Source organism: Pseudomonas sp. HMSC066A08, from assembly GCF_001813025.1.
Taxonomy (GTDB): domain Bacteria; phylum Pseudomonadota; class Gammaproteobacteria; order Pseudomonadales; family Pseudomonadaceae; genus Pseudomonas; species Pseudomonas aeruginosa.
Map to the genome: position 1 here is coordinate 461,803 of NZ_KV811348.1, position 56,106 is coordinate 517,908.

General features: G+C 65.5%; 53 protein-coding genes (1 of these 53 only partly in view). 16 read left to right on the forward strand and 37 right to left on the reverse strand.

Annotated elements, in window-relative coordinates:
* Nucleotides 1-94: 94 nt before the first annotated feature.
* Nucleotides 95-601, reverse strand: coding sequence for a CinA family protein (locus tag HMPREF2886_RS25925; protein WP_070748655.1), 507 nt, complete (start codon nt 599-601; stop codon nt 95-97).
* Between the two features lie 146 nt (nt 602-747).
* On the opposite strand from HMPREF2886_RS25925, the gene HMPREF2886_RS25930 reads away from it, so the two are divergent.
* The 3 genes from HMPREF2886_RS25930 to fdxA all read left to right on the forward strand — a co-directional run bounded on the left by HMPREF2886_RS25930 (nt 748) and on the right by fdxA (nt 4,847).
* Complete coding sequence (locus HMPREF2886_RS25930) at nt 748-1,755, forward strand: TolB family protein (protein ID WP_070748658.1); 1,008 nt, start codon at nt 748-750, stop codon at nt 1,753-1,755.
* 134 nt (nt 1,756-1,889) lie between these two features.
* Complete coding sequence (gene mutS / locus HMPREF2886_RS25935; RefSeq protein WP_071546755.1) at nt 1,890-4,457, forward strand: DNA mismatch repair protein MutS; 2,568 nt, start codon at nt 1,890-1,892, stop codon at nt 4,455-4,457.
* Nucleotides 4,458-4,523: 66 nt separating this feature from the next.
* On the forward strand, nt 4,524-4,847 hold the full coding sequence (fdxA, locus tag HMPREF2886_RS25940; protein WP_003092272.1) for a ferredoxin FdxA: 324 nt from the start codon (nt 4,524-4,526) through the stop codon (nt 4,845-4,847).
* Nucleotides 4,848-5,272: 425 nt separating this feature from the next.
* Here the strand turns inward: fdxA and rpoS are convergent, their stop codons facing one another.
* The 8 genes from rpoS to HMPREF2886_RS25980 all read right to left on the reverse strand — a co-directional run bounded on the left by rpoS (nt 5,273) and on the right by HMPREF2886_RS25980 (nt 12,351).
* A complete protein-coding gene (gene rpoS / locus HMPREF2886_RS25945) occupies nt 5,273-6,277 on the reverse strand; it encodes an RNA polymerase sigma factor RpoS (RefSeq protein ID WP_003113871.1) in 1,005 nt (334 codons plus the stop codon).
* A gap of 104 nt (nt 6,278-6,381) precedes the next feature.
* Complete coding sequence (locus tag HMPREF2886_RS25950; protein ID WP_033974347.1) at nt 6,382-7,275, reverse strand: peptidoglycan DD-metalloendopeptidase family protein; 894 nt, start codon at nt 7,273-7,275, stop codon at nt 6,382-6,384.
* A gap of 45 nt (nt 7,276-7,320) precedes the next feature.
* Nucleotides 7,321-7,956, reverse strand: a complete 636-nt coding sequence (locus tag HMPREF2886_RS25955; RefSeq protein ID WP_003098558.1) for a protein-L-isoaspartate(D-aspartate) O-methyltransferase — start codon at nt 7,954-7,956, stop codon at nt 7,321-7,323.
* 32 nt (nt 7,957-7,988) lie between these two features.
* The gene (gene surE, locus HMPREF2886_RS25960) at nt 7,989-8,738 is read right to left on the reverse strand and encodes a 5'/3'-nucleotidase SurE (protein WP_033975657.1); all 750 of its coding nucleotides are present in this window, start codon (nt 8,736-8,738) and stop codon (nt 7,989-7,991) included.
* Nucleotides 8,726-9,793 carry a tRNA pseudouridine(13) synthase TruD gene (gene truD, locus HMPREF2886_RS25965; protein ID WP_033974209.1) on the reverse strand — a complete coding sequence of 356 codons (1,068 nt, stop codon included), beginning with the start codon at nt 9,791-9,793 and terminating at the stop codon, nt 8,726-8,728. Before truD ends, surE begins: the two co-directional genes overlap by 13 nt.
* Complete coding sequence (gene ispF / locus HMPREF2886_RS25970; RefSeq protein ID WP_003098560.1) at nt 9,790-10,263, reverse strand: 2-C-methyl-D-erythritol 2,4-cyclodiphosphate synthase; 474 nt, start codon at nt 10,261-10,263, stop codon at nt 9,790-9,792. Before ispF ends, truD begins: the two co-directional genes overlap by 4 nt.
* A gap of 70 nt (nt 10,264-10,333) precedes the next feature.
* Nucleotides 10,334-11,185 carry an S-formylglutathione hydrolase gene (gene fghA, locus HMPREF2886_RS25975; RefSeq protein WP_070748660.1) on the reverse strand — a complete coding sequence of 284 codons (852 nt, stop codon included), beginning with the start codon at nt 11,183-11,185 and terminating at the stop codon, nt 10,334-10,336.
* Between the two features lie 53 nt (nt 11,186-11,238).
* Nucleotides 11,239-12,351: an S-(hydroxymethyl)glutathione dehydrogenase/class III alcohol dehydrogenase gene (locus tag HMPREF2886_RS25980; protein ID WP_033975663.1), complete on the reverse strand. Its 1,113-nt coding sequence runs from the start codon at nt 12,349-12,351 to the stop codon at nt 11,239-11,241.
* Between the two features lie 131 nt (nt 12,352-12,482).
* Between HMPREF2886_RS25980 and gfnR the strand changes: the two genes are divergently transcribed.
* The 3 genes from gfnR to yedF all read left to right on the forward strand — a co-directional run bounded on the left by gfnR (nt 12,483) and on the right by yedF (nt 14,907).
* Complete coding sequence (gene gfnR, locus HMPREF2886_RS25985; protein ID WP_003098564.1) at nt 12,483-13,391, forward strand: glutathione-dependent formaldehyde neutralization regulator; 909 nt, start codon at nt 12,483-12,485, stop codon at nt 13,389-13,391.
* Between the two features lie 75 nt (nt 13,392-13,466).
* Nucleotides 13,467-14,693, forward strand: a complete 1,227-nt coding sequence (yedE, locus tag HMPREF2886_RS25990) for a selenium metabolism membrane protein YedE/FdhT (RefSeq protein WP_042167077.1) — start codon at nt 13,467-13,469, stop codon at nt 14,691-14,693.
* Nucleotides 14,659-14,907, forward strand: coding sequence for a sulfurtransferase-like selenium metabolism protein YedF (yedF, locus tag HMPREF2886_RS25995; RefSeq protein WP_003092358.1), 249 nt, complete (start codon nt 14,659-14,661; stop codon nt 14,905-14,907). The genes yedE and yedF overlap by 35 nt, the downstream gene beginning before the upstream one ends.
* Before the next feature lie 60 nt (nt 14,908-14,967).
* On the opposite strand, the gene ispD is transcribed toward yedF, so the two are convergent.
* The 24 genes from ispD to rpsB all read right to left on the reverse strand — a co-directional run bounded on the left by ispD (nt 14,968) and on the right by rpsB (nt 42,265).
* Nucleotides 14,968-15,672 (reverse strand): 2-C-methyl-D-erythritol 4-phosphate cytidylyltransferase, encoded by a 705-nt coding sequence (ispD, locus tag HMPREF2886_RS26000; RefSeq protein ID WP_031638792.1) that lies wholly within the window; start codon nt 15,670-15,672, stop codon nt 14,968-14,970.
* A gap of 19 nt (nt 15,673-15,691) precedes the next feature.
* Nucleotides 15,692-15,976 carry a cell division protein FtsB gene (gene ftsB, locus HMPREF2886_RS26005; protein ID WP_033974053.1) on the reverse strand — a complete coding sequence of 95 codons (285 nt, stop codon included), beginning with the start codon at nt 15,974-15,976 and terminating at the stop codon, nt 15,692-15,694.
* 64 nt (nt 15,977-16,040) lie between these two features.
* Entirely contained in the window at nt 16,041-17,330 is a 1,290-nt protein-coding gene (eno, locus tag HMPREF2886_RS26010; protein WP_033975667.1) for a phosphopyruvate hydratase, read from the reverse strand.
* Nucleotides 17,331-17,375: 45 nt separating this feature from the next.
* Nucleotides 17,376-18,221, reverse strand: coding sequence for a 3-deoxy-8-phosphooctulonate synthase (kdsA, locus tag HMPREF2886_RS26015; RefSeq protein WP_003092365.1), 846 nt, complete (start codon nt 18,219-18,221; stop codon nt 17,376-17,378).
* Between the two features lie 2 nt (nt 18,222-18,223).
* Entirely contained in the window at nt 18,224-19,852 is a 1,629-nt protein-coding gene (locus tag HMPREF2886_RS26020) for a CTP synthase (protein ID WP_003092366.1), read from the reverse strand.
* A 170-nt stretch (nt 19,853-20,022) separates the two neighbouring features.
* Nucleotides 20,023-21,351, reverse strand: a complete 1,329-nt coding sequence (gene tilS, locus HMPREF2886_RS26025) for a tRNA lysidine(34) synthetase TilS (RefSeq protein WP_070748662.1) — start codon at nt 21,349-21,351, stop codon at nt 20,023-20,025.
* 69 nt (nt 21,352-21,420) lie between these two features.
* Nucleotides 21,421-22,371, reverse strand: coding sequence for an acetyl-CoA carboxylase carboxyl transferase subunit alpha (gene accA / locus HMPREF2886_RS26030; protein ID WP_003109333.1), 951 nt, complete (start codon nt 22,369-22,371; stop codon nt 21,421-21,423).
* Between the two features lie 149 nt (nt 22,372-22,520).
* Nucleotides 22,521-26,042 (reverse strand): DNA polymerase III subunit alpha, encoded by a 3,522-nt coding sequence (dnaE, locus tag HMPREF2886_RS26035; protein WP_033972621.1) that lies wholly within the window; start codon nt 26,040-26,042, stop codon nt 22,521-22,523.
* Nucleotides 26,043-26,171: 129 nt separating this feature from the next.
* Nucleotides 26,172-27,587 (reverse strand): alanine/glycine:cation symporter family protein, encoded by a 1,416-nt coding sequence (locus HMPREF2886_RS26040; protein ID WP_003092370.1) that lies wholly within the window; start codon nt 27,585-27,587, stop codon nt 26,172-26,174.
* Nucleotides 27,588-27,803: 216 nt separating this feature from the next.
* Nucleotides 27,804-28,409 (reverse strand): ribonuclease HII, encoded by a 606-nt coding sequence (gene rnhB, locus HMPREF2886_RS26045; protein WP_033867875.1) that lies wholly within the window; start codon nt 28,407-28,409, stop codon nt 27,804-27,806.
* The gene (lpxB, locus tag HMPREF2886_RS26050) at nt 28,409-29,545 is read right to left on the reverse strand and encodes a lipid-A-disaccharide synthase (RefSeq protein ID WP_033972632.1); all 1,137 of its coding nucleotides are present in this window, start codon (nt 29,543-29,545) and stop codon (nt 28,409-28,411) included. Before lpxB ends, rnhB begins: the two co-directional genes overlap by 1 nt.
* Nucleotides 29,546-29,548: 3 nt before the next feature.
* Entirely contained in the window at nt 29,549-30,325 is a 777-nt protein-coding gene (lpxA, locus tag HMPREF2886_RS26055) for an acyl-ACP--UDP-N-acetylglucosamine O-acyltransferase (RefSeq protein WP_003092373.1), read from the reverse strand.
* The gene (gene fabZ / locus HMPREF2886_RS26060) at nt 30,322-30,762 is read right to left on the reverse strand and encodes a 3-hydroxyacyl-ACP dehydratase FabZ (protein WP_003092375.1); all 441 of its coding nucleotides are present in this window, start codon (nt 30,760-30,762) and stop codon (nt 30,322-30,324) included. Before fabZ ends, lpxA begins: the two co-directional genes overlap by 4 nt.
* Before the next feature lie 45 nt (nt 30,763-30,807).
* Nucleotides 30,808-31,869: a UDP-3-O-(3-hydroxymyristoyl)glucosamine N-acyltransferase gene (gene lpxD, locus HMPREF2886_RS26065; RefSeq protein ID WP_033975675.1), complete on the reverse strand. Its 1,062-nt coding sequence runs from the start codon at nt 31,867-31,869 to the stop codon at nt 30,808-30,810.
* Nucleotides 31,869-32,375 carry an OmpH/Skp family outer membrane protein gene (locus HMPREF2886_RS26070; protein WP_003098586.1) on the reverse strand — a complete coding sequence of 169 codons (507 nt, stop codon included), beginning with the start codon at nt 32,373-32,375 and terminating at the stop codon, nt 31,869-31,871. Before HMPREF2886_RS26070 ends, lpxD begins: the two co-directional genes overlap by 1 nt.
* A gap of 50 nt (nt 32,376-32,425) precedes the next feature.
* A complete protein-coding gene (gene bamA / locus HMPREF2886_RS26075) occupies nt 32,426-34,813 on the reverse strand; it encodes an outer membrane protein assembly factor BamA (RefSeq protein WP_070748664.1) in 2,388 nt (795 codons plus the stop codon).
* 70 nt (nt 34,814-34,883) lie between these two features.
* Nucleotides 34,884-36,236 carry a sigma E protease regulator RseP gene (gene rseP / locus HMPREF2886_RS26080; protein ID WP_003098594.1) on the reverse strand — a complete coding sequence of 451 codons (1,353 nt, stop codon included), beginning with the start codon at nt 36,234-36,236 and terminating at the stop codon, nt 34,884-34,886.
* A gap of 25 nt (nt 36,237-36,261) precedes the next feature.
* Nucleotides 36,262-37,452, reverse strand: a complete 1,191-nt coding sequence (gene ispC / locus HMPREF2886_RS26085; RefSeq protein WP_070748666.1) for a 1-deoxy-D-xylulose-5-phosphate reductoisomerase — start codon at nt 37,450-37,452, stop codon at nt 36,262-36,264.
* The gene (gene cdsA / locus HMPREF2886_RS26090; protein ID WP_070748668.1) at nt 37,449-38,264 is read right to left on the reverse strand and encodes a phosphatidate cytidylyltransferase; all 816 of its coding nucleotides are present in this window, start codon (nt 38,262-38,264) and stop codon (nt 37,449-37,451) included. Before cdsA ends, ispC begins: the two co-directional genes overlap by 4 nt.
* The gene (gene uppS / locus HMPREF2886_RS26095; protein ID WP_003113863.1) at nt 38,258-39,013 is read right to left on the reverse strand and encodes a polyprenyl diphosphate synthase; all 756 of its coding nucleotides are present in this window, start codon (nt 39,011-39,013) and stop codon (nt 38,258-38,260) included. The genes cdsA and uppS overlap by 7 nt, the downstream gene beginning before the upstream one ends.
* A 15-nt stretch (nt 39,014-39,028) precedes the next feature.
* Nucleotides 39,029-39,586 (reverse strand): ribosome recycling factor, encoded by a 558-nt coding sequence (gene frr / locus HMPREF2886_RS26100; RefSeq protein WP_003092390.1) that lies wholly within the window; start codon nt 39,584-39,586, stop codon nt 39,029-39,031.
* A 2-nt stretch (nt 39,587-39,588) separates the two neighbouring features.
* Nucleotides 39,589-40,326: a UMP kinase gene (gene pyrH / locus HMPREF2886_RS26105; protein ID WP_003092391.1), complete on the reverse strand. Its 738-nt coding sequence runs from the start codon at nt 40,324-40,326 to the stop codon at nt 39,589-39,591.
* A 198-nt stretch (nt 40,327-40,524) separates the two neighbouring features.
* Nucleotides 40,525-41,394, reverse strand: a complete 870-nt coding sequence (gene tsf, locus HMPREF2886_RS26110; protein ID WP_003092393.1) for a translation elongation factor Ts — start codon at nt 41,392-41,394, stop codon at nt 40,525-40,527.
* Between the two features lie 130 nt (nt 41,395-41,524).
* Nucleotides 41,525-42,265 (reverse strand): 30S ribosomal protein S2, encoded by a 741-nt coding sequence (gene rpsB / locus HMPREF2886_RS26115; protein WP_003092394.1) that lies wholly within the window; start codon nt 42,263-42,265, stop codon nt 41,525-41,527.
* Nucleotides 42,266-42,529: 264 nt separating this feature from the next.
* Here rpsB and map point away from each other — a divergent pair, with 264 nt between their 5' ends.
* The 3 genes from map to dapC all read left to right on the forward strand — a co-directional run bounded on the left by map (nt 42,530) and on the right by dapC (nt 47,410).
* Entirely contained in the window at nt 42,530-43,315 is a 786-nt protein-coding gene (gene map, locus HMPREF2886_RS26120) for a type I methionyl aminopeptidase (protein ID WP_003092395.1), read from the forward strand.
* A gap of 166 nt (nt 43,316-43,481) precedes the next feature.
* Entirely contained in the window at nt 43,482-46,184 is a 2,703-nt protein-coding gene (locus tag HMPREF2886_RS26125) for a [protein-PII] uridylyltransferase (protein ID WP_039027563.1), read from the forward strand.
* Nucleotides 46,185-46,201: 17 nt separating this feature from the next.
* Nucleotides 46,202-47,410, forward strand: coding sequence for a succinyldiaminopimelate transaminase (gene dapC, locus HMPREF2886_RS26130; RefSeq protein ID WP_058179168.1), 1,209 nt, complete (start codon nt 46,202-46,204; stop codon nt 47,408-47,410).
* A 50-nt stretch (nt 47,411-47,460) separates the two neighbouring features.
* Here the strand turns inward: dapC and HMPREF2886_RS26135 are convergent, their stop codons facing one another.
* Complete coding sequence (locus HMPREF2886_RS26135; RefSeq protein ID WP_073647758.1) at nt 47,461-49,206, reverse strand: Na+/H+ antiporter; 1,746 nt, start codon at nt 49,204-49,206, stop codon at nt 47,461-47,463.
* 237 nt (nt 49,207-49,443) lie between these two features.
* On the opposite strand from HMPREF2886_RS26135, the gene HMPREF2886_RS26140 reads away from it, so the two are divergent.
* Nucleotides 49,444-49,803, forward strand: coding sequence for a hypothetical protein (locus HMPREF2886_RS26140; RefSeq protein ID WP_003092416.1), 360 nt, complete (start codon nt 49,444-49,446; stop codon nt 49,801-49,803).
* Between the two features lie 322 nt (nt 49,804-50,125).
* Nucleotides 50,126-50,425: a hypothetical protein gene (locus tag HMPREF2886_RS26145; protein WP_033969759.1), complete on the forward strand. Its 300-nt coding sequence runs from the start codon at nt 50,126-50,128 to the stop codon at nt 50,423-50,425.
* A gap of 14 nt (nt 50,426-50,439) precedes the next feature.
* On the opposite strand, the gene HMPREF2886_RS26150 is transcribed toward HMPREF2886_RS26145, so the two are convergent.
* A complete protein-coding gene (locus tag HMPREF2886_RS26150) occupies nt 50,440-50,793 on the reverse strand; it encodes a YkgJ family cysteine cluster protein (RefSeq protein WP_003098616.1) in 354 nt (117 codons plus the stop codon).
* 302 nt (nt 50,794-51,095) lie between these two features.
* Here HMPREF2886_RS26150 and HMPREF2886_RS26155 point away from each other — a divergent pair, with 302 nt between their 5' ends.
* From HMPREF2886_RS26155 to HMPREF2886_RS26175, 5 genes are all read left to right on the forward strand, one after another.
* On the forward strand, nt 51,096-51,443 hold the full coding sequence (locus tag HMPREF2886_RS26155; RefSeq protein WP_033969763.1) for an ArsC family reductase: 348 nt from the start codon (nt 51,096-51,098) through the stop codon (nt 51,441-51,443).
* A 12-nt stretch (nt 51,444-51,455) separates the two neighbouring features.
* Nucleotides 51,456-52,079, forward strand: a complete 624-nt coding sequence (locus tag HMPREF2886_RS26160) for a LysE family translocator (protein WP_015649359.1) — start codon at nt 51,456-51,458, stop codon at nt 52,077-52,079.
* A 29-nt stretch (nt 52,080-52,108) separates the two neighbouring features.
* On the forward strand, nt 52,109-53,143 hold the full coding sequence (gene dapD, locus HMPREF2886_RS26165; RefSeq protein WP_003092431.1) for a 2,3,4,5-tetrahydropyridine-2,6-dicarboxylate N-succinyltransferase: 1,035 nt from the start codon (nt 52,109-52,111) through the stop codon (nt 53,141-53,143).
* Nucleotides 53,144-53,237: 94 nt separating this feature from the next.
* Nucleotides 53,238-54,443 (forward strand): cysteine desulfurase, encoded by a 1,206-nt coding sequence (locus HMPREF2886_RS26170; protein ID WP_057389291.1) that lies wholly within the window; start codon nt 53,238-53,240, stop codon nt 54,441-54,443.
* Nucleotides 54,440-54,862, forward strand: a complete 423-nt coding sequence (locus tag HMPREF2886_RS26175) for a SufE family protein (RefSeq protein WP_039027561.1) — start codon at nt 54,440-54,442, stop codon at nt 54,860-54,862. Before HMPREF2886_RS26170 ends, HMPREF2886_RS26175 begins: the two co-directional genes overlap by 4 nt.
* Nucleotides 54,863-54,868: 6 nt before the next feature.
* Here HMPREF2886_RS26175 and HMPREF2886_RS26180 read toward each other — a convergent pair whose 3' ends face one another.
* A complete protein-coding gene (locus HMPREF2886_RS26180; RefSeq protein ID WP_057389292.1) occupies nt 54,869-55,849 on the reverse strand; it encodes a DUF4340 domain-containing protein in 981 nt (326 codons plus the stop codon).
* Nucleotides 55,850-55,852: 3 nt separating this feature from the next.
* Nucleotides 55,853-56,106, reverse strand: the 3' end of a protein-coding gene (locus HMPREF2886_RS26185; RefSeq protein ID WP_070748670.1) for a GldG family protein. 1,594 nt of this gene lie beyond the right edge of the window; 254 of the gene's 1,848 nt are visible here — the last part of the coding sequence; the start codon falls outside the window, past its right edge; its stop codon occupies nt 55,853-55,855.

Consider the following 56,106-nt stretch of genomic DNA (forward strand, 5'->3'; position numbering starts at 1 on the left):
ACAACTGTATAAGTAGACAGTATTATTCCACAGGGCAAGTCGCTCGCCTACCCCCGACGGGAAGAATGTTCCGAACGGTTGCCCGCAGGCGCGGCTAGCCCGGGTTCTCGCCGTTGCTCATGCGCAGCAGGCCGGTCAGCGCGGTCGCCACTGTCTGCCGGCGCACGGCATCGCGGTCGCCGTTGAACTGGCAGCGCTCGCTGACCAGCCGCTCGCCGTCGGCCCAGGCCAGCCAGACCGTGCCTACCGGCTTCTCCGGCGAGCCGCCGTCGGGCCCGGCGACACCGCTCACCGCCACCGCGAAACGCGCTCCGCTGTGCCGCTGGGCGCCGCGCACCATGGCCTCGACCACTTCCCGGCTGACCGCGCCGACTGCCGGGAACAGCGACTCGGGCACCTGCAGCTGGAGGGTCTTCTGGCGGTTCGAGTAGGTCACGTAGCCAGCCTCGAACCAGCCCGAACTCCCCGGGATGCGGGTGATCGCCTCGGCGATGCCGCCACCGGTGCAGGATTCCGCCGTGCTGACCTGCTCGCCCAGGTAACGAAGGCTTTCGCCGAGGCGGGCGGCCAGTGCGGTCAGGTCGGACTCCATCAGGGTCATCACTGTTCTCCAGGGTAGAAACGGAAAGGGACTACCCTACACCATCGGCTTTTCCATTCAGAAGCAGCTTTCGGACAAGCGCAACCGCGCGAAGGCAGCGAATGCGCGAACATGCATGCTCCATCACCGTCCAAGGAAAGGCCCCCATGAACATAGCGCCGCTCAAGGCCTCGCTGCTGTCCCTCGCCCTGCTCTTCTCCCCCATTGCCAGCTTCCCCGCCCATGCGGCCTGCACCGCCAACCTGACCCTGCAACCGGCCAGCAGCCTGCCCGCGCTCGGCGGACGCCTGGTCTACCACAGCTATATGGAGTACGGGGACGGCTCCTCGAACCTCTACCTGCACGATTTCAAGAGCAAGAGCACCCGCCTGCTCAACCAGCCCGGCTGGAACATCGAGGACCCGATGAATGCGCATTTCTCCCCGGACGGCCGCTACCTGACCTTCATGGGCCGCCAGAATGGCGCCTGGCACGTATTCGCCTGGGCCATCGGCGGTACCCAGGCGCCGAGCAACCTGACCGCGGCCATCGGCGGTCGCAACGAGGACCCGAAGTTCTCCTTCGACGGCCGCCAGGTCGTGCTCAAGCACGAGGGCGACATCCGCCTCGCCACCCTGGTCTTCAATGGCGATGGCAGCGTCGGCGTGAGCGCCTGGAAAGCCGTGACCAGCGACGGCTGGAGCACCGAGGAGTCGATGCCGTTCCTCACCCCCTCAGGCAAGTACGTGGTCTACGCGACAGGAGCCGGCGACAGCCTGCGGGTGGTGCGCAGGAACCTGGAGAACGGCCAGGTCAGCCCCCTCGCCACCCCGGCCGCGGGGGGCCGCGACTATTACCCGGTGGTACGCGACTACACCGCCTACTTCCTCTCGCGCACCCAGCCGGCCGGCAACGACCAGTTGGCCATGGTCGTACCCAACAGCCCGCCCGGCACTCCGGCGACACTACCGCTCAACCACTGCCAGGGCGACAATTCCGACGCCGCACCGGTGAACGAGGACTACCTGATCTTCTCCAGCACCTCGTTCGACCCGACCTACAGCCTGCTCCTCGGCGACATCGCCGCGGCGCGGGTCTGGCGTCTCGACCCGGCGCAGATCAACCTGCCCGACGGTCGGCAGAAGCTCGGCGCCAGCTATACCGCGGCACGCTGAAGCAACCGTCGCAGGCGCGGGCCAGATGGGCCGCGCCTGTTTCCCATCGTCCCGAACGGACCCGACACAGGCCGGCGAATCGGGTTAACATTACCCTCTTTTGCACCGTCCAAAGCCCGCTTCCGAAGGCCCGTATGACCGACCTCTCCCAGCACACGCCAATGATGCAGCAGTACTTCAAACTGAAGCATCAGCACCCCGACCAATTGATGTTCTATCGCATGGGCGACTTCTACGAGCTGTTCTACGAGGACGCGAAGAAGGCCGCCAAGCTGCTCGACATCACCCTGACCGCTCGCGGCCAGTCCGGCGGCAAGGCGATCCCGATGGCAGGCATTCCCTTCCATTCCGCGGAGGGCTACCTGGCCAAACTGGTCAAGCTCGGCGAGTCGGTGGCGATCTGCGAGCAGATCGGCGATCCGGCCACCAGCAAGGGGCCGGTGGAGCGCCAGGTGGTGCGGATCATCACTCCCGGTACGGTGAGCGACGAGGCGCTGCTCGACGAACGCCGCGACAACCTGCTGGCGGCGATCCTCGGCGACGAGCGCCTGTTCGGCCTCGCCGTGCTGGACATCACCAGCGGCCGCTTCAGCGTCCAGGAGATAAAAGGCTGGGAAACCCTGCTGGCCGAACTGGAGCGCCTCAACCCGGCCGAGCTACTGATTCCCGACGACTGGCCACAGGGCCTGCCGGCGGAGAAGCGCCGCGGCGTACGTCGCCGCGCGCCATGGGACTTCGATCGCGACTCGGCGCACAAGAGCCTCTGCCAGCAATTCGGCACCCAGGACCTGAAAGGCTTCGGCTGCCAGAACCTGACCCTGGCCATCGGCGCCGCCGGCTGCCTGCTCGCCTATGCCAAGGAAACCCAGCGTACCGCCCTGCCGCACCTACGCAGCCTGCGCCACGACCGCCTCGATGACACGGTGATCCTCGACGGCGCCAGCCGCCGCAACCTGGAGCTGGATATCAATCTCGGCGGTGGCCGCGAGAACACCCTGCAATCGGTGGTCGACCGCTGCCAAACCGCCATGGCCAGCCGCCTGATGAGCCGCTGGCTGAACCGTCCGCTGCGTGACCGCGCGGTGCTGGAAGCTCGCCAGGAGTCCATTGCCTGCCTGCTGGAACGCTACCGCTTCGAGAACCTGCAACCGCAGCTCAAGGAAATCGGCGACCTCGAACGTATCCTCGCCCGCATCGGCCTGCGCAACGCCCGCCCTCGCGACCTGGCGCGCCTGCGCGACGCGCTGGCGGCGCTGCCGGACCTGCAGAACGCCATGACCGAACTGGAAGCGCCGCACCTGCAGGCGCTGGCCACCACCATCGGCACCTATCCCGAACTCGCCGAACTGCTGGCCAAGGCGATCATCGACAACCCGCCGGCGGTGATCCGCGACGGTGGCGTGATCAAGACCGGCTATGACGCCGAGCTGGACGAGCTGCAGGCGCTGAGCGAAAACGCCGGGCAATTCCTGATGGACCTGGAAGCGCGCGAGAAGGCCCGCACCGGCCTGCCCAACCTGAAGGTCGGCTACAACCGCATCCATGGCTACTTCATCGAGCTGCCACGGGTGCAGGCCGAACAGGCTCCGGCCGACTACATCCGCCGGCAGACCCTGAAAGGCGCCGAGCGCTTCATCACTCCGGAACTGAAGGCCTTCGAGGACAAGGCGCTGTCGGCCCAGAGCCGCGCCCTGGCCCGCGAGAAGGCACTCTACGAAGAGCTGCTGGAACGCCTGATCGGCCACCTCGCTCCGCTCCAGGACAGCGCCTCGGCGCTGGCGGAACTGGACGTGCTGGCGAATCTCGCCGAACGCGCGCTGAACCTCGACCTGAATCGCCCGCGGTTCGTCGAGCACACCTGCCTGCACATCGAGCAGGGCCGCCATCCGGTGGTCGAGCAGGTGCTGGAGACGCCGTTCGTGGCCAACGACCTGGCGCTGGATGCCGACACCCGGATGCTGGTGATCACCGGCCCGAACATGGGCGGTAAATCCACCTACATGCGGCAAACCGCGCTGATCGTGCTGCTTGCGCATATCGGCAGCTTCGTTCCGGCTGCACGCTGCGAGCTGTCCCTGGTGGACCGCATCTTCACCCGCATCGGCTCGTCCGACGATCTTGCCGGCGGCCGCTCGACCTTCATGGTGGAAATGAGCGAAACCGCCAACATCCTGCACAACGCCACCGACAAGAGCCTGGTGCTGATGGATGAGGTCGGCCGCGGCACCAGCACCTTCGACGGCCTGTCGCTGGCCTGGGCAGCGGCCGAGGACCTGGCCCGGACTCGCGCCTTCACCCTGTTCGCCACCCACTATTTCGAACTGACCGTACTGCCGGAAAGCCAACCAGCGGTAGCCAACGTGCACCTGAACGCGACCGAGCACAATGAACGCATCGTGTTCCTGCACCATGTACTGCCGGGACCGGCGAGCCAGAGCTACGGCCTCGCGGTGGCCCAGTTGGCCGGCGTGCCGGCCCCGGTAATCCAGCGCGCCCGCGAACACCTCAAGCGCCTGGAAACCACCAGCCTGCCGCACGAGATGCCGAGCCAGCAGAGCGGCAAGCCCGCCTCGCCGATGCAGAGCGACCTGTTCGCCAGCCTGCCGCACCCGGTGATCGATGAATTGTCGAGGATCAATCCCGACGATATCAGCCCGCGGCAAGCTCTCGATCTGTTATATGCATGGAAGATGCGGGTCTGACGGACTACCGCACAAGCTGCTAGAATCGCGCGCGCTTAGCCGCCCGCCTGAGGAGAGAACTAGAAAATGACCTTCGTCGTCACCGACAACTGCATCAAGTGCAAATACACCGACTGCGTGGAAGTCTGCCCGGTAGACTGCTTCTACGAAGGACCCAACTTCCTGGTCATCCATCCGGACGAGTGCATCGACTGCGCCCTGTGCGAGCCCGAATGTCCGGCCCAGGCGATTTTCTCCGAAGACGAAGTGCCGGAGAACATGCAGGAATTCATCGAGCTGAACAGCGAACTGGCGGAAGTCTGGCCGAACATCACCGAGAAGAAGGATGCCCTGCCCGACGCCGAGGAATGGGACGGCGTCGCCGGCAAGCTCCAGCATCTGGAGCGCTGATACGCCAAGGCCCGCAAACAGCGGGCCTTTTCTTTGGCAACGAGTAAAACGGCAGGCAAAAAAAGGGGCGGGGTATTACCCCGCCCACTCTTCAGTCCCTCGTCATCATCCTGATGAATCGCCTCCCTGGCGACGTCCCTTCCCCGATCCTTCGGGGTTGCGTGTTCCCTGTACGCAGGAGTGATATTAGCGATTCCCTGTGCTCCCGCAACCTGCCAGAAAACCCAGCGAAGCTTCTTCGGCAGCCATTTTAAAAAAATATATTCCTTTATTTTCAATAGGTTACTTAAATTCACCAAGTGTTTTTGGCAAACCTCCCGGACATTTATCTACTTAGGCTCACACGCCGTGTAAGTTAATGCTTACAAGAGCAGACACAAAAAACCCGGCGAACGCCGGGTCTTCCGTGGGTCTAAGGTTTTCCGTCACTGGAACAGCGCGTCACTCGACAGGCCGTTCTTCTCCAGGATCTCCCGCAGGCGCTTCAGCGCCTCGACCTGGATCTGACGAACCCGCTCGCGGGTCAGGCCGATTTCCTGGCCGACCTCTTCCAGCGTGCTGCTTTCGTGCCCGCGCAAGCCGAAGCGGCGAATCACCACCTCACGCTGCTTGTCGGTGAGTTCCGTCAGCCACTGGTCGATGCTTTCGCTGAGATCGTCATCCTGCAGCAGCTCGCACGGATCGGTGGGGCGATCGTCGGTGAGCGTATCCAGCAGGGTCTTGTCCGAGTCCGGACCAAGAGAGACGTCCACCGAAGTCACCCGTTCGTTCAGGCCGAGCATGCGCTTGACCTCGGCGACCGGCTTCTCCAGCAGGTTGGCGATTTCTTCGGGGGAAGGTTCGTGGTCGAGCTTGTGGGTCAGTTCCCGCGCCGCACGCAGGTATACGTTGAGCTCCTTGACCACATGGATCGGCAAACGGATGGTCCGGGTCTGGTTCATGATGGCCCGTTCGATGGTCTGGCGGATCCACCAGGTGGCGTAGGTCGAGAACCGGAATCCGCGCTCCGGATCGAACTTCTCCACGGCGCGGATCAGGCCTAGGTTGCCTTCCTCGATCAGGTCGAGCAGGGACAGTCCGCGATTGACATAGCGCCGGGCGATCTTCACCACCAACCGCAGGTTGCTCTCGATCATCCGCTTCCGACCAGCGGGATCGCCCTTCTGCGCCAGACGAGCGAAGTGGACTTCCTCTTCGGGCGTCAACAGGGGCGAGAAACCGATTTCGTTGAGATACAGCTGCGTTGCGTCCAACGCGCGCGTGTAGTCGATGTGCTTGTGTTGTTTGGAAGAGAAGGAAGTGGTGGCTTTTGGAGTTGCCCGGGGAGAAGGCTGCTCGTCGGCAGACGACTCGTCCAGCATGATGCCGGGCTCCAGGAGGAGCACTTCATCATCGTGGTCAAACTCCGGCCCTTCTTTTTTGAGTGCCATGTCGTTATCCCTTGCATGAGTTCGACTCAAGCCCGGGCGATTCCTTTCCCGCTGGACACGCCCGGACCCGCTCACCTACATGATGTGGGCGGGCGAACTCCCGGTCAGCGACGTGGCAAATATTGCAGTGGATCGACAGGCTTACCCTGGCGGCGAATCTCGAAGTGCAGCTTCACCCGATCGGTTCCTGTGGAGCCCATCTCGGCAATCGATTGCCCTACCTTGACCTGTTGCCCTTCCCGCACCAGCAGCCTGCGGTTGTGACCGTAGGCACTCACGTAGGTCTCGTTGTGTTTGATGATGACCAACTCGCCGTAGCCCCGCAAACCACTACCGGCGTATACAACGGTCCCACCAGACGCAGCCAGGACAGGCTGGCCCAATTGACCGGCTATATCAATCCCTTTATTCAAACTTCCGTTTGAGGCAAAACGGCCGATCAGCGTACCGCTCGCAGGCCATGCCCAACCGCCCACCGCAGGCCCCGCGACGACGGGAGTCGCGCCGCTGCTGGGTGGGGTCGTGGTCGAGGCCGGAGCCGGTGCGGGCTTGGCAGGTACCGACGTACTAACAGCGGGTGGAACCGGGGTAGGCTTGCTCGCCACGGGCGCAGCGACGACCGGCGTGTTTTTCGCGACGGACGGTTGCGCCGATGCCCGCCCACCAAATTGGATAGCTTGACCGACCTGGATGGTATAGGGCGGCGCGATACCATTGCGCGCGGCCAGGGCTTTCCAGTCCCAGCCGAAGCGGAAGGCAATGGAATACAGGGTGTCGCCGCGGCGCACGATGTACTGCCCGCTGGTGACCGGCGTACGCCGCGCAGCGGCAGGCGCGGAACCGTTGCGATCGACGACCTTGACCCCGCCGGGAGGCGACGACGAACAGGCGGCGAGAAGGGAACAGACGACGGCCCCGAGCAACAGGTGGCAGCCACCGTAGAGCCGAGTCCATTGCCGCAGGGTCGCTGCTAGCCTCAATCCTTCCCCCTTATCCATCTTCTTCGCTTTCGTTCAATCGGGCCGGCGACGCCGGCCGCCGGCTCAGGCGATCGGGCCGTTGAGCAACGGGACGAAACGTACCGAGTCGAGTACCTGGCGGCTGAACCCGTCCTCGGTGCGGACGATCAGCATCAGTTGCTGGACCTCGCCGCCACCGACCGGGATCACCAGGCGCCCCCCAGGCGCCAACTGGTCCAGCAACGACTGCGGGACTTCCGTGGCCGCCGCGGTGACGATGATTCCATTGTAGGGAGCCAACGCCGACCAGCCTTCCCAGCCATCGCCCCAACGAAAGACAACATTACGCAGGTTTAGCTCCGCAAGACGCTCCTTGGCCTTGTCCTGCAACGCCTGGATCCGCTCGACGGAGAAGACCCGCTCGACCAGTTGCGCCAGCACTGCGGTCTGGTAGCCGGACCCGGTACCGATCTCCATGACCTTGTCCAGCGGGCCGGCCGCCAGCAGCAACTCGGTCATCCGCGCCACCATGAACGGCTGGGAAATGGTCTGGTTGTGGCCGATCGGCAGGGCGGTGTCTTCGTAGGCGCGGTGCGAGAGCGCCTCGTCGACGAACAGATGACGCGGCGTGCGGCGGATCACCTCGAGCACATGGGCGTTGGACAGACCTTCTTCGTACAGGCGCTGGATCAGGCGCTCTCGGGTACGCTGGGAGGTCATGCCGATACCCCGGCGATGCAGGTCTTCGGACATCACGTCAGTCCTCCCAGCCATTCGTCGAGGCCGCCGAAGGCTTCGTGGAAGGTACGGTCCAGTTGCAACGGGGTGATCGACACGTAGCCTTGCATGACCGCGTGGAAATCCGTCCCGGGCCCGCCGTCCTCGGCATCGCCGGCCGCGGCGATCCAGTAGCCTTCCTTGCCGCGCGGATTGACTACCTTCACCGGCGCGGCGGCGCGGGCGCGGTGCCCGAGGCGGGTCAGTTGGATACCGCGTACGCGATCCAGCGGCAGGTTCGGGATATTGACGTTGAGCACGGTACGCGGCGGCACGGCCAGGCGCTCGTGGGCGGAGACCAGCAGGCGGGCGAAGTGCATGGCGGTGGGCAGGTTGTCCGCCAACCGCGAGACCAGCGAGAAGGCGAAGGCCGGCCCCTTCAGGAAGCGCCCTTCGATGGCCGCCGCCACGGTACCGGAATAGAGGACGTCATCGCCGAGGTTGGCGCCCAGGTTGATACCCGAGACCACCATGTCCGGCAATTCCTCCAGCAAGCCGTTCAGGCCCAGGTGCACGCAGTCGGTCGGCGTGCCGTTGAGGCTGATGAATCCGTTGTCCAGGCGCTGCGGGTGCAGCGGGCGGTCCAGCGTCAGGGAACTGCTGGCGCCGCTCTTGTCCTGGTCGGGGGCGATCACTACGCAATCGGCATGATCCGCCAGCGCGTCGTAAAGCGCGGCGATACCGGGTGCGGTCACCCCGTCGTCGTTGGCAATCAGTATGCGCATGGGTTTTCCGTCTGCCCTGTCGGTACCAGGTCGAGGATTTCACGCACCACTACGGTGGCGAAACAACCGGCCGGCAGGACGAATTCCAGTTGCAGAACATCAGGTTCGGGATAATGCCACGCCAGCCCCTGGATGGGGAGCCGCAGGATGCGCCGTTCGTGCGCCATGCCCGCCTTCGCCAGCCATCGGCAGAGCGCCGGCTCGCTCCCGGCCAGGGCCAGCTCGCGTTCGAGGACGCCGGCGCCGCTCGGCGGATCGCCCTCGCCCCAGAGCGGTCCGGTGGGGTGCAGGTCGAGGGCGGCCAGACGGGCATCGCGGCATTCTTCCTCGCCAGCGAGGAAAAAGCTGCGGCTGTCGGTGAAGGCCAGCAGGTCGCCGACCGCTGCGCGGTTCCAGCTCCCCCCCGCGACCCGCTCGGCGAGCAGGCGGTTGAACAGGTAGCTGCGTCCGGCGGAAAGGAAGCGCGAACGCAGGTTGCGGTTCGCCGGCAGCAGGCTCTGCTCCGCGCAACTGCGCGCGTCGACCAGGTTGCCGCCGCCGTGGCCGAAGCGTTGCAGGCCGAAATAATTGGGCACGCCGTCCGCGGCGATACGTTCCAAGCGCGCGTCGAGAAGGGCACGCTCCGCCCGCAGCCCGGTCAGACGCAGGGTGAAGCCGTTGGCGGCATGCGCGCCTCGCTGCAACTTGCGCGAATGACGGGTGCGGCGAAGAATCCGCAAGTCCGCGCCCTCGGCTGCACCCAGGTCGGGATCGGCCTTGCCCGGCAGATGCAGGCTGAACCATTGCCGGGTCAGGGCCTGGCGGTCCTTCAACCCGGCGTAGCTGACGTTCTTCTGCTGCACGCCGGCGGCGCGGCCGAGGCGACGGGCCGCCTCCTCGGTGTTCAATCCGCGCTTTTCCACCCACAGCCAGAGGTGCTCGCCTTCACCGCTGAGGGGAATGTCCAGCACCTCGTCGACCTGGAAGTCCTCGGCCACGGCCTTGAGCACCGCCTCGCCGCAGGCTGCCCCATGGGCGCGCGGCCCGAGCAGGTCGAGTTCGCCGAGAACGCTCATCGGGCCATCAGCAAAGCGACCGCATGTACAGCAATGCCCTCTTCGCGTCCGGTGAAACCTAGCCGCTCGGTAGTGGTGGCCTTGACGTTGACCTGGTCGACCGCGACGCCGAGGTCCTCGGCGATCAACCCGCGCATGGTCTCGATGTGCGGCGCCATCTTCGGCGCCTGGGCGACGATGGTGGCGTCGACGTTGCCGACCTTCCAGCCCTTCTCGGCGACGATGGCGACCACGTGTCGCAGCAGCGCGCGACTGTCGGCGCCCTTGAACCGCGGGTCGGTGTCCGGGAAGTGCTTGCCGATGTCGCCCAGCGCCGCCGCGCCGAGCAGCGCATCGGACAAGGCGTGCAGCAGCACGTCGCCGTCGGAGTGGGCGACCAGCCCGTGTTTGTGGGGAATGCGCACACCGCCGAGGGTGATGAAGTCGCCCTCGCCGAAGCGATGCACGTCGTAGCCATGGCCAATTCGCATGAAAAAACGCCCTGGTTGGAATCAGGGCGTGATTCTACCCCGGATCGGGACAGGCTTCAGGTATCGCGGATCAACCGTTGAGAACCCCGGCATGATGGCGCAGGTGATCCTCGATGAAGCTGGCGATGAAGTAGTAGCTGTGGTCGTAGCCTGGTTGCAGACGCAACTCCAGCGGGTGGCCGGCCTTGTCCGCCGCATTGCGCAGCGCTTCCGGCTTGAGCTGGACGGCGAGGAAGTCGTCGCGCTCGCCCTGGTCGACCAGGATCGGCAAGCGTTCGGACGCGCCCTCGAGCAACGCACAGGCATCCCATTCGCGCCAGGCCGCCGGGTCCTCGCCCAGGTAGCGGGAGAACGCCTTCTGGCCCCAGGGGCAATCGCTCGGATGGCAGATCGGCGCAAAGGCCGACAGCGACAGGTAGTGTCCCGGGTTGCGCAGCGCGCAGACCAGCGCGCCATGCCCACCCATCGAGTGCCCGCTGATGCCGCGCCGCCGGGACACCGGGAAATGCGCCTCGATCAGCGCCGGCAACTCGTGCACCACGTAGTCGTGCATGCGGTAGTGCGCGGACCAGGGCTCCTGCGTGGCGTTCAGGTAGAAGCCTGCGCCCAGGCCGAAGTCCCAGGCGCCGTCGGGATCGCCGGGGACACCGCTGCCGCGCGGACTGGTATCCGGTGCCACCAGTACCACTCCCAGCTCGGCGGCAACCCGCTGGGCGCCGGCCTTCTGCATGAAGTTCTCGTCGGTACAGGTCAGCCCGGACAGCCAGTACAGGGCCGGCAGCGCCGCCTCCGGCTCGGCCTGAGGCGGCAGGTAGATGGCGAAGACCATCTCGCAGTTCAGGGTCCGGGAAAAATGACGGTAACGCTGGTGCCAGCCGCCGAAGTTCTTCTGGCTGCCGATCAGTTCGAGGGAATCCTTCACGTGACCTCCGTGAAACGATCGTGGCGAGCCGCAGGGCTCGCCACGACGGCTTGTCAGAAATGAATGACGGTGCGGATGCTCTTGCCTTCGTGCATCAGCTCGAAGGCCTCGTTGATGTCCTCCAGCCCCATGGTGTGGGTGATGAAGGTATCCAGCGGGATCTCGCCCTTCTGCGCCTTCTCGACATAGCTCGGCAGCTCGCTGCGCCCACGCACCCCGCCGAACGCCGAACCGCGCCAGACGCGGCCGGTGACCAGTTGGAACGGCCGGGTGCTGATTTCCTGGCCGGCGCCGGCGACACCGATGATCACCGACTCGCCCCAGCCCTTGTGGCAGCATTCCAGCGCGGCGCGCATCAACTGCACGTTGCCGACGCACTCGAAGGAGTAGTCGACGCCGCCATCGGTCAGTTCGACGATGACGTCCTGGATCGGCTTGTCGTAGTCCTTCGGATTGATGAAGTCGGTGGCGCCCAGCTCCCTGGCGATATCGAACTTGCCCGGGTTGATGTCGACCGCGATGATGCGCGCGGCCTTGGCCATCTTCGCCCCGATGATCGCCGCCAAACCGATGCCGCCCAGGCCGAAGATGGCAACGGTAGCGCCCTCTTCCACCTTGGCGGTATTCAGCACGGCACCGATCCCGGTGGTGACGCCGCAGCCAAGCAGGCAGACCTTCTCCAGCGGGGCATCCTTGGGAATCTTCGCCAGGGAGATTTCCGGCAGCACGGTGTATTCGGAGAAGGTCGAGCAGCCCATGTAGTGGAAGACCGGCTCGCCCTTGTAGGAGAAACGGCTGGTGCCGTCGGGCATCAGGCCCTTGCCCTGGGTGGCGCGCACGGCCTGGCAGAGGTTGGTCTTGCCGGACAGGCAGAATTTGCACTTGCCGCACTCGGCGGTGTACAGCGGGATGACATGGTCGCCCACCTGCAGGGAGGTCACGCCCTCGCCCACCGCTTCGACGATGCCGCCACCTTCGTGGCCCAGGATGCACGGGAACACCCCCTCGGAATCCTGGCCGGACAGGGTGTACGCGTCGGTATGGCAGACGCCGGTGGCGACGATGCGCACCAGTACCTCGCCCTTCTGCGGCGGCGCCACATCCACCTCGACGATTTCCAACGGTTTGTTGGGGGCGAAGGCGACGGCGGCACGGGACTTGATCATCTGGGAACTCCTGAACGATGGAAGCCGGCGGGCCGCTAAGCGACCCACTGAAACGGAAAGTGTAGAAAACCGCGTTTCAAGGAATAATCAGGCAATAATCAAAACATTATTGCTATACAGGGACAATCCAGATGAATCGCTGGGAAGGACTCGACGAATTCGTCGCTGTCGCCGAAACCGGACAGTTCACCGCGGCAGCCGAACGCATGGGGGTTTCCTCGTCGCACATCAGCCGCCAGGTCGCCCGCCTGGAGGAGCGCCTGCAGACCCGCCTGCTCTACCGCAGCACCCGGCGAGTGTCGCTGAGCGAAGCCGGACAGACCTTCCTGCAACATTGCCAGCGCCTGCAGGACGCCCGCGACGAAGCCCTGCGCGCGGTCAGCGACCTCTCCGCGGAGCCCAAGGGCCTGCTGCGCATGACCTGCGCGGTGGCCTACGGCGAACGTTTCATCGTGCCGCTGGTGAATGCCTTCATGGCCGACTATCCGCAACTGCGGGTCGACATCGAGCTGTCCAACCGCCAGTTGGACCTGCTCCACGAGGGCTTCGACCTGGCCATCCGCCTCGGCCGCCTGAGCGATTCGCGATTGGTCGCCACACGGTTGGCGCCACGCGTCATGTACCTCTGCGCCACCCCGGAATACCTGCGCCGCCACGGCACTCCGCAGTCGCCGGCGGAACTCGGCCAGTTCAACTGCCTGATCGGCAGCAGCGACCTGTGGAGCTTCCTCGAGGACGGCCGGGAAACCCAGCACCGGGTCCAGGGCAACTGGCGCTGCAACAGCGGCCAGGCGGTGCTCGACGCCGCCCTGCGCGGCTTCGGCCTGTGCCAGCTGCCCGACTACTACGTGATCGAGCATCTGCGCAGCGGCCGCCTGGTCTCCCTGCTGGAAGGCCACCAGCCGCCGAATACCGCGGTATGGGCGCTGTACCCCCAGCAGCGTCACCTGTCGCCGAAAGTCCGGCAACTGGTGGACTATCTCAAGGAAGGACTTGCGCAATCCCATCCGGGACTCGCCGGGGAGAAAAACCTGCGCTGAAGCAGTAAGGCGATTCGCCGCTGCGATAGACTTGGCGGTTTCCCGTTCCACCCGCTATCGATTCAAGGAAGTCGCATGTCTGCCCTCAATGCGTTTCGCCAACGCTACCTGGTGAGGTTCTGGTCGCCGCTGCCGGCGCTGGTCGCCCTCGGCGTCGCCTCCGCCTACTACTTCGCGCTCACCGGTACCTTCTGGGCGGTGACCGGCGAATTCACCCGCTGGGGCGGCCACGTGCTGTCCTGGTTCGGCTACCAGCCACAGGACTGGAGCTACTTCAGGCTGATCGGCCTTCAAGGCACGCCGCTGGACCGGATCGACGGAGTGATGATCATCGGCATGTTCCTCGGCGCCCTGTGCTGCGCCCTCTGGGCCGGCAACGTCAGCCTGCGCTGGCCGACCAGCAAACGCCGCCTGCTACAAGGCCTGGTCGGCGGTATCGTCGCCGGCTTCGGTGCACGCCTGGCGATGGGCTGCAACCTGGCGGCGTTCTTCACCGGCATCCCGATGTTTTCCCTGCACGCCTGGGCCTTCATGTTCGCCACCGTCGGCGGCGCCTGGATCGGTGTGAAGATCAGCCTGCTGCCGTTCCTGCGCACGCCGCTGAAGGTCGGTGCCACGGCCAGCGCCCTGCCCGACGCCGAAAGCCTGGCCCGACGCGCACGCCTGCAAGCCCGCCTGGGCCTGGCGGTGCTGGCGCTCGCCGCGCTGTTCGCCGCCTGGCGCTTCGAGGTGTCGCTGGTGCTGGGCATGGCCTGCCTGTTCGGCCTGCTGTTCGGCGGCCTGATCGAGCGCGCGCAGATCTGCTTCACCAGCGCCGCACGGGACCTCTGGACCACCGGCCGGACCCGCGCCGCCTTCGGCATCCTGCTCGGCATGGCGGCCGCCTGCATCGGTACCTTCGCCGCGATCCGCCTGGGCGTCGCGCCGAAGATCTTCTGGATGGGCCCGAATGCGATCATCGGCGGCATTCTCTTCGGCATCGGCATCGTCCTCGCCGGCGGTTGCGAGACCGGCTGGATGTACCGCTCGATGGAGGGCCAGGTGCACTTCTGGGTGGTCGGCATCGGCAACGTCATCGGCGGAACCCTGGTGGCGGTCTTCTGGGACCAGTTGGGCACCCGCCTCGCCCTGCCCTATCCCAAGCTCAACCTGCTGGAAAGCTTCGGGCCCGGCAACGGCCTGCTATTGACCTTCGCCGGCCTGGCCCTGTGCCTGCTGCTGGTGCAACTGAACGCCTCCCGATTCACCCGACCGCGGAAACCGAACCATGAGCCAGACCGACAAACCGACCCTGTCGCTTGACCTGCGCGGCGAACATTGCCCGTACAACGCCATCGCCACCCTGGAAACCCTGGCGACCATGCAGCCGGGCGAACGCCTGGAAGTGGTCACCGACTGCTCGCAATCGGTCCACGGGATTCCCGAAGATACCCAGCGCCAGGGCTACAAATGCCTGGCGGTGGAGCAGCACGGCGCGCTGTTCCGCTTCCTCATAGAGGTGCCGCTGGAAAGCTGAACGAGCGAGTCTGCAACGACGAGAAAGCCGACCCGAGGGTCGGCTTTCTCGTGCCAGGGATCAGTGCGGAAAACTGCGCTGCAGGCGCAGCAGGTCTTCCGGGGTGGTGATCTTCAGGTTGTCGGCGCGCCCTTCCACCAGCTTCGGCGCATAGCCGGCCCACTCCATCGCCGAAGCCTCGTCGGTGATCGCCACGCCGGCCACCAACGCATCGGCCAGCGCCCGGTGCAGGGCGCCGAGGCGGAACATCTGCGGCGTATAGGCCAGCCAGACCACCGAGCGGTCGATGGTTTCACTGACCCGGCCGTCGCGGTCGGCGCGCTTGAGGGTATCCCTCGCCGGCACCGCCAGCAGCCCGCCGACCGGATCTTCGGCGAGTTCTTCGAGCAGGCGGTCGAGGTCGCCGCGGGTCAGGTTCGGCCGCGCGGCGTCATGCACCAGCACCCAGTCGTCGGCCTGTGCCCCCAACTCCAGCAGGCGCAGCAAACCGTTCAACACCGAGCCGGCGCGCTCGGCGCCCCCGGCGGCGCGCTGCACATGCCGGCTGGCGGCGCAGTCCAGCCCGGGCCAGTAGGGATCGTCCTCGGCCAGGCAGACCACCAGCCCCCTGAGCATCGGGTGTTCGAGGAAACAATCGAGGGTGCGCTCGATCACGGTGCGACCGGCAAGATCGAGATATTGCTTCGGGCGGTCGGCGCGCATGCGCGAACCCACGCCGGCGGCGGGGATCACCGTCCAGAAGGCGGGAAGGTCGGAAGTCGTCATCGGGAGAAGGGTCGTCAGCTCACTTGGCGAGCTGGTAGAGGGTTTCGCCGTCCTTGACCATGCCGAGCTCGTGCCGCGCACGCTCTTCGACGGTCTCGGTGCCTTTCTTCAGCTCGGCGACTTCGGCTTCGAGAATCCGGTTGCGCTCCAGCAGGCGCTCGTTCTCGCCATGCTGGTCGGCAATCTGCTTCTGCAGGTCGCGCACCTGCGCCAGGCTGCCATCGCCGACCCACAGGCGATATTGCAGGCCCGCCAGCGCCAGGACCAGCACCACGAACAGCCAGTAGGGGCTACGTAACCTCAAGCCTCGAACTCCTTGAGAAGAAAAGGGGTGGCTCTTGCCACCCCTTCACCGTACCAGACTAGGCTCAGCCACGGAATTCCGCGCGACCACGGTACGGCGCCTTGGCGCCCAGTTGCTCTTCGATGCGCAGCAACTGGTTGTACTTGGACACGCGGTCGGAGCGGCACAGCGAACCGGTCTTGATCTGACCGGCGGCGGTACCCACGGCCAGGTCGGCGATGGTCGAGTCCTCGGTTTCGCCGGAGCGGTGCGAGATCACCGCGGTATAACCGGCGGCCTTGGCCATCTGGATGGCTTCCAGGGTCTCGGTGAGCGAGCCGATCTGGTTGAACTTGATCAGGATCGAATTGCCGATGCCCTTCTCGATGCCTTCCTTGAGGATCTTGGTATTGGTCACGAACAGGTCGTCGCCGACCAGTTGGACCTTGGCGCCGATCTTGTCGGTCAGGCCTTTCCAGCCGGCCCAGTCGGACTCGTCCATGCCGTCCTCGATGGAGATGATCGGGTAGCGCTGGGTCAGGCCGGCCAGGTAGTCGGCGAAACCGGCGGCGTCGAATACCTTGCCTTCGCCTTCCAGGTCGTACTTGCCGTCCTTGAAGAACTCGCTGGAGGCGCAGTCCAGGGCCAGGGTCACGTCATCGCCCAGCTTGTAGCCGGCCTTCTCGACGGCCTCGGCGATGGCGGCCAGGGCGTCTTCGTTGGACGACAGGTTCGGCGCGAAGCCGCCTTCGTCACCGACGGCGGTGTTCAGGCCACGGGCCTTCAGCACGGCTTTGAGGTGATGGAAGATCTCGGCGCCCATGCGCAGCGCCTCGGCGAAGTTCTTCGCGCCGACCGGCTGGACCATGAACTCCTGGATATCGACGTTGTTGTCCGCATGCTCGCCGCCGTTGATGATGTTCATCATCGGCACCGGCATGGAGTACTGGCCGGGGGTGCCGTTGAGGTCGGCGATGTGCGCGTACAGCGGTACGCCCTTGGCCTGTGCGGCGGCCTTGGCGGCAGCCAGGGACACCGCGAGGATCGCGTTGGCACCCAGCTTGGCCTTGTTCTCGGTGCCGTCCAGCTCGATCATCGCCTGGTCGAGGGCTTTCTGGTCGGCCGCGTCCTTGCCCAGCAGCAGGTCGCGGATCGGGCCGTTGATGTTGGCCACGGCTTTCAGCACGCCCTTGCCCAGGTAACGGCTCTTGTCGCCATCGCGCAGCTCGAGGGCCTCGCGGGAACCGGTGGAAGCACCGGAAGGCGCGCAGGCGCTGCCGACGATGCCGTTGTCCAGGATCACGTCCGCTTCAACGGTAGGGTTGCCGCGGGAGTCCAGGACCTCACGGCCCTTGATGTCGACGATCTTTGCCATTCTTGTTAACACTCCGAAGTGAATGAACGGGGCGGTCTGAGGAGACTAGGCAGTCTCGATTGCAGGAAAGCTCTTGATCAGCTCGTCCAGTTGCTTGAGCTGGGACAGGAAGGCTTCGAGTTTGTTCAGGCGCAGCGCGCATGGACCGTCGCACTTGGCGTGTTCGGGGTCCGGATGGGCCTCGAGGAACAGCCCGGCGAGCTTCTGGCTGAGCCCGGCCTTGGCCAGGTCGGTGACCTGGGCGCGCCGGCCGCCGGCGGAATCCGCGCGACCGCCGGGCATCTGCAGGGCGTGGGTGACGTCGAAGAATACCGGGTACTCGAACTGCTTCATGATGCCGAAGCCGAGCATGTCGACCACCAGGTTGTTGTAACCGAAGGAGGAGCCACGCTCGCAGAGGATCAGGCGGTCGTTACCGGCTTCCTCGCACTTGGTCAGGATGTGCTTCATCTCCTGGGGCGCGAGGAACTGGGCCTTCTTGATATTGATCACCGCGTTGGTCCTGGCCATCGCCACCACCAGGTCGGTCTGCCGCGAGAGGAAGGCCGGCAGTTGGATGATGTCGCAGACCTCGGCCACCGGCTGGGCCTGGAACGGCTCGTGGACATCGGTGATGACCGGTACCTTGAAGGTCTTCTTGATCTCTTCGAAGATCTTCATTCCCTCTTCCAGGCCCGGACCACGGAACGAGTGGATCGAGGAACGGTTGGCCTTGTCGAAGCTGGCCTTGAACACATAGGGGATACCGAGTTTCTCGGTAACCCGTACGTATTCTTCGCAGACCTGCATGGCCAGGTCGCGCGACTCCAGCACGTTCATGCCGCCGAACAGCACGAACGGCAGGTCGTTGCCGATCTGGATATCGCCGACGCGAACGATCTTCTGTGCCATGCTCAGGCCTTCCCGGAATATTTCAGCGCGGCGTTGACGAAACCGCTGAACAGCGGGTGGCCATCACGCGGTGTGGAGGTGAACTCCGGGTGGAACTGGCAGGCGACGAACCACGGATGCTCCGGGGCCTCGACCACTTCCACCAGGGCGCCGTCGCCGGAGCGGCCGGAAATCTTCAGGCCGGCCTGCTCCAGTTGCGGCAGCAGGTTGTTGTTCACTTCGTAGCGATGGCGATGGCGCTCGACGATCACGTCCTTGGCATAGCAGTCGTGCACCAGGGTGCCGGTCTGCAATTGGCATTCCTGGGCGCCCAGGCGCATGGTGCCGCCCAGGTCGGAAGCTTCGGTGCGGATCTCGGTGGCGCCGGTCGCGTCCTGCCATTCGGTGATCAGGCCGACCACCGGATGGCCGCTGGACTTGTCGAACTCGGTGGAGTTGGCGTCGCTCCAGCCGAGCACGTTGCGGGCGTATTCGATGACCGCGACCTGCATGCCCAGGCAGATGCCCAGGTAGGGGATCTTGTTCTCGCGGGCGTACTGCACGGTGCTGATCTTGCCTTCCACGCCGCGCAGGCCGAAGCCGCCCGGGACCAGGATGGCGTCGACGCCTTCCAGCAGGCTGGTGCCCTGCTGCTCGATGTCTTCGGAGTCGATGTAGCGCAGGTTGACCTTGGTGCGGCTCTGGATGCCGGCGTGGGTCATCGCCTCGATCAGCGACTTGTACGCGTCCAGCAGTTCCATGTACTTGCCGACCATGGCGATGGTGACTTCACGCTCGGGGTTGAGCTTGGCATCGACCACCCGGTCCCATTCGGACAGGTCGGCCTGCCCGCACTCCAGGCCGAAGCGCTCGACGACGATGTCGTCTAGGCCCTGGGCATGCAGCACCGACGGGATGCGGTAGATGGTGTCGACGTCTTCCAGGGCGATCACCGCGCGCTCCTCGACGTTGGTGAAGAGCGCGATCTTGCGCCGCGAGGAGACGTCGATCGGGTGGTCGGAACGGCAGACCAGCACGTCCGGTTGCAGGCCGATGGAGCGCAGCTCCTTGACCGAGTGCTGGGTCGGCTTGGTCTTGGTCTCGCCGGCGGTGGCGATGTACGGGACCAGGGTCAGGTGCATCAGCATCGCGCGCTTGGCGCCGATCTCGACGCGCAGTTGGCGGATCGCCTCGAGGAACGGCTGCGACTCGATGTCGCCGACGGTGCCACCGATCTCCACCAGGGCGACGTCGGCATCGCCGGCGCCCTTGATGATGCGCCGCTTGATCTCGTCGGTGATGTGCGGGATCACCTGCACGGTGGCGCCCAGGTAGTCGCCGCGGCGTTCCTTGCGCAACACGTCCATGTAGACGCGGCCGGTGGTGAAGTTGTTGTTCTGGGTCATGGTGGTACGAACGAAGCGCTCGTAATGGCCCAGGTCCAGGTCGGTCTCGGCGCCGTCCTGGGTCACGAAGACCTCACCGTGCTGGAACGGGCTCATGGTGCCCGGGTCCACGTTGATATAAGGGTCCAGCTTGAGCATCGTGATCTTCAGGCCACGCGCTTCCAAGATCGCAGCCAGAGAAGCCGAAGCGATGCCTTTCCCCAATGAAGAAACAACACCACCCGTGACGAAGATGTAGCGCGTCATGAAAAACCCTAGAAGTCAGCGTTTAGGCGGGATCAACCGCCGGGGATTCGGAGAAGGGAGGCCAGCTCCCGCCACGGACAAATCCGTGGGCAAAGCAAACTCCTGCTGATTCCGGAGGGAATCGGCGGGAGCAGTACAAGACGGGAGCGTAGTCTACTGGAAACGGCTTACTAGCTCAAACCCGGGTCGTTCGTCGGCGGGCTCCAGGACAGTCGCCAGCCCCCCTCGCGGGGACTGTCCAGGCCAGGAATGTTGGCCACCGCGAGCAGTTCGTCGGCTCGGAAGAGCAGCGGCAAACGACCGCGCAGGAAGCTCGGTACGCCCGCTTCGTTGAGCAATCGCTTGAGGTCGCGGCGACCGCGCCCGGCCAGGGCCAGCACCTCCCCACCCCGCCGGTAGTCGACGCGCAACGGCCCCGCCGGAACCTCGCCGAGCAACGCCAGCCGACCATTGCCGGGAAGAAGCAATGGATGAGCGGGACGCTCCCAGACGAACGGTCCCGCCGCCGCCCGCCAGTCCGCCGGCAACCACCAGATCCGCCCCGCGCCGCGACGCAGCTCGCCGCTCTCCAGGCGCCAGATCGGGTCGGCATCGTCGCCGGCATCGCGCAACGACTCCCAGCCGGCCCAGTGGTCACTGTCCGGCAACCGCGTCAGCTGCCCCAGCCAGGCCCGCAGCAGGTTGCGCTGGCGCGCAGCGCTGAGGCGGCGCAGAGGCTCCAGGGCGATCCGGGGCAGATCCAGCCAGTCCGGCCAATCCAGTTCCGAGGGTTGGCGGCAGGCCCGGAGGTCGATGGCGGCCAGTTCAGCCAGCAGGTCTTCGGCCTCGCGCAGATGCGCCGCGCAGCGCGCCATGCCGGCGACGGCCTGCGGCCAGTGGGAGGCGAGACGCGGCATGATCTCCCGGCGCAGATAGTTGCGCGAGAAGCGCGGATCCTGGTTGGAAGGATCCTCCACCCAGTCCAGCCGATGCGCCTGCGCATAGGCTTCCAGTTCGGCGCGGGAAACCCCGAGCAAGGGGCGGCACAGGCGGCGGCCGCCCAGCGGCCGGCTCGCCGGCATCGCCGCCAGGCCGCGCAGGCCCGCTCCACGCAACAGGCGGAACAGCAGGGTCTCGGCCTGGTCGTCGAGGTGCTGCGCGGTGAGCAGCACCTGTCCCTCGCCCAGGCTCGCCTGGAATGCGCGATAGCGGGCGTCGCGCGCCGCCTGCTCGATGCTGCCGCCAACGGCGACCTGCACCCGCTCGACCCGCAGCGGGATACCCAGCGACCGGCAGACCGCCTGGCAGTGCGCCGGCCAACCGTCCGCCGCAGCCTGCAAGCCATGGTGGACATGCAGCGCCGACAGCGCCGGCAAGGCTTCGCTCCGGGCCAACTGGGCGAGCAGATGCAGCAACACCGTGGAATCCAGCCCGCCGGAAAACGCCACGCACCAGCCCCCCGCTTCGCGCCAGGGCGCCAGGGCCTGTAACAGACGGGATTCGAGCGGCACTGCCGGCATGCTTGCGCTCCTCATGCGACAAGCCCGGCGAATGCCGGGCTTGTCGATCGTACCAGTGCGCCGGATGGCTTACGGCGCGCCGTAGCTCATCAGGCGGTCGTAACGACGCTCCAGCAACTCACCCATTTCCAGGCCCTGGAGCATCTTCAGTTGCGCCAGCAGTTCGCCACGGATCGATTCGGCCATGCTCGCCGGATCGCGATGGGCGCCGCCCAGCGGTTCGTCGATGACCTTGTCGACGATGCCCAGGCCTTTCAGGCGCTCGGCGGTGATGCCCATGGCCTCGGCGGCTTCCGGCGCCTTCTCGGCGGTCTTCCAGAGGATGGAGGCGCAGCCTTCCGGCGAGATCACCGAGTAGGTGGAGTACTGCAGCATGTTCAACTGGTCGCAGACGCCGATGGCCAGCGCGCCGCCGGAACCGCCCTCGCCGATCACGGTGGCGATGATCGGCGTCTTCAGCCGTGCCATCACCCGCAGGTTCCAGGCGATCGCCTCGCTCTGGCCGCGTTCCTCGGCATCGATGCCCGGGTAGGCGCCGGGCGTATCGATGAAGGTCAGGATCGGCATCTTGAAGCGTTCGGCCATTTCCATCAGGCGGCAGGCCTTGCGATAGCCTTCCGGACGCGGCATGCCGAAGTTGCGCCGGACCTTCTCACGGACTTCGCGGCCTTTCTGGTGGCCGATGACCATCACCGGGGAACCGTCGAGGCGGGCAACGCCGCCGACGATCGCCGGGTCGTCGGCGAAATGCCGGTCGCCGTGCAGTTCCTCGAAATCGCTGAACAGGTAGCCGATGTAGTCGAGGGTATAGGGACGCTTGGGATGGCGCGCGAGCTGGGCGATCTGCCAACTGGACAGATTGCCGAAGATGTTTTCGGTGAGCGCCTTGCTCTTGTCCTGCAGACGCGAGATTTCGTCGCTGATGTTCAGCGCATTGTCGTTGCCCACCAGGCGCAGCTCTTCGATCTTGGCTTGCAGGTCGGCGATCGGCTGTTCGAAATCAAGAAAGTTCGGGTTCATAGGCTTCCGTCGTGCGCAGATTCTAGTGGGCCGTTTCCGTTTGGCGCCCTACCTTACGGGATCGGGCGCCAGGGGTCGAGCCGGGAGCAAGGGCGATCCGCGTTTTCCCGCCGCAGAGCGCGGAACAACGGCGTTATCGCCCATCGCGATTAACGATAATTGAGGAAGACGTTGTCGCGCCCGAACTGGTCACGCAATGCCTGGATCAGATCGTCCGCCGGATCCACCCGCCAGCTCTCGCCGAACTGCAGCAGGGCCTTGGCGTCGGCGCTGGTGTAGTCCAGGGTGATCGGGCAGGAACCGCGATGGCGGTTGAACAGCTCGCCCAGCCAGCGCAGGCGGTCGCCCTTCAACAGGTCGGCGTGCAGCTTCATCCGCAGGCTCTCCGCCAGGCCGGTACGCGCCTCCTCCAGGCTCATCACGCGCTTGGCGCGCAGGCGCAGTCCGCCGGAGAAGTCGTCCTGGCTGACCTCACCCTCGACCACCACCAGCGCGTCGGTCTGCAGCAGCGACTGGGCCGCGGCGAAGGCTTCGGAGAACAGCGAGGCCTCGATCCGTCCGGAGCGGTCGTCGAGGGTGACGAAGCCCATCTTGTCGCCCTTCTTGTTCTTCATCACCCGCAGGTTGACGATCAGCCCGGCCACCGTCTGGGTATCGCGCGCCGGCTTCAGCTCGACGATGCGCTGGCGGGCGAAGCGCCGCACCTCGCCTTCGTACTCGTCGATCGGATGGCCGGTCAGGTACAGGCCGAGGGTGTCCTTCTCGCCCTTCAGACGTTCCTTGAGGGTCAGCTCCTTGACCTTGCGGTGATTGGCGTAGACATCCGCCTCCGGCTCGGCGAAGACTCCGCCGAACAGGTCCATGTGCCCGCTGTCGTGGCTGCGCGCGGTCTGCTCGGCGGCCTGGATCGCTTCCTCCATCGCCGCCAGCAGCACGGCGCGGTTGAGGTCGACGGTAGCCTGGTAGGCCTTTAGCTCGTCGTGGTAGTGCGGCCCCAGGCGATCCAGCGCACCGGCGCGGATCAGCGCTTCCAGGGTGCGCTTGTTGATGCGTTTCAGGTCGACGCGGTCGCAGAAGTCGAACAGGGTGTTGAACGGCCCGCCTTCGGCGCGGCATTCGGTGATCGCCTCCACCGGCCCCTCGCCGACGCCCTTGATCGCGCCCAGGCCATAGACGATCCGGCCATCGTCGTCGACGGTGAAGCGGAACTCGGAGTTGTTCACGTCCGGCGCCACGATGCGCAGCTTCATGTGCCGGCATTCTTCGATCAGCGTCACCACCTTGTCGGTGTTCTGCATATCCGCGGTGAGTACCGCGGCCATGAACGGCGCCGGGAAGTGGGTCTTCAGCCAGGCGGTCTGGTAGGAAACCAGGCCGTAGGCGGCCGAGTGCGACTTGTTGAAGCCATAGCCGGCGAACTTTTCCACCAGGTCGAAGATGTTGCCCGCCAGCTCGGCATCGATGCCGTTGTTCTTGCAGCCTTCGATGAAGCCGCCGCGCTGCTTGGCCATTTCCTCGGGCTTCTTCTTGCCCATCGCCCGGCGCAGCATGTCCGCGCCACCGAGGGTGTAGCCGGCCATGACCTGGGCGATCTGCATCACCTGTTCCTGGTACAGGATGATGCCGTAGGTGGGCTTGAGCACCGGCTCCAGGCCGGCGTACTGGTAATCGGGGTGCGGATAGGACAGCTCGGCGCGACCGTGCTTGCGGTTGATGAAGTCGTCCACCATGCCCGACTGCAGAGGACCCGGGCGGAACAGCGCCACCAGTGCGATGAGGTCTTCCAGGCAGTCCGGCTTGAGCTTCTTGATCAGTTCCTTCATGCCGCGCGATTCGAGCTGGAACACCGCCGTGGTCTCGGCCTTCTGCAGCAGCGAATAGGTCGGCTTGTCGTCCAGCGGGATGAAGTCGATGTTCACCGGCTCCAGGCCCTTCTTGGCCTGCTCGCGGTTGATGATCTCCATCGCCCACTTGATGATGGTCAGGGTCCGCAGGCCGAGGAAGTCGAACTTCACCAGGCCGGCCGCCTCCACGTCGTCCTTGTCGAACTGGGTCACCAGGCCGCCGCCTTCCTCGTCGCAGGCGATCGGCGAGAAGTCGGTCAGCTTGGTCGGCGCAATCACCACGCCACCGGCGTGCTTGCCGGTACCGCGGGTGATGCCTTCCAGCTTGAGGGCCATCTCCCAGATCTCGGCGGCCTCCTCGTCGCTCTTGAGGAAGTCGCGGAGCATTTCTTCCTGCTCGTAGGCCTTTTCCAGGGTCATGCCGACTTCGAACGGGATCATCTTCGACAGCCGGTCGGCGAGGCCGTAGGACTTGCCCTGGACCCGCGCCACGTCGCGTACCACCGCCTTCGCCGCCATGGTGCCGAAGGTGATGATCTGGCTCACCGCGTTGCGCCCGTAGGCATCGGCCACGTAGTCGATCACCCGGTCGCGGCCCTCCATGCAGAAGTCGACGTCGAAGTCGGGCATGGAGATCCGTTCCGGGTTGAGGAAACGTTCGAACAGCAGGTCGTAGGCCAGCGGATCGAGGTCGGTGATCTTCAGCACGTAGGCCACCAGCGAGCCGGCGCCCGAGCCCCGGCCTGGGCCTACCGGCACACCGTTGTTCTTCGCCCACTTGATGAAGTCCATCACGATGAGGAAGTAACCGGGGAAACCCATCTGGATGATGATGTCGAGTTCGAAGTTCAGGCGGTCGACATAGACCTGGCGCTTGGCCTCGTAGTCCGGGGTGTCCTTCGGCAACAGCACCTCCAGGCGCTCCTCGAGACCTTCGAAGGAAGCGTGCCGCAGGTAGTCGTCGATGCCCATGCCATTGGGCGTGGGGAAGTCCGGCAGGAAGTACTTGCCCAACTGCACCTCGATGTTGCAGCGCTTGGCGATCTCGACGGTGTTTTCCAACGCTTCCGGCAGGTCGCTGAACAGCTCGGCCATTTCCGCCGGCGACTTCAGGTATTGCTGGTCCGAATAGGTACGCGGCCGCCGCGGATCGTCGAGGGTCCGCCCCTCGCCGATGCAGACGCGGGTCTCGTGGGCCTCGAAGTCTTCCTGCTTGATGAAGCGCACGTCGTTGGTCGCCACCAGCGGCGCATTGCAGCGTGACGCCAGGGCCACCGCCGCGTGGAGGTGCTCCTCGTCGTTGACCCGGCTGGTACGTTGCACTTCGACGTAGAAGCGCTCGGGGAACACCTCCATCCACTCGCGCAACAGCGCCTCGGCCTTGGCCTCCTCGCCGTCGAGCAGCGCGTGGCCGATCTCGCCCTCCTTGGCCGCGGACAGCGCGATCAGGCCTTCCGCCGCCTCCTTGACCCAGTCGCGTTCGATGATGATCTCGCCGTTGCGCTGACCTTCGCTCCAGCCGCGGGAAATCAGCTCGGTGAGGTTGCGATAGCCTTTCGCGTTCATCGCCAGCAGGCTCAGGCGACTGAGCGGGCCATCTTCCTCGCGGCTGGCGAGCCAGATGTCGGCCCCGCAGATCGGCTTGATGCCGGCGCCCATGGCGGTCTTGTAGAACTTCACCAGCGAGCACATGTTGCTCTGGTCGGTGACCGCCACCGCCGGCATGCCCAGCCCTGCCACCGCCTTGGCCAGGGGCTTGACCCGGACCAGGCCGTCGACCAGGGAGAATTCGGTATGCAGACGCAGGTGAACGAAGGATACGGTCATGAAGGCCCCGGAGCAGAAATAACGCAAAAACGACAAGGCCCGGATTGTACCGGGCCCGGTGGCAAAGCTACAGGTTCAAGAGCGGACGATGCGCCTCGGCTGCGCCGAGAAGCCTCGCCCGCCCCGCGCTCAGGCGCGGCGGTCGTCCCAGATGCCCGGCTCGAGCTTCTGCTGGACTTCCGGGAACTGGCTGGCGTCGAAGGTCGGCAGCTTGCCGGCCTTGCGCTGGGCGTTGTAGTCCTTGGCCAGCTTGATCGCGAGGTTGGACAGCAGCAGGATGGCGATCAGGTTGGTGATCGCCATCAGGCCCATCGACACGTCGGCGAGGTTCCAGACGAACGGCAGCGAAGCCAGCGCGCCGAACATCACCATCGCCAGCACGATCAGGCGGAAGATCAACAGGCCCGCCAGGTGGTTGTGCTCGAGGAATACCAGGCAGTTCTCGGCATAGAAGTAGTTGGCGACGATCGAGGTGAAGGCGAAGAACAGGATGATCACCGCCAGGAAATAGCGGCCCCAGTCGCCGACCTGGCTGGTCAGGGCATTCTGCACCAGCATGATGCCCTCGCCTTCCTGCGGTCCGGCCAGCAGGATGATGGCGGCGGAAGCGGTGCAGATCAGCAGGGTATCGATGAACACGCCGGCCATCTGCACGTAGCCCTGGGACGCCGGGTGCGGCGGATAGGGCGTGGCCGAGGCGGCGGCGTTGGGCGCCGAGCCCATGCCTGCTTCGTTGGAGAACAGGCCGCGCTTGAAGCCGTTGAGGATCGCCGCGCCGATGCCGCCGGCGGCGGCTTCGTGCCAGCCGAAGGCACTCTTCACCACCATCGCCAGGACACCCGGCAGTTCGCTGAGGTTGAACAGGATGATGCCCACCGCCAGCAGCAGGTAGGCCACCGCCATGAAGGGTACCGCCAGTTCGGAGAAGCGCGCGATGGAACGCAGGCCGCCGAAGATGATCAACGCGGTGAGGATCACCACGGCGATGCCGCTGATCCAGGTCGGCACGCCGAAGGCGCCCTGCATGGCACCGGTGATGGTATTGGCCTGCACCGAGTTGAAGACGAAACCGAAGGCGATGATCAGGAAGATCGAGAACAGGATGCCCATCCAGCGCGCGCCCAGGCCCTTCTCCATGTAGTAGGCCGGGCCGCCACGGAACTGCCCCTTGTCGTCGCGAATCTTGAACAACTGGGCCAGGGTCGCCTCGACGAAGCCCGTCGCCATCCCCACCAGGGCGATCGCCCACATCCAGAATACCGCGCCGGGACCGCCGAGCGTGATCGCCACCGCCACGCCGGCGACGTTGCCGGTACCGACCCGCGCCGCCAGAGAGGTGCAGAGCGCCTGGAACGAGGAGATTCCCGAGTCGTCCGACTGGCGGCTGCCCTTGAGCACGCTGAAGGTATGACCGAAGTGGCGGAACTGGATCAGCCCCAGGCGCACGGTGAAGTACAGGCCGCAACCGACCAGCAGCCAGATGAGGATCTTGCCCCAGATAAGGCCGTTGAGCAGGTCGACGACCTGAGTGGCGAATTCTTGCATGGATAACTCCCCTGTTCCGCTTGTGGCGGATTGTTGTCAGCCGACCTCCCGGGTAGAAGGCCGCGTGTTTCGGACACACACGGAATGACGTGCGAGCCGAAGGAAATTTCGCTGTGAATGGCACTTGATAGGAAGGGGCAGGACTTTCCGCTATTGACGTCGCCCGCCGCTTGTCACCAGGCGACGGATACGGTCAGCCACGCGACATCCGTTCAATTATTGAACAGAGACGTCCAGCAATTCGCGAACCGGCGCAAACGAGCGTCGATGGATCGGCGTCGGGCCGAGGCGGGAAAGCGCCTCGAGATGGACCGCGGTCGGATATCCCTTGTGCCCGGCCATGCCATAGCCCGGATAGACCCGGTCCAGTTCGACCATTTCCCGGTCGCGACTGACCTTGGCCAGGATCGACGCCGCAGCGATCGCCGGCACCTGGCTGTCGCCCTTGACCACCGGCGCGCTGGGCACCGCCAGCTTCGGACAACGATTGCCGTCGATCAGGGCCAGCCGCGGAGTCACGCTGAGGCCTTCGACCGCGCGCTGCATGGCGAGCATGGTGGCATGCAGAATGTTCAGCCGATCGATCTCCTCGACCTCGGCGCGGGCGATGCACCAGGCCAGGGCCTTCTCGCGGATCTCTTCGAACAGCGCCTCGCGGCGGGCTTCGCTGAGCTTCTTCGAGTCGTTCAGGCCGAGGATCGGGCGGCTCGGGTCGAGAATCACCGCGGCGGTGACCACCGGGCCGCACAACGGACCGCGACCGACCTCGTCGACGCCCGCGACCAGATCCTCCACCAGATTGAAATCCAGACCCAGTTGCATCAGCGGCGCTCCACCAGTTGCAGGACGGCTTCCGCCGCCTGTGCCGAGGCATCCTGGCGCAAGGCCCGATGGATGGCATCGAAGAATTCCACCTGCTGCGAGCCGTCGTCCAGCAGCGGCGAGAGGGTTGCGGCCAGCGCTTGCGGGGTCGCGGCGTCCTGGATCAGTTCCGGCACCAACAGGCGTCCGGCCAACAGGTTCGGCAGGGAGATGTACGGGCTTTTCACCAGGCGCTTGAGAATCCGATACGTCAACCCGGCGACCCGATAAGCCACCACCATCGGCCGCTTGTAGAGCAGCGCCTCGAGGGTCGCGGTGCCGGAGGCGATCAGCACCGCATCGCAGGCGGCCAGCGCTTCATGGGACGCACCGTCGAGCAGCGTCAGCGGCAGAGGCTCGCGGCCCTGGAGCATTTGCTCGATCTGTTCGCGTCGTGCAGCGCTGGCGCAGGGCAGCACGAAACGCAGGCCCGGCCGTTCGACGAGCAGCCGCTGGGCGGTATCGAGGAACAAGGCGCCAAGTTTGCCGACCTCTCCGCCACGACTGCCCGGCATCAGCGCCAGCACCTGTCCGTCCGCCGGCAATCCGAGCCGCGCGCGGGCCGCAGCGCGATCCGCCTGCAGGGGAATGGTGTTGGCCAGGGGGTGGCCGACGAAACGCACGGGCACCCCATGCTCTTCGTAGAAACGTGCTTCGAAGGGGAACAATGCCAGCATCAGGTCGCAGGCTTCGCGAATCTTCAGCACCCGCTTCTGCCGCCAGGCCCACACCGAAGGGCTGACGTAATGCACGGTGCGCAGGCCAGCCTGGCGCAGCTTGTGTTCGACGCCGAGGGTGAAGTCGGGAGCGTCGATGCCGATCATCACATCCGGGCGGGCCTCGATGAGCGTGCGGATCAGGCGCTTGCGCCGTCGCAACAACTCCGGCAGCCGGCCCAGCACTTCGACCAGGCCCATCACCGACAGGCGCTCCATGGGGAAATAGCTGGACAGCCCTTCGGCCTCCATGCGTGGGCCTCCGACGCCGATGAACTCGATATCCGGGTGCCGCACCCGCAGCGCCTGCATCAATCCGGACCCGAGGATGTCCCCGGAGGCCTCGCCGGCGACCAGGGCTACGCGCAATCTGTCAGCCATGGCTCAGCGGGTGATGCCGCGGGTTGCGCTCTGGATGGAGTCGCGGAACACCGCGACCTCGGGGAACTGGGCGGCGCTTTCGGCCAGCTCGGCCAGGGCTTCCTCGACGGTATGTCCCTGGCGATAGACCACCTTGTAGGCACGCCGCAGGGCATGGATGGCCTCGCTGCTGAAGCCGCGCCGGCGCATGCCTTCGAAGTTCATGCTGCGGGCTTCGGCCGGGTTGCCGAAGACCGTCACGTAGGCCGGGACGTCCTTGCCGATGGCGCTGCCCATGCCGGAAAAGCTGTGCGCGCCGATCCGGCAGTACTGGTGCACCAGGGTGTAGCCGGACAGGATCGCCCAGTCGTCCACGTGGACATGCCCGGCCAGCGCCGTGTTGTTCACCAGGATGCAATGGTTGCCGATCACGCTGTCATGGCCGATGTGCGCATAGGCCATGATCAAGTTGTGGTCGCCAATGGTGGTTTCCGCGCGATCCTGAACGGTTCCGCGATGGATGGTCACGCCTTCGCGGATCACGTTGTGGTCACCGATCACCAGGCGCGTCGGCTCGCCCTTGTATTTCAGGTCGGGAGTGTCCTCGCCGACGCTGGAAAACTGGTAGATGCGGTTGTGCTTGCCGATCTTCGTGGGGCCCTTGAGCACCACGTGCGGACCGATCACCGTCCCTTCACCGATCTCCACTTCCGCCCCGACGATGGACCACGGGCCCACCTGGACGTCAGCCGCCAGCCTGGCGCTCGGATCGATGATGGCGCGAGGATCGATCAAACTCATAGTTTGCGTTCCGCACAGATGATTTCAGCCGAGCATACCGGCTTGTCGTCGACGGTAGCGTGGCAGTCGAATTTCCAGATGCTGCGCTTCACGCTGATGAACTTGGCGTGCAGTTGCAGTTGGTCGCCCGGCAGGACCGGCTGGCGGAAGCGCAGCTTGTCCGAACCGACGAAGTAGTAGAGGGTGCCGTCGGCAGGCTTCACGTCGAGCATCTTGAAACCGAGGATACCGGCCGCCTGGGCCATCGCCTCGATGATCAGCACGCCCGGCATGATCGGGTGCTCGGGGAAATGACCGTTGAAGAACGGCTCATTGATACTGACATTCTTGTAGGCGCGAATGCGCTTGCCCTCGATGTCCAGCTCTACCACCCGATCCACCAGCAGGAAAGGATAGCGATGAGGCAGGTATTCGCGAATCTCGTTGATGTCCATCATGTTAGGGGGAGCCTGTTCAGAAAAGGGTGACGCAAAAAACGTCAATTACGCATCAGATGAAGCGTCACCGCTTGAGGTCACGGCAGCCAGGCGTTTTTCCAGCTGCTGAAGTCGACGCGCCATATCGTCCAGTTGACGAATGCGCGCGGCGCTTTTTTTCCATTCGGCCGCCGGTTGCATGGCGGTACCGGAGGAATACGATCCCGGCTCGGTGATCGAGCGGGTCACCATGGTCATGCCGGTCACGAAAACGTTGTCGCAGATCTCGATATGGCCGACCAGGCCAACGCCGCCGGCGAGCATGCAATGCCTGCCGATCTTGGCGCTGCCGGAAATGCCGACGCAAGCGGCCATGGCGGTATGATCGCCGATCTGCACGTTGTGCGCGATCATGATCTGGTTGTCCAGCTTCACACCGTTGCCGATCAGCGTATCGGACAGTGCTCCACGGTCGATGGTGGTGTTCGCGCCGATCTCGACGTCGTCGCCGATGGTCACCCCGCCGATCTGGGCGATCTTCTGCCAGACGCCCTTCTCGTTGGCGAAACCGAAGCCTTCGCCACCGATCACCGCGCCCGACTGGATGCTCACCCGCGCGCCGATGGTGACATCGTGGTAGAGCGTGACCCGAGGCGCCAGCCAACCGCCTTCGCCGATCACGCTACGGGCGCCGATCACGCAATGCGCGCCGATACTGACGCCAGCGCCGATGCGGGCGCCGCTCTCGATCACCGCATAGGCGCCGACGCTGGCGCTCGGATCGACCTCGGCGTCCGCCGCGACGATGGCGCTGGGATGGATACCGGCGGCCGCCTTCGGCTTGCGGTCGAACAGGTGCGACAGGCTGGCATAGGCCAGGTAGGGGTTGGCCACTACCAGCGCGGTACCGGCGAACCCGTCGGCGTCCGCAGCCGTCAGCAGGACGGCGCCGGCACGGCTTTCGGGCAGGTACTTGCGATACTGCGGGTTGGCCAGGAAGCTCAGATGAGCCGGTCCGGCCTCCTGCAAGGTCGCCAGGCCCTGGATCGGCAGGTCCGCGTCGCCACGAAGCTCCGCGCCGACATGCGCGGCCAGCTGGCCCAGGGTATAGGACAAGGTACTCATCATCAACGCAGCTGGTTCATCCGCTCGATCACCTGGCGGGTGATGTCGTATTGCGGCTTGACGTCGACCACGGCGCCACGCTCGATGACCATGTCGTAGCCGCCTTTCTTGATGGTTTCCTCGACGGCCTGATCCAGCTTCGGCTTGAGCTTCTTCAGCATGTCGCGGTCGGCGGCGGCCTTCGACTCGTTCAGTTCCTTGGACTGGAACTGGAAGTCGCGGGCCTTCTGCTTGAAGTCCAGCTCGGCCTTCTCGCGGTCGCCCTGGGACATCTTGCTGCCGTTGGAAACCAGCTTGTCCTGCAGCGCCTTGGCGTCGCGCTCGAGGTTCTTCAGCTTGTTCAGCTGGGGGCCGAACTTCTTCTCGGCATCCACGGCGTATTGCTTGGCGGCATCGGACTCGAGCAGCGCCATCTGGTAGTTGAGCACCGCGATCTTCATTTCAGCGAACGCCGAAGGAGCCGCCATGATGGCTGCGGTGATCAGGACGAACTGGGTGAACTTACGCACGATGCACTCCTGCACAAAGCATGGTTTCGTTACTCGGTACTACGTACAAATCAGAAAGTCTGGCCCAGGGAGAACTGGAAGACCTGGGTTTCCGCGTTGTCCGGCTTCTTGATCGGCGTCGCCAGGCTGAAGCTCAGCGGGCCCAGCGCGGTGATCCAGGTCAGGCCGACGCCCACGGAGCTGGCGAGGTTGTCGGTCTTGATGCCGTCGCAGTTGGTGGTGGTCTTGGTCGGGCAGTCGGTATCGAAGGTGCTACCCACGTCCCAGAACAGCACGGTACGCAACTGGCGCTGGTCCTTGACGAACGGCAGCGGGAACAGCAGCTCGGCGCCGCCGGTGATCAGGATGTTACCACCGAAGGCTTCGGGATCCTGGTCCGGGTCGGTGTAGCGGCCACGCTCATCAGGCCCAGCGATAACCTCACCCGCCTTGTTATATGCCTTGGACGGCGTACTGCGCGGTCCCAGCGTGCTGTCCTTGAAGCCCCGCACCGAGTTGAAGCCGCCGGCGTAGTAGTTCTCGTAGAACGGCAGGCGCTCGGTGGATCCGTAGCCGTCGCCATAGCCCAGCTCGGTGTGGAAGCGCATGGTGTAGTTGTCGGTCAGCGGGGCGAAGACCTGGCCACGGTAATCGATCTTGTAGAACGACAGGTCGCTGCCCGGCAGGGTGGTTTCCAGGGTCAGGCTCTGCGAGTGACCGCGGGTGGCCAGCACGCCCTTGTTCAGGGTCGATTCGGACCAGCCGATGGAGGCCTTGAAGTTGGTGAAGTTGTCGCCTTCCTTGTCGAGGAAGTCGTAGATTTCGTCCACGGTGTAGCGCCCGGTGTCGATCTGGTCGCGCTGCACGCTCAGGCCATAGGTCAGGCGCGAGGTCTCGCTGATCGGGTAACCGATGCTCATGCCGGCGCCCAGGCTGTTCACCGAGTAGCTGGCGACGTCGACGTCGAGTTCGTCGTAGTCGGTCTTCCGGTAGAAGGCGTTGTAGCCGAGGCTGACGCCGTCGACGGTCCAGTAGGGGTCGACGAAGCCAAAGTTGTAGCGGGTCTGGTATTCGCTGCGGGTCAGGCCGATGCTGACCTTGTTGCCGGTACCCAGGAAGTTGTTCTGGCTGATCGAGCCGCCGAGGATCAGGCCGGCGCTCTGGGCGAAGCCGACGCTGGCGGTGATCGAGCCGGACGGTTGCTCTTCGACGCTGTAGTTGACGTCGACCTGGTCGTCGGTGCCGGGAACCGCCGGGGTCTCGACGTTGACTTCCTTGAAGTAGCCGAGGCGCTCCAGGCGGGCCTTGGACTGGTCGATCAGGTAGGTGGAGGCCCAGCCGCCTTCCATCTGGCGCATTTCGCGGCGCAGCACTTCGTCTTCGGTCTTGGTGTTGCCGCGGAAGTTGATGCGGTTGACGTAGGCGCGCTTGCCCGGGTCGACGACGAAGGTCACCGAGACGGTCTTGTCGTCGTCATGGGCTTCCGGCACGCCGTTGACGTTGGCGAAGGTGTAGCCCTCGTTGCCCAGGCGACGGGTGATCAGGTCGGAGGTGGTGGTCATCACCTTGCGCGAGAACACCTGGCCCTTCTGCACCAGCAGCAGGCGCTTCACTTCCTCTTCCGGCACCTTCAGGTCGCCGGTCAGCTTCACGTCGCGGATGGTGTACTTCTCACCCTCGTTGATGTTGACGGTGATGTAGACGTGCTTCTTGTCCGGGGTGATGGATACCTGGGTGGAGGCGATATCCATGTTGATGTAGCCGCGGTCCAGGTAATAGGAGCGCAGGCGCTCGAGGTCGCCGGAGAGCTTTTCGCGGGCGTACTTGTCGTCGTTCTTGAAGAACGACAGCCAGTTGGTGGTCTTCAGTTCGAACAGGTCGGTCAGGTCTTCTTCGGAGAAGACGGTGTTGCCCACCACGTTGATGTGGGAAATCGCGGCGACCGTGCCTTCGTTGATGTTGATCTTCAGCGCGACGCGGTTGCGCGGCTGCGGGATCACTTCCGCATTGATCTCGGCCGAGTAGCGGCCCTGGGCCACGTACTGGCGTTGCAGCTCGTTGCGCACGCCTTCGAGGGTGGCGCGCTGGAAGATCTCGCCCTCGGCCAGGCCGGACTGTTTCAGGCCCTTGAGCAGGTCTTCCTTGGAAATCGCCTTGTTGCCCTCGATCTCGATGCTGGAGATCGACGGGCGCTCGACTACAGTGACTACCAGCACGTTGCCATCGCGGCCGAGCTGGATGTCCTGGAAGAAGCCGGTCTTGAACAGGGAGCGGGTGGCCTGGACCAGGGCCTGGTCGTCGATGGTCTCGCCGACATTCAGCGGCAGGGCAGCGAACACGCTACCGGCGGACACGCGCTGCAGGCCATTGACCCGGATATCGGAAACAGTGAAGGACTCGGCGTGAACCTCGGCGATCATCAGCGCTGACAGCAGCGCGGGTAGCAGAAAGCGTTTCATGGAGTCCTTTTTTTCCAACTGACAAATAGAGAATCTGCCGCAAAGGGCGGCAGATTCGAATTCAACATGACTACAGACGACTCAGATCGTTGACCAGAGCGAGCAACATCACGCCAACGACCAGACTGATGCCGATCTGCATCCCCCAAGCCTGTACCCGTTCGGATAATGGGCGCCCGCGCACCCACTCAACCAGATAGAACAGCAGATGCCCGCCATCGAGGACAGGGATCGGCAGCAGGTTGAGAACCCCCAAGCTAATGCTCAGATAGGCCAGGAAATTGAGAAAATCCCCCACGCCAGACTGGGCTGAAGCGCCCGCCACTTTAGCAATGGTTATCGGCCCGCTCAAGTTTTTTACCGAGAGCTCGCCGAGCAACATTTTCTTTATGGAGTCGAGCGTTAGCAGGCTCATGGTCCAGGTTCGCGAAAGCGCCTGACCCACCGCCTCCAGCGGTCCGTAGCTCACTTCGCGGAGCATTTCCGCCGGCCATTCGGTACCGGCGACCCCCGCCCCCATGTAGCCGCTCCGGGCCTTGCCCTCGCCACGCACCGCCAGCTCCAGGGCAACATCCAGCACTTCGCCGTCGCGCAGAACCTTGAGCTGGACGCGCTGCCCGGGACGGGCACGGACGCTATCCACCACCTGCTGCCAGTCGTCGACGGCGATGCCATCGATGCTCTGCAAGCGGTCGCCGAGCTTCAGCCCGGCGGCCTGGGCCGGCCCCTTGGGGTCGAGCTCGGCCAGCACCGGCGGCAAGGCCGGCCGCCAGGGCCGGATGCCCAGCGAGGCGATGGGATCGGGATTGTCCTCGCCCTTCAGCCAGCCATCCAGACGCACCTGGTGGGTGGAGTCGACATTCGAGCCTTTTTCCTGCACCCGCACTTCCAGCGTACCGCTCTCGCCGAGACGGCGAACCAGCTGCAGGTTGACCCCGTTCCAGCCGGTGACGGGCTCGCCATCCACCGCCAGCAGCTCCTGCCCGGCCTCCAGGCCGGCCTGGGCGGCCAGGCTCTCCGGCGCCACGGAACCGATGACCGGGCGTACCTGCTGGCTACCGAGCAGGGCGACGACCCAGAAGAACAGAATCGCCAGTAGGAAATTGGCGATGGGACCAGCCGCGACGATGGCGATCCGCTGACGGACCGTCTTGCGATTGAAGGACTGTTCGAGCAGATGGGCCGGTACTTCCGCCTCGCGTTCGTCGAGCATCTTGACGTAGCCGCCCAGCGGAATGGCCGCCACCACGAACTCGGTGCCGTGCCGGTCGTGCCAGCGCACCAGCGGCGTGCCGAAGCCGACGGAGAAGCGCAGGACCTTCACCCCGCAGCGTCGCGCGACCCAGAAGTGGCCGAATTCGTGGAACGTCACCAGCACACCCAGGGCTACCAGGGTGCCGACGATCATGTAAAGCGCACTCATCTCCTACCTCCAGGCCGTCCGAAGACTAGCCGGCGTGCCGGGTCAACCATTGCCCGGCGACCGAACGCGCGCGGCGATCGGCGGCCAGGACCTGATCGAGCGATTCGACTGCGGTCACCGCCTCGCGGTTCAGCACGTCCTCGATGATAACCGCGATGTCGCTGAAGCGGATGTGCCGCTCGAGAAATGCGGCCACGGCCACCTCGTTCGCGGCATTCAGCATGGCCGGGGCGCTGCCGCCGGTTTCCGCGGCCTGGCTCGCCAGGCGCAGGCAGGGGAAGCGCTGCTCGTCGGGGCGCTGGAAATCCAGGCGACCGACGGCGAACATATCCAGCGGCGAAACGCCGGAATCGATTCGCTCCGGCCAGGCCATGGCATAGGAAATCGGCGTGCGCATGTCCGGATTGCCGAGCTGGGCGATCACCGAACCGTCGACGTAGTCCACCATCGAGTGGATCACGCTCTGCGGGTGGATCACCACCTCGACCTGGCTCGGCTGGGCGTCGAACAGCCAGCACGCTTCGATCAGTTCGAGCCCCTTGTTCATCATGCTGGCGGAATCGACGGAAATCTTCCGCCCCATCGACCAGTTCGGGTGCGCACAAGCCTGCTCCGGCGTCACCGAGGCGAGTTGCTCCAGCGGCGTCTCGCGGAACGGGCCGCCGGAGGCGGTCAAGAGGATCCGGCGCACGCCGACCCGCTCCAGGCCATCGGCATAATTGCGCGGCAGCGACTGGAAGATCGCGTTGTGCTCGCTGTCGATCGGCAGGAGCACCGCGCCGCTGCGCTTGACCGCCTGCATGAACAGCGCGCCGGACATCACCAGTGCTTCCTTGTTGGCCAGCAGCACGCGCTTGCCGGCCTCGACGGCCGCCAGGGTCGACGGCAGCCCGGCGGCGCCGACGATGGCCGCCATTACCATGTCCACTTCGGGCGCGCTGGCCACTTCGCACAACGCCTGCTCGCCGAACAGCACCCGGGTGCGGATACCCGCCGCGGCCAGCGAGCCCTGCAAGGCAATCGCCGCGGCCTGCTCCGGCACCACCGCATAGACGGGACGGTGCCTGAGGCACAGCGCCTCGAGTTCGGCCAGGCGGCTGAAGCCAGTCAGGGCGAAGGCTTCGTAACGATCGGGATGACGCTGGACGACGTCCAGGGTGCTCAGGCCGATCGAGCCGGTCGCGCCGAGCACGCTGATCCGCTGCGGTCGTCTCATGGCGCACCCCAGCCGGCGGCCCAGAGCAGGGCCGCGAATACCGGGATGGCGGCCGTCAGGCTGTCGATGCGATCCAGCACGCCACCGTGGCCGGGCAGCAGGTTGCTGCTGTCCTTGATTCCGGACTGGCGCTTGAACATGCTTTCGGTGAGATCGCCGACGATCGAGACGAACACCACCAGCGCCGCGCCGAGCAGGGCCAGGAGCAGCGCGCCGAGGGACCAGCCGCGGTAGAGGCCGACCGCCAGGGTGATCGCCAGGCTGGCCGCCAGGCCGCCGTAAACGCCTTCCCAGCTCTTGCCGGGGCTGACCCGCGGCGCCAGCTTGCGCTTGCCGAAGGCCTTGCCGGAGAAGTAGGCGCCGATATCCGCGCCCCAGACCAGCACCATCACGGCGATGATCAGGCCATTGGCCAACGGCCACTGCTTGAGCAGGACCAGCCCCTGCCAGGCCGGCAACAGGATCAGCAGGCCCATGCCCAGGCGGCGCCAGCGTCCGCCCCAGTAGCCGACGCTTTCCGGGTAGGAGAGCACCAGCACGGTGGCCAGCGTCCACCAGACCAACGCCAGCAGCAGCACGGCTCCGGCAAGCTGCGGCAGATGGTAGAGGGCGACCATCAGCACGGCGACCGTCGCCGCGTAGGCAACGCGGCCGAACTGTTGTTCATAGCCGGCCAGGCGCGCCCATTCCCAGGCCCCCAGGCTTACCACCGCGCCGATGAACAGGGCGAAGAACGCCCCTTCGAGAAGGAAAAAACCACCCAGCGCGATGGGCAGGAGCACCAGCGCCGTGATGATCCGTTGTTTCAGCATGACGGACGGGCCTCGGCCTCGACTTGCTCGCTGGTCTTGCCGAAGCGGCGCTGGCGCTTGGAGAAATCCGCCAGGGCAGCCCGCATCGCCGCGTGCTTGAAGTCGGGCCAGAACAGGTCGGAGAAATACAGCTCGGCGTAGGCCAGCTGCCAGAGGAGGAAATTGCTGATGCGATGCTCGCCGCCGGTGCGGATGCACAGGTCGGGCAGCGGCTGGTCGCCGGTCACCAGGCAGCCCTGGAGCAGTTCGGCGGAGATATCGTCCGCCGCCAGGTGCCCGCCCTGGACCTCGCGCGCCAGGCGCTGTGCGGCCTGGACGATGTCCCACTGGCCGCCGTAGTTGGCGGCGACCTGGAGAAGGAAACGGGTATTGCCGGCGGTGGCGGCTTCCGCTTCGCGCATGGCCGCCTGCAACTCCGGATGGAAACGCGTGCGATCGCCGATGATGCGCAGGCGGATGCCGTTCTCGTCGAGCTTGCGCACCTCGCGGCGCAGGGCCACGAGAAACAGCTCCATCAGCGCGCTGACTTCGTCCGCCGGACGCTGCCAGTTCTCGCTGGAGAACGCGAACAGGGTGAGGACCTCGACCCCTGCCTCGGCGCAGACCTCGATCACCGCCCTGACGGCATCGACACCGGCCTTGTGGCCGGCGACGCCGGGCAGAAGACGCTTCTTCGCCCAGCGATTGTTACCGTCCATGATAATGGCCACGTGGCGTGGCACGCACACATCCTTCCGGGTCTTTTCCATGACGTCAGCCCGGCCTCAGACAGCCATGAGGTCCGCTTCTTTGGCTTCCAGTGCCTTCTCGATCTCACCGATGAACTTGTCGGTCAGCTTCTGCACGTCGTCGCCGGCGCGGCGCTCTTCGTCCTCGCTGATTTCCTTTTCCTTCTGCAGGTCCTTCAGCTGGGCCAGCGCATCGCGACGGATGTTGCGCACGGAAACCCGCGCCTGCTCGGCCTCGGCACGCGCCTGCTTGGTGTAGCCCTTGCGGGTCTCCTCGGTCAGGGCCGGCATCGGTACGCGGATGGTGGTGCCGGCGGTGGCCGGGTTGAGCCCCAGGTCGGAGGTCATGATGGCCTTCTCGACCGCCTGGATCATGCTCTTGTCGAACACGGCCAGGGCCAGGGTACGAGAGTCTTCCACGGTGACGTTGGCGACCTGGCGCAGCGGCGTATCGGCCCCGTAATAGGAAACCATCACGCTATCCAGGATGCTCGGATGCGCGCGACCGGTGCGAATCTTCGCGAAGGCATGGCCCAGCGCTTCCAGGGTCTTGCCCATGCGCTCCTGCGCTTCCTTCTTGATCTCGTTGATCATTCTCAACCCTCCTCGATCAGGGTGCCTTCGGCACCACCAACAACAATATTCAGCAATGCGCCCGGCTTGTTCATGTTGAACACCCGCAGCGGCATGTTCTGGTCACGGCACAGGCAGATGGCGGTCAGGTCCATCACGCCGAGCTTGCGGTCGAGCACTTCATCATAGGTCAGGCGCTCGAACTTCTCGGCATTCGGGTCCTTGAACGGGTCGGCAGTGTACACGCCATCGACCTTGGTAGCCTTAAGGACCACGTCGGCGTCGATCTCGATGGCGCGCAGGCATGCCGCCGAGTCGGTGGTGAAGAACGGGTTGCCGGTACCGGCGGAGAAGATCACCACCTCGCCACCGCCGAGGTGGCGCATGGCCTTGCGGCGGTCGTAGTGGTCGGTCACGCCGACCATGGAGATCGCCGACATCACCAGCGCGGGGATGTTCGAGCGTTCCAGCGCATCGCGCATCGCCAGGCCGTTCATCACGGTGGCCAGCATACCCATGTGGTCGCCGGTCACCCGGTCCATGCCGGCCGCGGACAGCGCCGCGCCGCGGAACAGGTTGCCGCCGCCGATGACCAGGCCGACCTGCACGCCGATCCCGACCAACTGGCCGATTTCCAGCGCCATGCGGTCCAGCACCTTGGGATCGATGCCGAACTCCTCCGAGCCCATCAGGGCTTCGCCGCTCAACTTTAGAAGAATGCGTTTATAGCGAGGTTGACGAGCGCTCAGTTGCTGAGCCATGACCTTTTCTCCTGCGGCGATAAAAATACGTGACGGCCGGGCCGTCGTGGGCGGAGACGACTTTGCGCCTGCGTTGCGTGCGAGCCCGCCGAGCGGGCCGGCAACGCGGAAGCTGCCCCGAACGCTTCCCCATTTGACGAAGAGGCCGCACGCATCAGCGGGCAGCCTCTTCCGGGGCGACAGTCGAAACCGTCTTTGTTACTGCTTGGTGGCGGCTACTTGAGCGGCAACTTCGGCAGCGAAGTCCACTTCGGCCTTCTCGATGCCTTCGCCCACTTCGTAACGAACGAAGGAAACGATTTCGGCGCCGGCCTGCTTGGCCAGGTCGCCGACCTTCACTTCCGGATTCTTCACGAAAGGCTGCTCGACCAGGCTCGCTTCGGCGAGGAACTTGCTGATGCGGCCCTTGACCATGTTCTCGACGATGTTCTCCGGCTTGCCGGCGATCTTGTCGGCGTTCAGCGCCAGGAAGATTTCCTTCTCTTTCGCGATCGCTTCTTCGGAAACTTCCGAAGCGCTCAGGAACTGCGGGTTGCTGGCGGCGACATGCATGGCGATGTCCTTGGCCAGTTCCGGGTTGCCGCCTTTCAGGTTGACCACGACACCGATGCGGTGGCCGTGCAGGTAGGCGCCGACCACGTCGCCCTCGACGCGGGTCAGGCGGCGGATGTTGACGTTCTCGCCAGTCTTGGCGACCAGGGCCAGACGAGCTTCCTCACGCGCTTCGACCAGCGGAGCGGCGTCGGTCAGCTTCTCGTTGAAGGCCTTTTCCAGGCTCTCGGCGACGAAGCCCTTGAAGTCGTCCTGGAGGGCCAGGAAGTCGGTCTGGGAGTTGACTTCGATGATCACGGCGGCCTTGTTGTCGGCAGCGATCTTGACGGCGATCGAGCCTTCGGCGGCGATGTTGCCGGCCTTCTTGGCAGCCTTGATCGCACCGGCAGCGCGCATGTCGTCGATGGCCTTCTCGATGTCGCCGCCAGCGGCGGTCAGCGCCTTCTTGCACTCCATCATGCCCAAGCCGGTACGCTCGCGCAGTTCTTTAACCATGGCTGCAGTAATTTCTGCCATTTCGAAATCCTCTTGAGTGGTAGCTCTCAAAAAACCTTTGTGCCCGGCCTGCCGGGCAGAAACTCAAAGGTGGCAAAAAGGGGGCCTAGCCCCCTTCCTGCGCACCGTCGGACGTCTGAACGTCCCGGAATCAGCCTTCGGCGGATTCGGCCGGCGCTTCCTCGACGAACTCGTCGGCGCTGGTGGCAGCGCCCTGCTTGCCGCGGATTACCGCTTCGGCCATCGAGTTCAGGTAGAGTTGCACGGCGCGGATGGCATCATCGTTACCGGGAATTACATAGTCGACGCCTTCCGGGCTGCTGTTGGTATCGACAACGCCGATGACCGGGATGCCCAGCTTGTTGGCTTCGGTGATGGCGATGCGCTCGTGGTCGACGTCGATCACGAACAGAGCGTCCGGCAGGCCGCCCATGTCCTTGATGCCGCCCAGGCTGCGCTCGAGCTTCTCGAGGTCACGGCTGCGCATCAGGGCTTCTTTCTTGGTCAGCTTGTCGAAGGTGCCGTCCTGGGACTGGGTTTCCAGGTCGCGCAGGCGCTTGATCGACTGACGGATGGTCTTGTAGTTGGTGAGCATGCCGCCCAGCCAGCGATGGTCGACGTACGGCATACCGCAACGAGCGGCTTCCTCGCGAACGATCTTGCCGGCGGAACGCTTGGTGCCGACGAACAGGATCTTGTTCTTGCCAGCGGCCAGGCGCTCAACGAAGGTCAGGGCCTCGTTGAACATCGGCAGGGTCTTTTCGAGGTTGATGATATGGATCTTGTTGCGCGCGCCGAAAATGAACTTGCCCATTTTCGGGTTCCAGTAACGGGTCTGGTGGCCGAAGTGCACACCGGCCTTCAGCATATCGCGCATGTTGACTTGGGACATGATAGTTCCTCGATAAGTCGGGTTAGGCCTCCACGCATCCCAATGACCAACCCTTGCGGGCACCCAGGCCATCGTGTCGATGCATGTGTGGGTTTGTGCTCCGGAAAAGGCCGCAGCCTCGGAGCGGGGCGCTTTATACCATAACCGTGGACGCAGTGAAACCCGCCGCGGATGGCCGGGCGGGAGTAGATCGGTCGGTCAGGTCTGCTAGAATCGCGTATTCCTTATTATTCATGCGTGCTTGCACGCCCGAAGAGAATTCGCATGACCGTCACCATCAAGACGCCGGACGATATCGAGAAGATGCGCATCGCCGGCCGCCTGGCCGCCGAAGTGCTGGAAATGATCGGCGAACACATCAAGCCCGGCGTGACCACCGAGGAGCTGGACCGCATCTGCCACGACTATATCGTCAACGAGCAGAAGGCGATTCCCGCCCCGCTGAACTACAAGGGCTTTCCCAAGTCGATCTGCACCTCGATCAACCATGTGGTCTGCCATGGCATCCCCAACGAGAAGCCGCTGAAGGAAGGCGACATCCTCAATGTCGACATCACCGTCATCAAGGACGGCTACCACGGCGACACCAGCAAGATGTTCCTGGTCGGCAAGACCCCGGAATGGGCCGACCGCCTCTGCCAGATTACCCAGGAATGCATGTACAAGGGCATTTCCGTGGTGCGTCCGGGCGCGCACCTGGGCGATATCGGCGAAATCATCCAGAAGCACGCGGAAAAGAACGGCTTCTCGGTGGTCCGCGAATACTGCGGCCATGGCATCGGCAAGGTGTTCCACGAGGAGCCGCAGGTCCTCCACTACGGTCGTGCGGGTACCGGCATCGAGCTGAAGGAAGGCATGATCTTCACCATCGAGCCGATGATCAACCAGGGCCGCCCGGAGACCCGCCTGCTCGGCGACGGCTGGACCGCGATCACCAAGGACCGCAAGCTGTCCGCGCAATGGGAGCACACCGTGCTGGTCACCGCCGATGGCTACGAGATCCTCACCCTGCGCAACGACGAAACCTTCCCGCGCACCTCGGCAGCCTGATCCGGCCCGGCTTTTGCTGCCAGCCGTGCGCCTCGACGCCCCGCCCCATTCCGGCGGGGCCGACGCCCCGATTCGGCGCAGCGCGCGCACCAATACAGCGCAAAAACGCACCAAGACGGGGCGCCCGCGTATCGAACCCAACCGCTAGCAGATAAAGGAAGGCCGCATGCCGCAGGTGGATCCCGAATTGTTCGATCGCGGGCAGTTCCAGGCGGAACTGGCCTTGAAGTCCAGCCCGATCGCCGCCTTCAAGAAGGCCATCCGGCAATTCCGCGAAGTGCTCGACAACCGCTTCAACAGCGGCCGCGACATTCGCCGCCTGATCGAAGATCGCGCCTGGTGCGTCGACCAGATCCTGCAACAGGCCTGGCAGCGCTTCGACTGGGGAGACGACGCCGACATCGCCCTGGTCGCCGTGGGCGGCTACGGCCGCGGCGAACTCCACCCCTACTCCGACGTCGACCTGCTGATCCTCCTCGACAGCGAGGACCAGGAGAGCTTCCGCGAACCGATCGAAGGTTTCCTCACCCTGCTCTGGGACATCGGCCTGGAAGTCGGCCAGAGCGTGCGCTCGGTGCAGCAGTGCGCGGAGGAAGCGCGCGCCGACCTGACGGTGATCACCACCCTCATGGAATGCCGCACCATCTGCGGCCCGGACAGCCTGCGCCAGCGCATGCTGCGGGTTACCGGCAGCGCGCACATGTGGCCGAGCAAGGAGTTCTTCCTGGCCAAGCGCCACGAACAGCAGCGCCGCCACGCCAAGTACAACGACACCGAGTACAACCTCGAGCCCAACGTCAAGGGCTCCCCCGGCGGCCTGCGCGACATCCAGACCATCCTCTGGATGGCCCGCCGCCAGTTCGGCAGCCTCAACCTGCACGCCCTGGTGCGCGAAGGTTTCCTGGTGGAAAGCGAGTGCAGCATGCTGGCCTCCAGCCAGGAGTTCCTCTGGCGGGTCCGCTACGCCCTGCACATGCTCGCCGGGCGCGCCGAAGATCGCCTGCTGTTCGATCACCAACGCAGCATCGCCCGCCTGTTCGGCTATGAAGACAACGACGTCAAGCTGGCGGTCGAACGCTTCATGCAGAAGTACTACCGGGTGGTGATGGCGATCTCCGAGCTGAACGACCTGATCATCCAGCACTTCGAGGAAGTCATCCTGCCCTGCGAGCAGCCGGTGCAGATCCAGCCACTGAACAGTCGCTTCCAGTTGCGCGACGGCTACATCGAGGTGACGCACCCGAACGTCTTCAAGCGCACCCCGTTCGCCCTCCTGGAAATCTTCGTGCTGATGGCCCAGCACCCGGAAATCAAGGGCGTGCGTGCCGACACCATCCGCCTGCTGCGCGACAGCCGACACCTGATCGACGACGAGTTCCGCCACGACATCCGCAACACCAGCCTGTTCATCGAGCTGTTCAAGAGCAGCCAGGGTATCCACCGCAACCTGCGGCGGATGAACCGCTACGGCATCCTCGGCCGCTACCTGCCGGAGTTCGGCCATATCATCGGGCAGATGCAGCACGACCTGTTCCATATCTATACGGTGGACGCGCACACCCTCAACCTGATCAAGCACCTGCGCAAGCTGAATCGGCCGGAGATGGCCGAGAAATATCCGCTGGCGAGCAAGATCATCGATCGTCTGCCCAAGCCGGAACTGATCTACATCGCCGGTCTCTACCACGACATCGCCAAGGGCCGTGGCGGCGACCACTCGGAACTCGGCGCGGTGGACGCCGAAGCCTTCTGCCAGAGCCACCAGTTGCCGCCCTGGGACACCCAACTGGTGTCCTGGCTGGTGCAGAACCACCTGGTGATGTCGACCACCGCGCAACGCAAGGACCTCTCCGACCCGCAGGTGATCTTCGATTTCGCCCAACTGGTCGGCGACCAGACCCACCTCGACTACCTGTACGTGCTCACCGTGGCCGATATCAACGCCACCAACCCGACGCTCTGGAACTCCTGGCGCGCCAGCCTCCTCCGGCAGCTCTACACCGAGACCAAGCGCGCCCTGCGCCGCGGCCTGGAGAACCCGGTGGACCGCGAGGAGCAGATCCGCCAGACGCAGACCGCGGCCCTCGACCAACTGGTACGCAACGGCATCGACCAGGACGATGCCGAGCAGTTATGGAGCCAGCTCGGCGACGACTACTTCCTGCGCCACACCGCCGGCGACGTGGCCTGGCACACCGAGGCGATCCTCCAGCACCCGGACGACGGCACGCCGCTGGTGCTGATCAAGGAAACCACCCAGCGAGAGTTCGAGAGCGGTTCGCAGATCTTCATCTACGCCGCCGACCAGCACGATTTCTTCGCGGTCACCGTGGCCGCCATGGACCAGCTAAACCTGAGCATCCAGGACGCGCGGATCATCACCTCCACCAGCCAGTTCACCCTCGATACCTATATCGTGCTCGACGCCGACGGCGACTCCATCGGCAACAACCCGGAGCGCATCGCCGAGATCCGCGAGGGGCTTATCGACGCACTGAAGAACCCCGACGACTACCCGACCATCATCCAGCGCCGGGTGCCGCGCCAGCTCAAGCACTTCGCCTTCGCCCCGCAGGTGACCATCTCCACCGACGCGCTGCGCCAGGTCTCGGTGCTCGAGGTCATCGCCCCCGACCGCCCCGGCCTGCTGGCGCGGATCGGCGGCATTTTCCTGGATTTCGACCTGTCGGTGCAGAACGCCAAGATCGCCACCCTCGGCGAGCGCGTGGAGGACGTCTTCTACATCACCGATGCGCGCAACCAGCCGCTCGCCGACCCCGACCTGTGCAAACGCCTGCAGGCCGCCCTGGTAGAACAGCTGTCACAAGACAACGAACGGGACACCCTGCCCACCCGGATAAACTTCTGAGAAGCCTTGCCAACACCATGAATACCGCACTCGACAACCTCCAGCCCTACCCCTTCGAGAAGCTCCGCGCCCTGCTCGGCGACGCCCGGCCGCCCGCGACGCTGAAGCCGATCGCGCTGTCCATCGGCGAGCCCAAGCACCGCTCGCCGAGCTTCGTCGCCGAGACCCTGGCGGAGAACCTGGACCAGCTCGCGGTCTACCCGACCACCCTCGGCCTGCCGGCCCTGCGCGAAGCCATCGCGCGCTGGTGCGAGCGGCGGTTCTCGGTGCCGGCCGGCTGGCTGGATGCGGCGCGCCACGTACTGCCGGTGAACGGTACCCGCGAGGCGCTGTTCGCCTTCACCCAGACCGTGGTCCGCCGCAGCGAGCCCGGCGAGGCGCCCGGCCTGGTGGTCAGCCCGAACCCGTTCTACCAGATCTACGAAGGCGCGGCGCTGCTCGCCGGAGCCGTGCCGCACTACCTGCCCTGCCGCGAGGAAAACGGCTTCAACCCCGACTTCGACGCGGTCGACGAGGCGACCTGGCAGCGTTGCCAGATTCTCTTCCTCTGCTCGCCGGGCAACCCCACCGGGGCCCTGGTACCGCTGGAGACCCTGAAGAAGCTGATCGCCCTGGCCGACCGCTACGACTTCGTGATCGCCGCCGACGAGTGCTACAGCGAACTCTACTTCGACGAAAACGCCCCGCCGCCCGGCCTGCTCAACGCTTGCGCCGAGCTGGGCCGCACGGACTTCAGCCGCTGCGTGGTGTTCCACAGCCTGTCCAAGCGCTCCAACCTGCCCGGCCTGCGCTCGGGCTTCGTCGCCGGCGACGCGGAGATCCTGAAGAAATTCCTCCTCTACCGCACCTACCACGGCTGCGCCATGCCGGTGCAGACCCAGTTGGCGAGCATCGCCGCCTGGAACGACGAGGTCCATGTGCGCGCCAACCGCAGCCTCTACCGCGAGAAATTCGACGCCGTGCTGGCGATCCTCGACGGCGTGCTCGACGTACAACGCCCGGACGGCAGTTTCTACCTGTGGGCACGCACCCCGGTGGACGACACCGTATTCACCCGCGAACTGTTCGAGCAGCAGCACGTGACGGTGGTGCCGGGTTCCTACCTGTCGCGCGAGGTGGACGGCGAGAACCCCGGCGCCAACCGCGTGCGCATGGCCCTGGTGGCACCGCTGGCCGAGTGCGTCGAAGCCGCCGAGCGCATCCGCGACTACCTGCGGGCGCGCTGAAGCCTGCGCGGAGAAACGAAAAGGGATCGCCACCGCGATCCCTTTTTCGTTCACACCCAGCGGGCGAAGCGATTGGTCAGCCAGCTTTCCTGCTGGTCCAGCTCGCGCAGGATATCGCCCAGGGTCTCGTCGTCGATCTCGTTGTTACGCCGCTGCCGGTACAGTTCCAGGCGCTGCGCGCGCAACGCCTTCAGGCGCAAGGCCTTGTCGGCGATCTCCAGGGCCTGGGCCTGGTCGCGGGCCTCATCGGTGGTCGGTGCGGTATCCAGCGACTGGCGGTATTCGGCCATGATCTGCGCGCGCGCCTCGGCGACCCGCGAAGTATTCGCCGCGTCGTTGCCTTCCACCTGTGGCAGTTCCTCGCTCTCCAGGGCGCGGATCGCCGCCTCCGCGGTCTTGCGCCAGGCCTCGCGCCGCTCGCGCTCGTGGGCGCCATTGTTGCTCGCCGGCAGCCCGCGCAGCAGCAGCGGCAGGCCGATGGTCGCGCCGATCAGGGAAATCAGGATCACGCTGGTGGCGATGAAGATGATCAGGTCGCGCTGCGGGAAGGCGCTGCCGTCCATCAGGCTCATCGGCACCGACAGCACCGCCGCCAGGGTCACCGCACCGCGCACGCCGCTCAATGCACTGAGGGCGGAGAGACGACGCAGGGAGATGCCGCTCAGCCCGGGCGGGCTCTTGCCGCGCCAGCGATCGATGCGCAGCGACAGCTTCCAGTAGCCATAGACCCAGCCGTAGCGGATCAGCATCAGCACGGCGGTGATCGCCGCCACGTAGGCCAGCAGCAGCGAGGAACGCCAGAGCAGGTCGCCGTGGTGGTTGGCCACCGACTTCATGATGTCCGGCAACTGCAGGCCGAGCAGCAGGAACACCACGCCGTTGAAGGCGAACTCCAGCATCGACCAGACGCTACGGTTGAGCAGGCGCGTGGAAGTCTGCCGCGGCAGCAGGTCGACCCAGCTCTGCATCATGCCGGCCGCCACCGCCGAGAGAATCCCGGAGACGCCCAGGTGTTCCGCCACCATGTAGGAGGCGAACGGCAGCAACAGCATCAGTACCACGTGGGTCGCCGGGTCGTCCCAGCCACGGGAGATCATCCAGGCACGGATGCGGCCCAGCGACCAACTGAGGAACACCCCGATGGCCAGGCCGCCGACCGCGACCAGGAGGAAGTTGAGGCTGGCGTCCACCAGCGAGAACACGCCGGTCATCGCCGCGGCGATGGCGAACTTGAATGCCACCAGGCCAGAGGCATCGTTCATCAGCGCCTCGCCCTCCAGCAGGTGCATCAGGCGCTTGGGCAACCGCCCCTGGGTGATCGCCGAGACCGCCAGGGCGTCCGTGGGCGACAGCACGGCGGCGAGGGCGAAGGAAGCCGCCAGGGGAATTTCCGGGATCAGCAGATGGATGAAATAGCCGGCGCCGACCACGGTGAAGAACACCAGGCCGAACGCCATCATCAGGATCGGCCAGCGCATCCGCCAGACTTCCCGCTTGGGAATGCGCCAGCCGTCGACGAACAGCAGCGGCGGAATGAACAGGAAGAGGAACAGCTCCGGGTCGAGGGCAATGTGCAGCCCGAGGGACGGCAAGGCCAGCAGGGCCCCGGCGGCGATCTGGATCAGCGGTAGCGGCAAGGGCAGCAACTGGGCAGCCAGGCGGGTGGCGCCGACGACCAGCAGCAGGGTCAGAACGGTGTACACGGTTTGCATGGGGGCGGGGATCTCCGGCTTCGTCCCTGGACGATGCGACTGCGCCGATTGCACCATCGCGATCGGTAGGCAGCTATCCGACATTCGCACAATCCGTACGGTCTTTCCTAGCCCCGCCGCTCTATCCCGCGCGTCCGCCCCCTCCGCGGCGACGACCGGGGCGCCCGGCCAAGGTTCCCGCACTAGTACATCCGAGCTATTTCATAGCGGTGCGAGACGCTCCTACACTCCCCTTCAGTCCAGGCCCGCCGTAGCGTCGGCCAGGACGACGCCCCGAAGGAGTACGGGGTGCAGCGCCCACTCAGACAAAGGAATGCCGCCATGACAAGCAAGGGACTTACTTCCGCACTGCTGCTCGCCTCGATGTTCGCCGCCACCTCCGGCTGCCTCCAGCAGAACGCACTGACCCAGGGCTACCGCACCACCCAGCCCGGGCAACCCGGCCAGGCCCAGGTCGCCTCCGCCAACACCCCTTGCACCCCCAGCGCCACCAATGACCTGATCGCTACCGGTCGCAGCCTGCTGGACATCACCACCAACCTGATCAAGACCCGCAACCAGATGAGCGACGGCGGCAGCATCATGCGCGACGTCGACGACGTGCAGAAGGTCGGCAAGGGCCATGCCGTGCTGGACAGCGTCGAGAGCATGACCGGCGGTCCGCAGCAGCCCTGCGGCTAAGCGCACCACGACGATTCATCCCGGACAGCGAGCCCCCGCACGCTGTTCTCCCCCTGAGCCTCGCCTACCCGGCGGGGCTTTTTTTGTCCTGCGCCAAACGGCCGCCGCCCCGCATCAAAGAACCCGCCCTTCACCCCGGCCATGCAGACCAGGCCGCTTCGAGTCCCGTTCGTCACCTGTGCAAGGCGTCTGGAACGCGGCTATTGTCCGACGATCGAAGTGATGGCAATGTAGAATTACACCTTTGGATGTAATCGTTTCGGGTAGGTCGCGAGATGGAACGAGCTTTTTCCCCTACCGCGGAATCGCGGAGCAGCGGCCCATGAGGCGCGCCGAGATGCTGTTGCTGAAGAGCCTGGCGGAGACACTGATGGCCGACCGCGACAACCGCCACGACGACTTGCAGGCGACCATGCGGCTGGCGCACCTGAGTTCGCCGGAGATGATCCTGTACATGGTCAACCGGGTGCTCGAGCTCGAAGAGAGCATCGAGCGGATCGCCGCGGTTCTCCAGAAACTCTCTGCGGACGAGCCGATGCCCCTAGAGGAAACGCCGCCCGAACCAGCCTTCGAAGCGGCCCTGCAGTCCCGCGCCATCGAGACCGAGACTGCGGAAACCTAGCGGCGGGCAGGCCGCTACACCAGCACCTGGCGAGTGCTGGCGATCAGCGCGTGCACCTGTCGTTCCACCTGCTCCGCCACCGGCACCTCGGGCCCCCGCCCTTCCGGGCAGGGCAGGTTCGGCGTGGTGCCGAACAGCCGGCAGATCAGCGGACGCTCCTCATAGGCCTCGCAGCCGTTCGGTCCGAGATGGACGCAGTTCCACTCGGCCAGGGCGGCGTCGTGTTCGGCCTCGCTCTTCACCGGCAGGCGGGCCATCTCTTCCGACGAGGCGGTAACCGGCCCGCAGCAATCGTGGCAGCCGGGCTTGCAGGCGAAGCCCGGTATCTGCAGGCGCAATTGGTCTATCTGGCGACCGATGCAACTCATGGAAAATCTCCTAGGCGGGGGAAGGATTGTACAGCGCGGACCGGTGCATTCCGAAAGTACCGGTAAGGATGCTCTCCAGCGAGCCGAATCGACCTGTTCAACCTGCGCTCTCTCCGTTCCCGGCCAGGGAAACGGCCCGCCTCCCTGTCCGCCCGCCCGTCCACGGCTATCTGCCGTCACGCCGCTCCCGAGCGCGGTAGCCCCGAGACCGCACAGGGGCGGAACGACGTGGCATAATCCGGCGATCACCTTTCGGCGACCTATCGGCAGGGCCCGGGAAGACCCGGGCCTCGGGAGAAGCAATGACCTACGTTCTCTACGGCATCAAAGCCTGCGACACCATGAAGAAGGCTCGGACCTGGCTCGACGAGCACAAGGTCGCCTACGACTTCCACGACTACAAGGCCGTCGGCATCGACCGCGAACACCTGCGGCGCTGGTGCGCGGAGCACGGCTGGCAGACCGTCCTCAACCGCGCCGGCACCACCTTCCGCAAGCTCGACGAAGCGCAGAAGACCGATCTCGACGAAGCCAAGGCGATCGAGCTGATGCTGGCCCAGCCGTCGATGATCAAGCGCCCGGTGCTGGAGCTGGGCGGCAGGACGCTGGTCGGCTTCAAGCCCGACGCCTACGCCGCCGCGCTGGCCTGAGCCGGAGGCCGCATGAGTATCGCCTGGGCCCTGTTCGTACCCGCCTGCTTCGCCCTCAACCTGGCGCCGGGGCCGAACAACCTGCTGTCGCTGAACAACGCCGCGCGGCACGGTTTCGCCACCGCCTCGCTGGCCGGCGGCGGGCGCCTGCTGGCATTCGCCGGCATGCTCGCCCTGGCCGCCTCCGGGCTGGCGCTGGTGCTGCACACCTCGGCCTGGCTGTTCCTGGCGATCAAGCTGCTCGGCGCTGCCTACCTGTTGTGGCTTGCGGTGCAATTGTGGCGGACCGATGCGCAGCCACTGGCGAACGAAGCCAGCCCGGCGCGTCCCAGCCTCTGGCGCCTGGGGCGCCAGGAGTTCCTGGTGGCGGCGGGCAACCCGAAGGCGATCCTGATCTTCACCGCCTTCCTGCCGCAGTTCGTCGATCCCGGCCAACCGCTGGGCGCCCAGTTCGCCCAGCTCGGCGCGGCATTCCTGCTGCTCGAATGGCTGGCCATCGCCCTTTATTCCTATGCCGGGCTCCACCTCGGCCGGCTGCTCGCCGGCCAGCGGGCCCGGCGTCTGTTCAACCGCGGTTGCGCCGCGCTGCTCGGCAGCGCGGGACTGGGCCTGCTGCTCAGCCGCCGTCCGGCCTGACCGTTCCACTCCGTTTCGAGGAAACCCACATGTCGCAATCCCTGTTCAGCCTGGCCTTCGGCGTCGGCACCCAGAACCGCCAGGAAGCCTGGCTGGAAGTGTTCTACGCGCTGCCGCTGCTCAAGCCTTCGAGCGAAATCGTCGCCGCCGTCGCACCGATCCTTGGCTACGCAGCCGGCAACCAGGCACTGACCTTCACTTCGCAGCAGGCCTACCAGTTGGCCGACGCCCTGAAGGGTATCGACGCCGCTCAGTCGGCCCTGCTCTCGCGCCTGGCGGAAAGCCAGAAGCCGCTGGTCGCCACCCTGTTGGCGGAAGACGCCGCGCCGTCCTCCACCCCGGAGGCCTACCTCAAGCTGCACCTGCTCTCCCACCGCCTGGTCAAGCCGCACGCTGTGAACCTGAGCGGCATCTTCCCGCTCCTGCCGAACGTGGCCTGGACCAACATCGGCGCGGTGGACCTGGCCGAACTGGCCGAACTGCAACTGGAAGCGCGACTGAAGGGCAAGCTGCTGGAAGTCTTCTCCGTCGACAAGTTCCCGAAGATGACCGACTACGTGGTCCCGGCCGGCGTACGCATCGCCGACACCGCCCGCGTGCGCCTGGGCGCCTACATCGGTGAAGGCACCACAGTGATGCACGAAGGTTTCGTCAACTTCAACGCCGGCACCGAAGGCCCGGGCATGATCGAAGGCCGCGTATCCGCGGGAGTGTTCGTCGGCAAGGGGTCGGACCTGGGCGGCGGCTGCTCGACCATGGGTACCCTTTCCGGTGGCGGCAACATCGTCATCAGCGTCGGCGAAGGCTGCCTGATCGGCGCCAACGCCGGCATCGGCATCCCGCTGGGCGATCGCAACATCGTCGAGGCCGGCCTGTACATCACCGCCGGCACCAAGGTCGCCCTGCTCGACGAGCAGAACGCCCTGGTGAAAGTGGTCAAGGCCCGCGACCTGGCCGGCCAGCCCGACCTGCTGTTCCGCCGCAACTCGCAGAACGGTGCGGTGGAGTGCAAGACCAACAAGACCGCCATCGAGCTGAACGAAGCGCTGCACGCGCACAACTGAGTCCAGCTCGCCTTCCCGCTCGCCCGGCGGCGCTCGCCAGCGCCGCCGGGTGCGCTACCCTTTCCCCTGTAACCGTCCTCGTACAGTGTCCGCCATGTCCCTGCCGTCTCCCTGGCGCGCCGACTTTCCGGCCTTTTCCGCCTTCGCCGCGGAAGGCCTGACCTACCTCGACAGCGCCGCCACCGCCCAGAAGCCACAGGCCGTACTCGACGCCCTGAACGGCTACTACCTCGGCGGCGCCGCCAACGTCCACCGCGCCCAACATGTCCCCGGCGAGCGTGCCACCCGGGCCTTCGAGGCCGCGCGCAGCCGCGTCGCCCACTGGCTGCACGCCGGCAACCCGGCCGAGGTGCTGTTCACCCGCGGCACCACAGAGGCGATCAACCTGGTGGCCTATGGCCTGGAGCGGCATTTCCGTCCTGGCGACGAACTGCTGGTCAGTGCCCTGGAACACCATGCCAACCTGCTTCCCTGGCAACAGTTGGCCCTGCGCCGCGGCCTGGTCCTGCGCGTGTTGCCGCTGGACGAGCGTGGGGTGATCGACCTGGAGCAGGCCCGCCATATCATCGGCGAGCGTACCCGCCTGCTGGCGATCAGCCAGTTGTCCAACGTTCTCGGCACCTGGCAACCGGTGGTGGAGTTGATCCAACTGGCCCGCGAGCGCGGTGCCTGGACCCTGGTCGACGGCGCCCAGGGCAGCGTCCATGGACGCCACGACCTACCGGGCCTGGGCTGCGACTTCTACGCATTCTCCGGCCACAAGCTCTACGGCCCCGACGGCGTCGGCGTGCTCTGGGGCCGCCCGCAGGCCCTGGAGCAACTGGCGCACTGGCAGTTCGGCGGCGAGATGGTACGCCACACCGGCTTCCACGAAGCCAGCTTCCATGCCGCCCCGCTCGGCTTCGAGGCAGGCACCCCGGCGGTTTCCGCGGCGATCGGCCTGGGGGCGACCATCGACTGGCTGGCTACCCTGGACGAAGCCGAAGTCGCCGCCCACGAAGGCGCCCTTCACGCCCGCCTGCTCGCCGGCCTGCTGGCGCGCGACGGCGTCAGCCTGCTCGGCGAACCGCAGGCGGCGCTGGCCAGCTTCTGCGTCGACGGCGTGCACGTCGCCGATCTCGCCCACCTGCTCGGCGAACAGGGCATCGCGGTGCGCGCCGGCCACCATTGCGCGATGCCGCTGCTGCAACGCCTCGAGGTACCCGGCGCCCTGCGTGTCTCGCTGGGCTTGTACAACGATGCCGACGACCTGGAGCGCTTCTTCCTGGCCCTCGACCGCTCACTGGAGTTGCTGCGATGAACCCGGTTCTCCCCGAACAGGCCCAGGAGGCACTGGACGCCTTCGGTCACACCGCCAGCTGGGAACAGCGTGCGCGCCTGCTGCTGCAATGGGGCGAGCGCCTGGCGCCGCTCGCGGAACACGAACGCCGGGAAGAGCATCGCGTGCACGGTTGCGAAAGCCTGGTCTGGCTGCTCGGCGAGCAGCGCGACGGCCACTGGCGCTTCCGTGCCGACAGCGACGCGCGCCTGATCCGCGGCCTGCTGGCGGTGCTGCTGGCACGGGTCGACGGCATCGAGACCCGCGAACTGGCGCGCCTGGACCTCAACGACTGGTTCACCTGCCTGGGTCTTTCCCGCCAACTGTCGCCCTCGCGCAGCAACGGCCTGAACGCCGTTCTGCAACGCATGCGCGAACTGGCCGGCCAGACCGCCGGCTGAGCCCGCTCAGCGCGCCAGCAGTTCCGGCAGGTGCCGGGCCAGGGCGCGGTAGCGGTCCTCTTCGATCCGATAGGCCCAGTCAGGATGGGCGGCGACCTCGCCACCGGCGAAGCCCTCGACGCTCTTCGGCAACAACCAGTATTGCTCGCCCTGGCGCCGAATCTCGCCATCCAGACGCGCTCCGGAAAACGTCCGCAGGCTGAACGCCAGGAGCAATGGCGCCTGTCTGAATCCCACCTGCGCCAGCGGCGCTACATCGGCGAAACGCAGGTCGGCGAACAGCGCCGCCGCGCCGTTGGCCGCTGCCTCATAGGCCAGCTTGCGCCCTGGGGGCAACTGCCGGACCTGCAGGTTCGGCTGCCCGGCGTCGTCGCGATAGAGATCCAGGCGCTCGCCCTTCGGATAGCGCAGTTGCAGTTCGCGTACCCGGGCAAAGGGCAGCGTGGCGATCCGCCGGTCGAGCCACTCCAGCTCGTTGTTCGGCACCGGCAGGCGCTTGTCGATCAGCCAGGCCTGCGGATCGCCCAGTCGTCGTACGAAGCTACCGCCATGCTGCGCATCCTTGCCCACCAGCAGCACCAGAGGCTCGCCGGACTGCCGCAGCAGGCTCAGGCGTAGCGCCTGCCCCTCGCCACGCTCCGCCAGGCCAAGCAGCGCGTGGTTCTTCGGGTTGGCGCTCTTCGCCTCGACCTTGCGCGCCTCTGCCAGTGCCTCGAGCAGCGCCGACAAGCGTAGCCGATCGGCCGGATAGCCGGCCTTGGCCGGCAGGACCCACGCGCCCGCACGCCGCTCGACCCGGATATCCGGCGAACCGTCGGCAAACTGCATGTGCAGGCCATTCAGCGTCGCGCTGTCCAGTTCCGGCAGCCAGCGCTCTGCCGCCGGCAAGGCAGGTACCTCGGCTGCGCGCTCGCGCTGCAGCCAGGCGAAGGTTCCGGCCAGCGCCGCCACCAGCGCCAGGAGGACGATCAGCGTATTGCGCCGCATGCTTCAATGCCCTCCCCGGGCCATGCGCCGGCGCCGCCAGAGCCAGCCGAGCAGCACGCCGACCGTGAGCAACGAGGGAACCAGGGCGATATTGACCAGCTTCAGGGTGCGGCCCAGTGCGTCGATATCGGCGTTCAACTGGTACTGCACCTCGCGCAGCTCCTTGCGGATGCGCAGCTTCTCCTGCATGTACTGGCGCAGCGTGGCCTGCTGTTCGGGCGTCAGTTCGACGGCCTTCTCCGGGGCGGTGCCCTGCT

Excerpts from the sequence above, each read along its gene's own strand:
- HMPREF2886_RS26160 (WP_015649359.1), top strand. The coding sequence starts at position 51,456 with ATGAGTATCGCCTGGGCCCTGTTCGTACCCGCCTGCTTCGCCCTCAAC.
- truD (WP_033974209.1), bottom strand. The coding sequence starts at position 9,793 with ATGAGCGTTCTCGGCGAACTCGACCTGCTCGGGCCGCGCGCCCATGGG.
- lpxA (WP_003092373.1), bottom strand. The coding sequence starts at position 30,325 with ATGAGTTTGATCGATCCTCGCGCCATCATCGATCCGAGCGCCAGGCTG.
- HMPREF2886_RS25950 (WP_033974347.1), bottom strand. The coding sequence starts at position 7,275 with ATGGATAAGGGGGAAGGATTGAGGCTAGCAGCGACCCTGCGGCAATGG.
- ispC (WP_070748666.1), bottom strand. The coding sequence starts at position 37,452 with ATGAGACGACCGCAGCGGATCAGCGTGCTCGGCGCGACCGGCTCGATC.
- ispF (WP_003098560.1), bottom strand. The coding sequence starts at position 10,263 with ATGCGAATTGGCCATGGCTACGACGTGCATCGCTTCGGCGAGGGCGAC.
- lpxB (WP_033972632.1), bottom strand. The coding sequence starts at position 29,545 with ATGGCTGACAGATTGCGCGTAGCCCTGGTCGCCGGCGAGGCCTCCGGG.
- fdxA (WP_003092272.1), top strand. The coding sequence starts at position 4,524 with ATGACCTTCGTCGTCACCGACAACTGCATCAAGTGCAAATACACCGAC.
- HMPREF2886_RS26140 (WP_003092416.1), top strand. The coding sequence starts at position 49,444 with ATGACAAGCAAGGGACTTACTTCCGCACTGCTGCTCGCCTCGATGTTC.
- HMPREF2886_RS26040 (WP_003092370.1), bottom strand. The coding sequence starts at position 27,587 with ATGCAAGAATTCGCCACTCAGGTCGTCGACCTGCTCAACGGCCTTATC.
- HMPREF2886_RS25925 (WP_070748655.1), bottom strand. The coding sequence starts at position 601 with ATGACCCTGATGGAGTCCGACCTGACCGCACTGGCCGCCCGCCTCGGC.
- HMPREF2886_RS26135 (WP_073647758.1), bottom strand. The coding sequence starts at position 49,206 with ATGTCGGATAGCTGCCTACCGATCGCGATGGTGCAATCGGCGCAGTCG.
- HMPREF2886_RS26145 (WP_033969759.1), top strand. The coding sequence starts at position 50,126 with ATGAGGCGCGCCGAGATGCTGTTGCTGAAGAGCCTGGCGGAGACACTG.
- mutS (WP_071546755.1), top strand. The coding sequence starts at position 1,890 with ATGACCGACCTCTCCCAGCACACGCCAATGATGCAGCAGTACTTCAAA.
- HMPREF2886_RS26180 (WP_057389292.1), bottom strand. The coding sequence starts at position 55,849 with ATGCGGCGCAATACGCTGATCGTCCTCCTGGCGCTGGTGGCGGCGCTG.
- HMPREF2886_RS26170 (WP_057389291.1), top strand. The coding sequence starts at position 53,238 with ATGTCCCTGCCGTCTCCCTGGCGCGCCGACTTTCCGGCCTTTTCCGCC.
- surE (WP_033975657.1), bottom strand. The coding sequence starts at position 8,738 with ATGCGCATACTGATTGCCAACGACGACGGGGTGACCGCACCCGGTATC.
- rpoS (WP_003113871.1), bottom strand. The coding sequence starts at position 6,277 with ATGGCACTCAAAAAAGAAGGGCCGGAGTTTGACCACGATGATGAAGTG.
- eno (WP_033975667.1), bottom strand. The coding sequence starts at position 17,330 with ATGGCAAAGATCGTCGACATCAAGGGCCGTGAGGTCCTGGACTCCCGC.
- kdsA (WP_003092365.1), bottom strand. The coding sequence starts at position 18,221 with ATGGCACAGAAGATCGTTCGCGTCGGCGATATCCAGATCGGCAACGAC.
- HMPREF2886_RS26175 (WP_039027561.1), top strand. The coding sequence starts at position 54,440 with ATGAACCCGGTTCTCCCCGAACAGGCCCAGGAGGCACTGGACGCCTTC.
- map (WP_003092395.1), top strand. The coding sequence starts at position 42,530 with ATGACCGTCACCATCAAGACGCCGGACGATATCGAGAAGATGCGCATC.
- rpsB (WP_003092394.1), bottom strand. The coding sequence starts at position 42,265 with ATGTCCCAAGTCAACATGCGCGATATGCTGAAGGCCGGTGTGCACTTC.
- tsf (WP_003092393.1), bottom strand. The coding sequence starts at position 41,394 with ATGGCAGAAATTACTGCAGCCATGGTTAAAGAACTGCGCGAGCGTACC.
- HMPREF2886_RS25980 (WP_033975663.1), bottom strand. The coding sequence starts at position 12,351 with ATGATCAAGTCCCGTGCCGCCGTCGCCTTCGCCCCCAACAAACCGTTG.
- yedF (WP_003092358.1), top strand. The coding sequence starts at position 14,659 with ATGAGCCAGACCGACAAACCGACCCTGTCGCTTGACCTGCGCGGCGAA.
- lpxD (WP_033975675.1), bottom strand. The coding sequence starts at position 31,869 with ATGATGAGTACCTTGTCCTATACCCTGGGCCAGCTGGCCGCGCATGTC.
- tilS (WP_070748662.1), bottom strand. The coding sequence starts at position 21,351 with ATGCCGGCAGTGCCGCTCGAATCCCGTCTGTTACAGGCCCTGGCGCCC.
- rseP (WP_003098594.1), bottom strand. The coding sequence starts at position 36,236 with ATGAGTGCGCTTTACATGATCGTCGGCACCCTGGTAGCCCTGGGTGTG.
- rnhB (WP_033867875.1), bottom strand. The coding sequence starts at position 28,409 with ATGCAACTGGGTCTGGATTTCAATCTGGTGGAGGATCTGGTCGCGGGC.
- HMPREF2886_RS25955 (WP_003098558.1), bottom strand. The coding sequence starts at position 7,956 with ATGACCTCCCAGCGTACCCGAGAGCGCCTGATCCAGCGCCTGTACGAA.
- HMPREF2886_RS26150 (WP_003098616.1), bottom strand. The coding sequence starts at position 50,793 with ATGAGTTGCATCGGTCGCCAGATAGACCAATTGCGCCTGCAGATACCG.
- gfnR (WP_003098564.1), top strand. The coding sequence starts at position 12,483 with ATGAATCGCTGGGAAGGACTCGACGAATTCGTCGCTGTCGCCGAAACC.
- HMPREF2886_RS26155 (WP_033969763.1), top strand. The coding sequence starts at position 51,096 with ATGACCTACGTTCTCTACGGCATCAAAGCCTGCGACACCATGAAGAAG.
- bamA (WP_070748664.1), bottom strand. The coding sequence starts at position 34,813 with ATGAAACGCTTTCTGCTACCCGCGCTGCTGTCAGCGCTGATGATCGCC.
- HMPREF2886_RS26125 (WP_039027563.1), top strand. The coding sequence starts at position 43,482 with ATGCCGCAGGTGGATCCCGAATTGTTCGATCGCGGGCAGTTCCAGGCG.
- dnaE (WP_033972621.1), bottom strand. The coding sequence starts at position 26,042 with ATGACCGTATCCTTCGTTCACCTGCGTCTGCATACCGAATTCTCCCTG.
- HMPREF2886_RS26020 (WP_003092366.1), bottom strand. The coding sequence starts at position 19,852 with ATGACGCGCTACATCTTCGTCACGGGTGGTGTTGTTTCTTCATTGGGG.
- ispD (WP_031638792.1), bottom strand. The coding sequence starts at position 15,672 with ATGACGACTTCCGACCTTCCCGCCTTCTGGACGGTGATCCCCGCCGCC.
- yedE (WP_042167077.1), top strand. The coding sequence starts at position 13,467 with ATGTCTGCCCTCAATGCGTTTCGCCAACGCTACCTGGTGAGGTTCTGG.
- accA (WP_003109333.1), bottom strand. The coding sequence starts at position 22,371 with ATGAACCCGAACTTTCTTGATTTCGAACAGCCGATCGCCGACCTGCAA.
- pyrH (WP_003092391.1), bottom strand. The coding sequence starts at position 40,326 with ATGGCTCAGCAACTGAGCGCTCGTCAACCTCGCTATAAACGCATTCTT.
- HMPREF2886_RS25930 (WP_070748658.1), top strand. The coding sequence starts at position 748 with ATGAACATAGCGCCGCTCAAGGCCTCGCTGCTGTCCCTCGCCCTGCTC.
- dapC (WP_058179168.1), top strand. The coding sequence starts at position 46,202 with ATGAATACCGCACTCGACAACCTCCAGCCCTACCCCTTCGAGAAGCTC.
- dapD (WP_003092431.1), top strand. The coding sequence starts at position 52,109 with ATGTCGCAATCCCTGTTCAGCCTGGCCTTCGGCGTCGGCACCCAGAAC.
- uppS (WP_003113863.1), bottom strand. The coding sequence starts at position 39,013 with ATGGAAAAGACCCGGAAGGATGTGTGCGTGCCACGCCACGTGGCCATT.
- fabZ (WP_003092375.1), bottom strand. The coding sequence starts at position 30,762 with ATGATGGACATCAACGAGATTCGCGAATACCTGCCTCATCGCTATCCT.
- cdsA (WP_070748668.1), bottom strand. The coding sequence starts at position 38,264 with ATGCTGAAACAACGGATCATCACGGCGCTGGTGCTCCTGCCCATCGCG.
- frr (WP_003092390.1), bottom strand. The coding sequence starts at position 39,586 with ATGATCAACGAGATCAAGAAGGAAGCGCAGGAGCGCATGGGCAAGACC.